At 52.6% G+C, this 44,618-nt stretch carries 40 protein-coding genes, 1 tRNA gene and 1 riboswitch (1 of these 42 cut by a window edge); of the genes, 17 read left to right on the top strand and 24 right to left on the bottom strand.

The genetic code is table 11. The features are described from left to right. The first annotated feature begins 491 nt into the window (after positions 1 to 491). Positions 492 to 1,247 carry a glycerophosphodiester phosphodiesterase family protein gene (locus tag BC440_RS00740; protein WP_071239381.1) on the top strand — a complete coding sequence of 252 codons (756 nt, stop codon included), beginning with the start codon at positions 492 to 494 and terminating at the stop codon, positions 1,245 to 1,247. 104 nt (positions 1,248 to 1,351) lie between these two features. After that, entirely contained in the window at positions 1,352 to 2,788 is a 1,437-nt protein-coding gene (locus BC440_RS00735; protein WP_071239380.1) for an MATE family efflux transporter, read from the top strand. Positions 2,789 to 2,870: 82 nt separating this feature from the next. Here BC440_RS00735 and BC440_RS00730 read toward each other — a convergent pair whose 3' ends face one another. Further along, complete coding sequence (locus BC440_RS00730; RefSeq protein WP_071239379.1) at positions 2,871 to 4,133, bottom strand: hypothetical protein; 1,263 nt, start codon at positions 4,131 to 4,133, stop codon at positions 2,871 to 2,873. A 97-nt stretch (positions 4,134 to 4,230) separates the two neighbouring features. After that, positions 4,231 to 5,190, bottom strand: coding sequence for an AraC family transcriptional regulator (locus tag BC440_RS00725; protein WP_007091873.1), 960 nt, complete (start codon positions 5,188 to 5,190; stop codon positions 4,231 to 4,233). A gap of 196 nt (positions 5,191 to 5,386) precedes the next feature. Between BC440_RS00725 and BC440_RS00720 the strand changes: the two genes are divergently transcribed. After that, a complete protein-coding gene (locus BC440_RS00720; RefSeq protein WP_071239378.1) occupies positions 5,387 to 5,863 on the top strand; it encodes a low molecular weight protein-tyrosine-phosphatase in 477 nt (158 codons plus the stop codon). Between the two features lie 3 nt (positions 5,864 to 5,866). Continuing rightward, a complete protein-coding gene (locus BC440_RS00715; protein ID WP_071239377.1) occupies positions 5,867 to 6,721 on the top strand; it encodes a fructosamine kinase family protein in 855 nt (284 codons plus the stop codon). Between the two features lie 212 nt (positions 6,722 to 6,933). Here BC440_RS00715 and folE read toward each other — a convergent pair whose 3' ends face one another. The 3 genes from folE to metZ form a co-directional block, all read right to left on the bottom strand. After that, positions 6,934 to 7,524, bottom strand: coding sequence for a GTP cyclohydrolase I FolE (gene folE / locus BC440_RS00710; protein ID WP_007091870.1), 591 nt, complete (start codon positions 7,522 to 7,524; stop codon positions 6,934 to 6,936). 63 nt (positions 7,525 to 7,587) lie between these two features. Further along, complete coding sequence (gene apaG, locus BC440_RS00705) at positions 7,588 to 7,980, bottom strand: Co2+/Mg2+ efflux protein ApaG (protein WP_007091869.1); 393 nt, start codon at positions 7,978 to 7,980, stop codon at positions 7,588 to 7,590. 214 nt (positions 7,981 to 8,194) lie between these two features. After that, on the bottom strand, positions 8,195 to 9,397 hold the full coding sequence (metZ, locus tag BC440_RS00700; protein WP_071239376.1) for an O-succinylhomoserine sulfhydrylase: 1,203 nt from the start codon (positions 9,395 to 9,397) through the stop codon (positions 8,195 to 8,197). Positions 9,398 to 9,474: 77 nt separating this feature from the next. After that, positions 9,475 to 9,549: riboswitch (SAM riboswitch) on the bottom strand. Between the two features lie 232 nt (positions 9,550 to 9,781). On the opposite strand from metZ, the gene BC440_RS00695 reads away from it, so the two are divergent. The 3 genes from BC440_RS00695 (at position 9,782) to BC440_RS00685 (ending at position 13,508) form a co-directional block, all read left to right on the top strand. Continuing rightward, complete coding sequence (locus BC440_RS00695) at positions 9,782 to 10,555, top strand: TVP38/TMEM64 family protein (RefSeq protein ID WP_247643509.1); 774 nt, start codon at positions 9,782 to 9,784, stop codon at positions 10,553 to 10,555. Continuing rightward, entirely contained in the window at positions 10,552 to 11,979 is a 1,428-nt protein-coding gene (locus BC440_RS00690; protein ID WP_071239375.1) for an FAD-dependent oxidoreductase, read from the top strand. Before BC440_RS00695 ends, BC440_RS00690 begins: the two co-directional genes overlap by 4 nt. A gap of 68 nt (positions 11,980 to 12,047) precedes the next feature. Next, complete coding sequence (locus BC440_RS00685; protein ID WP_071239374.1) at positions 12,048 to 13,508, top strand: HAMP domain-containing sensor histidine kinase; 1,461 nt, start codon at positions 12,048 to 12,050, stop codon at positions 13,506 to 13,508. 180 nt (positions 13,509 to 13,688) lie between these two features. Here BC440_RS00685 and BC440_RS00680 read toward each other — a convergent pair whose 3' ends face one another. From BC440_RS00680 to BC440_RS00665, 4 genes are all read right to left on the bottom strand, one after another. Beyond that, positions 13,689 to 14,294: a DNA-3-methyladenine glycosylase I gene (locus tag BC440_RS00680; RefSeq protein WP_071239373.1), complete on the bottom strand. Its 606-nt coding sequence runs from the start codon at positions 14,292 to 14,294 to the stop codon at positions 13,689 to 13,691. 31 nt (positions 14,295 to 14,325) lie between these two features. Next, a complete protein-coding gene (locus BC440_RS00675) occupies positions 14,326 to 14,613 on the bottom strand; it encodes a hypothetical protein (RefSeq protein ID WP_071239372.1) in 288 nt (95 codons plus the stop codon). Between the two features lie 15 nt (positions 14,614 to 14,628). After that, positions 14,629 to 15,234: a TetR/AcrR family transcriptional regulator gene (locus tag BC440_RS00670; protein ID WP_210766343.1), complete on the bottom strand. Its 606-nt coding sequence runs from the start codon at positions 15,232 to 15,234 to the stop codon at positions 14,629 to 14,631. A 186-nt stretch (positions 15,235 to 15,420) separates the two neighbouring features. Beyond that, positions 15,421 to 16,869, bottom strand: a complete 1,449-nt coding sequence (locus tag BC440_RS00665; RefSeq protein ID WP_083379278.1) for a TrkH family potassium uptake protein — start codon at positions 16,867 to 16,869, stop codon at positions 15,421 to 15,423. Positions 16,870 to 17,215: 346 nt separating this feature from the next. On the opposite strand from BC440_RS00665, the gene purU reads away from it, so the two are divergent. Both purU and BC440_RS00655 read left to right on the top strand, forming a co-directional pair. Then, the gene (gene purU, locus BC440_RS00660; protein WP_071239386.1) at positions 17,216 to 18,082 is read left to right on the top strand and encodes a formyltetrahydrofolate deformylase; all 867 of its coding nucleotides are present in this window, start codon (positions 17,216 to 17,218) and stop codon (positions 18,080 to 18,082) included. A 230-nt stretch (positions 18,083 to 18,312) separates the two neighbouring features. Further along, complete coding sequence (locus BC440_RS00655; protein ID WP_063093234.1) at positions 18,313 to 19,749, top strand: sensor domain-containing diguanylate cyclase; 1,437 nt, start codon at positions 18,313 to 18,315, stop codon at positions 19,747 to 19,749. Positions 19,750 to 19,820: 71 nt separating this feature from the next. On the opposite strand, the gene BC440_RS00650 is transcribed toward BC440_RS00655, so the two are convergent. The 3 genes from BC440_RS00650 to BC440_RS00640 all read right to left on the bottom strand — a co-directional run bounded on the left by BC440_RS00650 (position 19,821) and on the right by BC440_RS00640 (position 22,863). Continuing rightward, positions 19,821 to 20,828, bottom strand: a complete 1,008-nt coding sequence (locus tag BC440_RS00650) for an aspartate-semialdehyde dehydrogenase (protein WP_071239371.1) — start codon at positions 20,826 to 20,828, stop codon at positions 19,821 to 19,823. A 292-nt stretch (positions 20,829 to 21,120) separates the two neighbouring features. Beyond that, positions 21,121 to 21,324, bottom strand: coding sequence for a DUF3012 domain-containing protein (locus tag BC440_RS00645; protein ID WP_223304961.1), 204 nt, complete (start codon positions 21,322 to 21,324; stop codon positions 21,121 to 21,123). 81 nt (positions 21,325 to 21,405) lie between these two features. Beyond that, positions 21,406 to 22,863, bottom strand: a complete 1,458-nt coding sequence (locus tag BC440_RS00640; RefSeq protein WP_247643508.1) for a TrkH family potassium uptake protein — start codon at positions 22,861 to 22,863, stop codon at positions 21,406 to 21,408. A 169-nt stretch (positions 22,864 to 23,032) separates the two neighbouring features. On the opposite strand from BC440_RS00640, the gene BC440_RS00635 reads away from it, so the two are divergent. Continuing rightward, entirely contained in the window at positions 23,033 to 23,809 is a 777-nt protein-coding gene (locus BC440_RS00635) for a thermonuclease family protein (protein WP_071239368.1), read from the top strand. Here the strand turns inward: BC440_RS00635 and BC440_RS00630 are convergent. From BC440_RS00630 to BC440_RS00595, 8 genes are all read right to left on the bottom strand, one after another. Continuing rightward, positions 23,794 to 25,149, bottom strand: a complete 1,356-nt coding sequence (locus tag BC440_RS00630; protein WP_175484449.1) for a PepSY-associated TM helix domain-containing protein — start codon at positions 25,147 to 25,149, stop codon at positions 23,794 to 23,796. The genes BC440_RS00635 and BC440_RS00630 overlap by 16 nt on opposite strands. Before the next feature lie 11 nt (positions 25,150 to 25,160). Further along, a complete protein-coding gene (locus tag BC440_RS00625; RefSeq protein WP_175484448.1) occupies positions 25,161 to 27,581 on the bottom strand; it encodes a TonB-dependent receptor in 2,421 nt (806 codons plus the stop codon). Between the two features lie 164 nt (positions 27,582 to 27,745). Continuing rightward, a complete protein-coding gene (locus BC440_RS00620) occupies positions 27,746 to 28,783 on the bottom strand; it encodes a FecR domain-containing protein (protein WP_071239367.1) in 1,038 nt (345 codons plus the stop codon). Between the two features lie 118 nt (positions 28,784 to 28,901). After that, positions 28,902 to 29,465 carry an RNA polymerase sigma factor gene (locus tag BC440_RS00615; protein WP_139192056.1) on the bottom strand — a complete coding sequence of 188 codons (564 nt, stop codon included), beginning with the start codon at positions 29,463 to 29,465 and terminating at the stop codon, positions 28,902 to 28,904. Between the two features lie 164 nt (positions 29,466 to 29,629). Continuing rightward, a tRNA-Gly gene (locus BC440_RS00610) sits at positions 29,630 to 29,703 on the bottom strand. Between the two features lie 88 nt (positions 29,704 to 29,791). Then, on the bottom strand, positions 29,792 to 30,880 hold the full coding sequence (locus BC440_RS00605; protein ID WP_247643507.1) for a PQQ-dependent sugar dehydrogenase: 1,089 nt from the start codon (positions 30,878 to 30,880) through the stop codon (positions 29,792 to 29,794). 136 nt (positions 30,881 to 31,016) lie between these two features. Beyond that, entirely contained in the window at positions 31,017 to 31,496 is a 480-nt protein-coding gene (gpt, locus tag BC440_RS00600; protein ID WP_007091853.1) for a xanthine phosphoribosyltransferase, read from the bottom strand. Positions 31,497 to 31,707: 211 nt separating this feature from the next. Beyond that, complete coding sequence (locus BC440_RS00595; RefSeq protein ID WP_247643506.1) at positions 31,708 to 33,288, bottom strand: tetratricopeptide repeat-containing glycosyltransferase family protein; 1,581 nt, start codon at positions 33,286 to 33,288, stop codon at positions 31,708 to 31,710. A 508-nt stretch (positions 33,289 to 33,796) separates the two neighbouring features. On the opposite strand from BC440_RS00595, the gene BC440_RS00590 reads away from it, so the two are divergent. Beyond that, positions 33,797 to 35,455 (top strand): HAMP domain-containing methyl-accepting chemotaxis protein, encoded by a 1,659-nt coding sequence (locus BC440_RS00590; RefSeq protein WP_007091851.1) that lies wholly within the window; start codon positions 33,797 to 33,799, stop codon positions 35,453 to 35,455. 82 nt (positions 35,456 to 35,537) lie between these two features. Here the strand turns inward: BC440_RS00590 and BC440_RS00585 are convergent, their stop codons facing one another. From BC440_RS00585 to ubiE, 3 genes are read right to left on the bottom strand one after another with little or no spacing between them, the layout of a single operon-like run. Next, positions 35,538 to 35,966 (bottom strand): GNAT family N-acetyltransferase, encoded by a 429-nt coding sequence (locus tag BC440_RS00585; RefSeq protein WP_071239363.1) that lies wholly within the window; start codon positions 35,964 to 35,966, stop codon positions 35,538 to 35,540. 9 nt (positions 35,967 to 35,975) lie between these two features. Then, positions 35,976 to 37,535: a 2-polyprenylphenol 6-hydroxylase gene (ubiB, locus tag BC440_RS00580; RefSeq protein WP_037989415.1), complete on the bottom strand. Its 1,560-nt coding sequence runs from the start codon at positions 37,533 to 37,535 to the stop codon at positions 35,976 to 35,978. A gap of 11 nt (positions 37,536 to 37,546) precedes the next feature. After that, positions 37,547 to 38,320 (bottom strand): bifunctional demethylmenaquinone methyltransferase/2-methoxy-6-polyprenyl-1,4-benzoquinol methylase UbiE, encoded by a 774-nt coding sequence (gene ubiE, locus BC440_RS00575; protein WP_071239362.1) that lies wholly within the window; start codon positions 38,318 to 38,320, stop codon positions 37,547 to 37,549. A gap of 120 nt (positions 38,321 to 38,440) precedes the next feature. Here ubiE and BC440_RS00570 point away from each other — a divergent pair, with 120 nt between their 5' ends. The 3 genes from BC440_RS00570 (at position 38,441) to BC440_RS00560 (ending at position 42,664) form a co-directional block, all read left to right on the top strand. Next, positions 38,441 to 39,109, top strand: coding sequence for a phosphoribosylanthranilate isomerase (locus BC440_RS00570; RefSeq protein WP_306460233.1), 669 nt, complete (start codon positions 38,441 to 38,443; stop codon positions 39,107 to 39,109). A gap of 109 nt (positions 39,110 to 39,218) precedes the next feature. After that, positions 39,219 to 40,190 (top strand): ion transporter, encoded by a 972-nt coding sequence (locus BC440_RS00565; protein ID WP_071239361.1) that lies wholly within the window; start codon positions 39,219 to 39,221, stop codon positions 40,188 to 40,190. Positions 40,191 to 40,441: 251 nt separating this feature from the next. Beyond that, a complete protein-coding gene (locus tag BC440_RS00560; RefSeq protein ID WP_071239360.1) occupies positions 40,442 to 42,664 on the top strand; it encodes an anthranilate synthase component I in 2,223 nt (740 codons plus the stop codon). A 126-nt stretch (positions 42,665 to 42,790) separates the two neighbouring features. On the opposite strand, the gene BC440_RS00555 is transcribed toward BC440_RS00560, so the two are convergent. After that, positions 42,791 to 43,444, bottom strand: coding sequence for an RNA methyltransferase (locus BC440_RS00555; protein WP_230729497.1), 654 nt, complete (start codon positions 43,442 to 43,444; stop codon positions 42,791 to 42,793). A gap of 230 nt (positions 43,445 to 43,674) precedes the next feature. Here BC440_RS00555 and BC440_RS00550 point away from each other — a divergent pair, with 230 nt between their 5' ends. The 3 genes from BC440_RS00550 to BC440_RS00540 form a co-directional block, all read left to right on the top strand. Next, positions 43,675 to 43,872 carry a CsbD family protein gene (locus tag BC440_RS00550; RefSeq protein ID WP_037989411.1) on the top strand — a complete coding sequence of 66 codons (198 nt, stop codon included), beginning with the start codon at positions 43,675 to 43,677 and terminating at the stop codon, positions 43,870 to 43,872. A 121-nt stretch (positions 43,873 to 43,993) separates the two neighbouring features. Next, on the top strand, positions 43,994 to 44,200 hold the full coding sequence (locus BC440_RS00545; protein ID WP_071239359.1) for a DUF1289 domain-containing protein: 207 nt from the start codon (positions 43,994 to 43,996) through the stop codon (positions 44,198 to 44,200). Positions 44,201 to 44,275: 75 nt separating this feature from the next. Continuing rightward, positions 44,276 to 44,618 carry the 5' portion of a DUF2470 domain-containing protein gene (locus BC440_RS00540; protein ID WP_071239358.1) on the top strand. It continues 77 nt past the right edge of the window, so only the first 343 of its 420 coding nucleotides appear in the window; its start codon is at positions 44,276 to 44,278; its stop codon lies off the right edge, out of view.

The raw sequence follows: 44,618 nt of genomic DNA, 5'->3' as shown, positions 1-44,618 counted from the left end.
GAAGCCCTCTACCTTCCAGTCCGCGTCGCCGTCTCCTTGGCGCCGCACCCCGTCGGTGGAGGCGGGTTATAGGGCCCCTCGCCAGACCTGTAAACACCTTTTTTGAAGTTTTTCTGAGATTTTTGCAGATTGTTTTTTTCACCCCCGAAACGGTCCGCACAAACACTGGTCTTTCCGGGGTTTTGCATTGAAATCCCTTAATCGAAGAACATGACACTGCCCCTGTGAAACAGTCGTGAAACACAGGAAATCTGGAAAAAACAATCGGATCAATGCGGGAATCCGATATGGAGTCCAATGACTTCAGTGCGAATATGAAAAGAGTTACGTTCAAATCGACACAAGATTTTCGCTTTTTTACAGAAAGCATCAGGCGTATGAGAATCGCAACGCCAATCTAATCAGCCGATCCGGGCAAAACGGTTTCGCGTGAAACACGATCACCCGGTTCTGAAACACATTTGCCACCCGATATACAGAAGGTCCGAACCGTGATCGAGATTCCCCATATTGTCGCCCATCGCGGCGCGTCCATCGAAGCCCCGGAAAACACCATTGCTGCCTTTCGGGTCGCTGGGGCGCGTCAGGCCAAGTGGATTGAATGCGACGTAACGCTGAGTGCCGATAACCAGTGTGTGCTTATTCATGACGACACACTTGAACGGACCACCAACGGTACAGGCCCGATCCACAAACAGCCGTTAAGCGTGCTGCGCGAGCTTGATGCCGGTTCATGGTTTTCAGATATATATAAAGGCGAACGTATCCCGACACTGAACGACACGCTTGAAACCCTGTTCTTTATGGATATGGGGGCCAATCTTGAAATCAAGCCATCGGGCTGTGATCCTGTGCGGCTGTGCCAGGAAGTTGCAAAAGAACTTGACCGGGCAAAGAAGCTTCCGATCCTGCTTTCAAGTTTTGATGACGGTGCCGTTGCCGAAATCAGGCGGCTTTTGCCCGACATGCCGTGTGGCTGGCTTCTGGAGACACTACCCGACAATTGGCATGACGGATATACCCAGCTTGGCGCAAGTGCGCTTCATATCGATCACAAGGCACTTGATCCCGAAAAGGCCGCTGAAATCGTTGCGGCCAACGTGCCGCTGGTCTGTTATACCGTCAATGATCCGGCCCGTGCCAAAGAGTTATTTGGCTGGGGGGTAACATCGGTCATTACCGATGATCCCGCAAAGATGATTGCCGCAATCCCGCGTCATCCCAACCCGCAGGGCCGGGGCAAATAAGCCGACAGGCAAGATAACAAACACGCGCTACGCACCACCCACCCGGCATTGCACCGCCACCGCAATGACTGCCGCGCGTCAATGATAACGAGGAAACGAAGACTATGACGATCACACCACCCGGCGCCCCACCGGGTATGCCCGCCAATCATCCGGAAGGGTTGCCACCGAATGTTCCTCCGGTGCCGCTTTACCCGCATAATCGCGTTCGGCGTCATTTAAGCGAACTGTTCCGTTTGGCGCTGCCGGTTGTGATTGCGCGGCTTGGCATGCTGATCATGTCGGTTGTCGATACGATCGTTGTTGGAAATTATGACAGTGCCAGTCTGGCCTATCTCAATATTGCGCATGCACCCTTTACATCATTGATGGTTACCGGCATCGGGCTTCTGACCGGGGTGATGATCCTGACGTCACATTCGGTGGGACGAAACAATCTTCTTGAAGCGGGACAGACATGGCGGGCCTGTCTGCCCTATGGCATGCTGATTGGCATTGCCTTCATGCTTGTGACCTGGAAATCCGAATGGCTGTTTATCGCCACCGGCCAACCAGAAGATATCACCGAGCATGCCAGCAACCTTTCGGTCATCCTGTCGATCGGAATGCCCGCCGCAATGATCTATATTGTGTGCAGCTTTTTCCTCGAAGGACTTCAACGTCCATTACCCGGCATGATGCTGATGATCGGGGCTAATTTTATTAATCTGGTACTGGATTATGGACTGGTTTATGGCGCGTTTGGCTTTCCGGAAATGGGAGCAGAGGGCGCAGCATGGACATCAACCGTAATTCGCTGGCTTATGGCGATCAGTCTGCTTGGTTATATCCTGCTGATGCGCAGTCATGTCGATTACGGCATTCGCGATGGTTTTGCCGGTTGGTGGCACCATTCGCGTAATGCCCGCCACATGGGATATGCCGCTGGCGCCAGCCAAGGCATGGAAACCAGCGCCTTTGCCGCCATGCAGCTTTTCGCAGGACGCCTTGGGGTCGTGGCCGCGGCAAGTTACGGTATCACCATGACGATGCTGGCATTGATGTTCATGGTCGCCCTTGGACTGGCATCGGCGACATCCGTTCGGGTCGGCATTGCCTATGGCAGACGTGACCGCCCCGATATGGCATTGGCCGGGTGGATCGGGCTTTTGACAACCATGGCCGTGATGCTGTTGCTCAGCACGCCGCTTTATTTGCTTCCGGGGATGGTGGCACACCTGTTTACGCAGGACGCCACCGTGATTGCCACGACAGCCGGTGTTCTGGTTCTGATGCCGATCATTTTCCCGACCGACGGCGGACAGAATGCCGCCATCAGCGCATTGCGCGGTGCCGGGGATAAATGGGTTCCGACGATCCTGCATCTGGTGTCATATATATGTGTGATGATACCTACCGGGTACTATCTGACCTTTGTGGTCGGGCTTGGTGTTGCTGGGCTGTTCTGGGGGATTGTGATTGCAAGCCTTGTCGCGGTTAGCGGCCTTGCCATCCGGTTTGCAATTGTATCGAGCCGTCCGATCAGAGCTTATCAGCAATAGACAAGCGCCTTGTCACTAAAAGCAAGGTCCGCCGAATACCCTCAGCGGACCTTTTATTTTGCGCATTTGCCTACATGCAAAGCTATGCGCGCACCGCATCGAGTTTAAGGCGCGGCATCAGCAGATCACAAAATGGCAGAACCAGCGTATCCAGAGCCGAAGCCGCCCGTGCGGCATCAATGCGGATGATGTGCTGCTCGATATCACGCTGGGTTGCAAATTCGCCCAAGGGTGAAAGTTCCGGCAGGGCTTCGACAAGGGTTGTGTAAAATGCGACCTGATCCTCGCGTGCTGTTCCCGCCGCAAGATTTCCAAGATGGTTATAAAGCGCCATCGCAAGGAACCAGCGGCAATAGGGCATCAAGCCTTGCAGAATTTCGGCACGTTGTTGGGGCTGAACATATTGCTGCAAATCGGGATCAAGCCAGACGGCATTTTGCACCCCGGCAATGAACGCATTGCGAAGAGCCGGATTGGCATCATTGAAAAACACCGTTGTTAGCCAGCCAGAAAGATCGTCAAGCGCGGCACGCCGCGTTTCCGGATCTGCTTTGCGATCAAAATCAAGGGCGGGCATCGGGGGCTGAGCCGACATTGCAAGAGTGGCCAACGCCGGATCGATCAGAGCATTGGCAAGCCATGCCTGATGCCAGATTTGCATCGGTCTGAAATAGGGTTCCTTTTCCGCGCCGCCAGCTTCGATCCAGCTTTCAAGCAGGTGCGCCCGTCCAAGCGACATGCCGATACGAAGCGCGTCTTCAAATCCCATACCATCGCGCAAAAACGGATCGCCCAGCATATCTTCGAGCAATGGCAATGCGGCAAACACATGATCGGACCGCAGGCCCGCCCCTACCGGCTGATAATAACCGGTGGCATCCCGATGGCCGATCAAGCTGCGCGCGTGTTTGCCAAATGCCCCCCAGAAGGTCAGACGCACCGGTTCGGCGCGCTTGCGCCAAAGCGGACGGGTTACATGCCAGCTTTCGGTTTCGATCAGAGCCATCGCCATGGAACCACCCAGCCGGACAAGGGGTTTGGCAATAGCGGCATCAAGTTCATCGGCAGAACCGACATGGCCAACAGAAAGCCGCCAACCCGGTTGTTCATGCGGATGGCGATCCAGCCACAAATGGGCAAACCCGTTTGACCCGGCCCGCTCAGCGGCAGCTGCAACCAGATCAAAGAACATGGCAATCGGTGCTGGTAATTCAGGCACATCATGATCGCCAAGCGGATCCCCGACCTGCCAGGTCCGGATCATCACATCCTCTGCATCCGGGCGATCCCGGAAGAATGGTGGCAGGAAACCTGCATACTGATCGGTTGCGGATGTATCAGTCATGGATAGCCTCGCAGTCTGGGCGGCGATAGTGGCGCAATGGTTGGTGTCGTGCTGATACCCAAGGAAATCGGAGCGGTCAATTGCCGCCGCAATTTAATCAGGCGCGCGTCAGACCGGCATGACCAAGACTGGCTTCGCGATATACCGAAGGAGGCATCCCCACCAGACGACGGAAATCACGGCTGAAATGCGCATTGTCGGTAAAACCGCACCAAAATCCGATTTCACCAACCATCAGGCTGGTGCCAGCCAGAAGGCGGCACGCCTCGCGTACCCGCATCAGACGCAGGAGATCGGAAAAGCGGCTGTTGGCCTGTTGCAAACGACGCTGCAAAGTCCGGCCGGATGTATCAAGCGCATTGGCAACATCTTCAATCGTCCAGCTGCGCCCGATATCATGTTCAAGCACAGCGCAAAGCTTTTGCACGACCGGCCGACTGTTCCCGACGGTCGGCGCCGTTCCGGGCATATTCGCCATAAACGGATAGCCCGATGAAATCGCGACATAGCTTTGCCAACTGATGCGAAAACGTAAAGCACGCCCGGCAAAATCGAGTTTCTTGATCAGTTTTCCATTTCGGATTACCGGAATGGAAGGACCATGGCTGGGCAGGATTGCGCTGCTGACATTTTCGACACCGACCGCTTCGAGCAGACCAACCATGAAACCATGCATTAAAAGGTTTTCGACCCGTGCGGGCGGCTGGCCACGGACAGCACCACGATGCAGGGTCAATGATTTTCCGGCGGCCTGATAATCGGTGCGACTGCGGGCATGGGAATAACCTTCAAGCCGATGCCAGCGATCCGCGATCAATTCGGGCGTTGCCCCCTGGCGCAACATGGTCAAAACCGGTTGCTGTTCCTTAAGCGCCAGATGACGCCCTAGCCGCACCAATACCGAAGGCCCGTTAGCTTCTTCAAGAGCAAGCAGAATGCTGCGCAGGCGAGCACTGGTGATGACCGTGCCTTCCGGCACAAGATCATATCCCTTTGGCAACCACGCCAGTTGCCGGATCAGGGCGATATGCAAACCAAACGAAACGAATTCCTGCATTACCAATCACATTTTTGAACCACCACTTGGCGCGATCATACAAACATATGAGATGGCTGTCAGCTTATCGTAGAAAATGTCACGAAGCTGTTACATTGATCATTTGGTGTTTCGCGCAGTTAACGTAGATATCATTGCGCCGAAGGCACCGAATGTGCCAGTCTGGCAAGGTCCCGACCCAACGGAAAGCCATATCGTGATTAAAGTTCTGTTTGTCTGTACCGGCAATATATGCCGTTCTCCCACCGCCGATGGCATTTTCAAGACCATGGTCAGCAAAGCAGGGATGGATGATGCCATCAAAGTCGATAGCTGCTGCCTTTCGGGATATCACGCCGGTGAACAGGCTGATCCGCGATCACGCGAAATGGCCGCCAGTCGCGGTTATGACCTGTCCCTGATCCGATCTCGTAAAATCACTTCAAGTGATTACAGCGAGTTTGATTACATCCTTGCCATGGATGACGGACATCTGGCCGATATGCAAAACCAATGTCCCGCCCAGTATCGCGATAAGCTGGAACTGTTTTTGGATTACCACCCGAACCGCAAAGGACAAAGCGTTCCTGATCCCTATTATGGTGGGGCAAACGGCTTCAAATCGGTTTTTGATATGATTGAGGAAACGTCAGGTGCCTTGCTAATCCACATCAGGGAAAAGCATGGAATTTGAGCGATGGCATCGCCGATGATTACACAACGGATTAAAGACATTACCGGAAGCGAGGTTGCGGCCTATCACCAGCTTTCGGGAGGGTGCGTTTCCGATGTGAAGCGCGCCGATCTTCGCGATGGTCGCAAACTCGTCATCAAGCAGGGCGGTGAGGCAAATCTGGAAATTGAAGGCCGGATGCTTGACTATCTGGGCACTCATTCCCCCATTCCATTTCCGGCCGTGTTACATGCCGAGCCCGGATTGCTGATCATGCATTTCATAGAAAATGATGGTCACATGAACGGTCAGGTTCAAAGTGACCTTGCCGTTCTATTGGCCAGTCAACATCAGGTTACACAAGGCCGGTTTGGGTTGTCCTTTGACACGCTTATTGGCGGCCTTGATCAGCCCAATCCCCTTACGGTCGACTGGATCACCTTCTTTCGCGATCACCGTCTGCTTTACATGGCCCAGCAGGCAGAAAGTTGCGGACGACTGCCAGGGCATTTTTTATCACGGATCGAAACCCTGTCGGCCAAACTTGGTGGTCTTTTGCCATCAGACTGCAAACCATCCTTGCTGCATGGCGATCTGTGGGGTGGCAACATTCTGTGCCAACAGGGAAAGATCGCCGGATTGGTTGATCCGGCAGTTTATTTTGGTGATCGGGAGATCGAGCTTTCCTTCGGCACATTGTTTGGTGACCTTACACCTGCATTCTTTGATCGGTATTCGGAAATTTTCCCGATCCTGCCGGGCTTCTTTGAAGAACGCCGTGAACTTTACAACCTTTACCCGCTTCTGGTGCATGTTCGTCTTTTCGGTGGGTCTTATGTCGGTTCCGTGGATCGCATTCTCGCCCGTTTTGGGGTATGACGGGCAAAATCAGCAGCCATGCAGGATCGGCTTTTACCGAACTGTTACCAAGTGCTAGCGCCGATGCTGGTCAGTTTAACTGATGCATTCCGCAACGTGCTGCAAACCTGCAAATCCTGCCATCAGCAGTTTCGTGCCGACTGAACATAACCGTGCATATGACAAAGGCCACCCCGAAAGGCGGCCTCTATTCATTATATTCGAAATAAACCCTATCGACCGATCATCGCGAAAAACTCGCGCCGGGTGATCGGATCATCGCGAAAGGCCCCAAGCATCCGGCTGGTCACCATCGACACCCCGGTCTTGTGAATGCCGCGTGTGCTCATGCATTGATGGTTGGCGTCAATCACGACGGCAACACCCAGCGGATCAAGTTCTTCCTGAATGGTATTGGCGACCTGTGCGGTCATTTTTTCCTGAATCTGCAGGCGCTTTGCGTAAACTTCGACGACACGGGCCAGCTTGGAAATACCAACGACCCGGCGGCGCGGCAGATAGGCGACATGCGCAACACCGATAATCGGCACCATGTGATGTTCACAATAAGACTCAACACGGATATCACGCAGCACGACCATCTCGTCATAGCCGTCGGTTTCCTCGAAGGTGCGACGTAAAATTTCTGCCGGATCCTGCTGGTAACCTGCGAAAAATTCACCGTAAGACCTCACAACACGGTCTGGCGTTCCGCGCAGTCCTTCACGATCAGGATCATCTCCTGCCCAACGAAGCAGGGTACGAACGGCTTCTTCTGCTTCTTCTTGCGATGGGCGTTTAACGGCGCTGGTTTCGCTGCACATTTGGCTTCCTCTTTATAATTCTGTCCTGTGGGTCATGTGCTCCCGACCCTGATCTTGGTTCGTTTAATTAAGTGTGCGCTTGCTATGCGGACTGTCGAGCGAAAATGCCGGGATTTCAATATCAAACCGGTTTCCATCCATGTCAGTCATTTCATATGTCCCAACCATGAAACCGCTTGGCGTCGCCAATGGCGCGCCGCTTGTGTAATTGAAACTTTCGCCACTTGCCAGAACCGGCTGCTCGCCGACCACACCTGATCCCCGGACTTCCTGGGTTGATCCCCGGGAATCGGTAATACGCCAGTAACGGTTCAAAAGTTGTACTGTTTTCGGGCCATGATTTTCGATGACAACCCGATAGGCCCAGACATAACGATGGGTGTCCGGGTCTGACTGTTCGTCAAGGAACACAGGTTGCACGGATACTTTTATGTCTCGGGTCACTGATGAATACATGCAAAACTCCAGGCCAATTCTTATTGCGTTCCTTCTGCCAAGGGCGTTGCGCTTTTTTGCTTTACCTAGGTCATATTTAGACAGTCAATGCCCCAAGTACCAGATGTCTGCCACCAATTTGCCATCCCGATCACGTATTTTCTCGGCTAAGCAAAAGGCGGCCCGTGCAGATACGGACCGCCTGACATAGGCATATCGCCGAACCTGCTTACTGTTATACGCGCAACGCGGCAGACAGATCTTCTTTCAGATCATCAATATCTTCGAGACCGACAGACAATCGCAGCATGCCCTCGGTAATGCCCATAGTGATCTTGTCTTCAGCCGGAACACGTTGGTGGGTCGTGGTCCACGGATGGGTCGCAAGGCTTTTGGCATCACCAAGATTGTTCGAAATATCAATAAGCTGAAGATTATCGAGCAACGAAAAAGCAGCCGACTTTCCACCGGCAAGCTCGATCGCGATCAATCCCCCACCACGCCCCGACATCTGTTTCATCGCCAGTTCATATTGCGGATGGCTTTCGAGCCCTGGATAGATAACGCGCGATACCTGCGGCTGTTCCGAAAGGAACCCGGCAAGTGCTGTTGCATTGCGAATATGCTGATCAACACGCAGACCAAGCGTTTCGAGACCTTTAAGCAGAACCCATGCGTTGAACGGGCTCATACTGGGACCGGTGTGGCGCAGGAACGTTGTCAGGTGGTTATCGTGCCATTCCTTGTCATTGAAAAGGATCGCGCCACCAAGACAGCGTCCCTGACCATCGATATGCTTGGTCGCGGAATAGACAACAATGTCAGCGCCCAATTCCATCGGCTTTTGCAGGATCGGTGTCGCAAAAACGTTATCAACAACAACCTTGGCACCGGCCTTATGCGCCAGATCGGCAACAAATGCGATATCGATGACTTCCAATGTCGGGTTGGACGGCGTTTCAAGGAAAACGGCATCAGCCGATTTCGACAATGCCTTTTCCCACGCAGCATGGTCTGTGCCGTCCACCAGTTCGGTTTCAACCCCGAACCGGGGCAAAAGGGTCGTCAGGATAAACTCGCACGAACCGAAAAGTGCCCGCGAACCAACAACACGGCCGCCTGCCTTTGTGCACGCGATCAGGGCATTCCAAACAGCAGACATGCCAGATGCGGTTGCACGGCAATATGCGGCACCTTCGAGCAGCGCCAGACGTTCTTCGAACATCCCCACCGTCGGGTTGGCAAAACGCGAATACACAAAGCGTTCCGGGCCGGTACCATCAAAAGATGCTTCAGCCTCGGCAGCACTGTCATAGACATAGCCGGAATTCATAAAAATGGCTTCGGAGGTTTCATTAAACCCGCTACGCGCCGTGCCGCCGCGAACTGCACGGGTAGCCGCACGCCATTTATCAGAAGCCTTTTTTTCGGTTGTCATCGTCTTGCTCCTATATGCCCGGTCATATTGGGATGACCCGGACACAAAAAAACCCTGACCGGCACGATGGGTCAGGGCCGAAGCCACGATTACCCTCTTTAGCGATTTTTTACGTGGTCGCAAGCCGGTCGACAAATCCCACGAAGAAACCCGACGATACGACTTGGTTTCCCCGACGTCAAGCATCACGCACCCGACAATCATACCTGTCCGTCTTTGAATCCATATGGGAGTTTCCTGGTGGCCTCACGCAATGGTGAAAGCAGTTCATAAGCATCTCGTGCTTTTTCGCTCTATTGTTCGGCCAAGACATGCAATCCTTTAAAAGCCGCTTCCCTCAGAGAGGCGGTTAAGACAGTAAAATCAATGACCAAGACACATTCAATGACGTCAGAGCACACGACCAAAGATCATTTCAAGTCCGGGCAAGCCACCAGCGTCAGAACGCCACTTTGGCGCAAATTTCTGCCGGTCTCGATCCTGTTTGCCGGATTGGTGCTCGCGTGGCTATTTGGTGCGGTGGATTATTTATCGTTCGAAACCCTGCGCGAGAATCGCGATATTTTGCAGAATTTCGTCGCGGATAATCCGGTTCTGAGCGTTGCTACCTTTATGGCGGGCTACGCCATTGCCGTTGCCCTGTCGCTTCCGGTGGGGTCGATACTGACCATTGTTGGCGGGTTTCTGTTCGGGGCGTGGCTGGGCACGGGTTATGTCGTGATTGCCGCAACTATTGGCGCAACAGTCGTTTATCTTGCCGCACGCTATGCCTTTTATGACCTCATGCGTGCCAAGGCCGGAAGTGCAATCCGTAAAATGGAAGCTGGCTTTGCCGAAAACGCATTCAGCTACCTTATGGTCCTGCGGCTTGTACCGTTATTTCCGTTCTGGCTGGTTAATCTGGTCCCGGCTCTGCTGGGGGTAAAATTTCGGTCATTTGTTGTGGGTACGGCGGTTGGCATTATCCCGGGCACCTTTGTGTATGTTTCAATCGGGGATGGTTTGGGTGCACTGTTTGATCAGGGCAAGACGCCCGATCTTGGCATTATTTTTGAACCCCGCATTCTAACCCCGATCATCGGCCTGGCTGTGCTGGCAATGATCCCGGTGGCCTATAAAAAATTCCGTAACCGCAATAGCGGGGCAAACACCCGATGAGCGATATAATCAAAACAGACATCTGTATCATTGGCGCCGGATCAGGCGGGCTTTCGGTTGCTGCCGGCGCGGTCCAGATGGGTGCCGATGTTGTCCTGATAGAAAAGGGCAAGATGGGCGGCGACTGCCTGAATACCGGTTGCGTTCCGTCCAAGGCATTGCTGGCTGCGGCACACGCGGCCGAGAATGCCCGGACAGCATTTCAATTTGGTGTCGGCACCGACCCGTTGGCAATCGACTTTGCGCGCGCCATGGATCATGTCCATTCTGTCATCGCCGGTATTGCACCGCATGACTCGGTTGAAAGATTTGAAAAACTCGGCTGTCGGGTTATCGAGGCCAAAGCACATTTTACCGGCCCGAACGAGGTCATCGCCGACGGCAAACGCATTCACGCCAAACGGTTTGTGATTGCGACCGGGTCACGTGCAGCCGTTCCACCAATCGACGGGATTGACGCCGTCCCGTATTTTACCAACGAAACCATCTTTGAAAACCGGATTTGCCCTGATCACCTGATCATCATTGGCGGTGGCCCCATCGGCCTTGAAATGGCACAGGCAAACCAGCAGCTTGGCGCAAAAGTCACCGTAATCGAAATGGCAACGATCCTGCCAAAGGACGATCCCGATCTTGTGGCTGTGGTTCGCGATATGATCGAGTCTTCTGGCATAAGCCTGTATGAAAAGATCAAAACCAAGCGGGTGGAGACACATGACGATCAGATACGCGTTATCATCGAGCATAACGGTGCAGATATCACCATCGAAGGCAGCCACCTTCTGATTGCAACAGGACGGAAACCGACTATCGATGATCTTGGCCTCGACGCGGCCGGGGTGACATACAGTGCGCGCGGGATCAACGTCGACAAAAGATTACGCACCAGCAATTCCAAAATCTTTGCCATTGGCGATGTCACAGGTGGTCTGCAATTTACCCATATGGCGGGTTACGATGCTGGCATTGTGATTCGTAACGCCTTGTTCCGCCTGCCAGCCAAAGTCGATCACAAAGCCGTTCCATGGGTGACTTATACCAATCCTGAATTGGCACAGGTTGGCTTGAGCGAAACCGCAGCACGCGAAAAATTTGGCGATGCAATCAGGGTCGTTACCTGGCAATACGCGGAAAATGATCGCGCACGGGCCGAAGCCCGAACCAAAGGCTTTATCAAAATCGTGACCACAACACGCGGTAAAATCCTTGGTGCCGGTATTGTTGGTCACCAAGCCGGGGAACTTATCGGCCTCTGGTCGCTGGCCATATCCCAGAAAATGAAAATCGGGGCGATTGCCGGAATGATTGCGCCTTATCCGACTCTGGGCGAATTGTCCAAACGCGTTGCCGGGGCGTGGTACACACCCAGCCTGTTTAGCGAAAAGACTCGCAAGATCGTCCGCTTCCTGCTGAAATTCGGCTAGGACGGTCAGAGTGGGGGCAAGCTTCTGAAACACTGTACATTTTTCCCCGTCTCTGGCTAACATTTGTCATGGAACGCCCGCATCTCAAACTGCCCCCATGGGCCAAATCGCTGTCGGCACGTTTGCTCGTGCTGACTGTGGGGTTTGTGATGCTTGCCGAAATTTTCGTCTTTGCACCGTCTGTTGCCCGCTATCGGGTCGACTGGCTTAAGGCGCACCTTGATTCCGGTTACCTGGCGGCACTGGCACTGGAAGCCACACCCGATCAGATGATTCCCGATGATCTGGAAAAGGAACTGTTGTCCAATGCCGGGATAGAAGCGGTTATTTTACGCCGTGATGATCGCAAATTGCTGCTTCAGCGCGATGATATGCCCGCAAAGGTCGATCATGACGTCGATCTGACGACCTTTTCCATCCTGATGGCATTGTATGAAGGTCTTTCGACCCTGACCCAGCCGCATGATCGCATGCTGCGTGTGGTTGGCATGCCATCCATGGCACCGGACTTCGAAATCGAAATACTGGTTCATGAACACGGTCTGGCAGAAGACATGCGCAATTTCGGCTGGCGGGTGATGGGACTATCGCTGGTGATCTCTTTCTTTACCGCCGGGCTGGTTTATTTTGCGTTGAACCGGCTTCTGGTCCGGCCGATGCGAACATTAACCAGCGACATGATCCGTTTTCGCGAAAATCCGCAGGATCAGGGATCAGTCATCGTGCCAGATGATCGTGACGATGAAATTGGCATCGCCCGGCACGAACTGGCCAATATGCAGCACGATTTGCAGGCAATGTTAAACCAACGTCGTCGTCTTGCGGCTCTTGGAACCGCGGCAACAAAAATCAGCCACGACCTGCGCAATGCATTGGCAACCTCAATGCTGATGACCGAGAAGCTCGCCCAAAGCGAGGATCAGGAAGTCCGTGCCGTCGTCCCCCGCCTGTTATCATCGATGGAGCGTGCGGTTTATATCAGCGAACAAACGCTGTCTTTTGCCCGTGAAGCACCACCAACACTTGATATCGCACGATTTACCCTGATCGAATTGATCGAGGAAGTGCGCGATCAGGTGCTGTTGCAGAATGGTGGTGAAAGTCTTCTGGCGCCGGAAAGCCTCGATACGGCCAAGGAACCCTGCAAGGCCAAAATTCATATCGAGTTGCCGCCGGAACTGATGATTGAAGCCGATTATGATCAGCTTTTTCGTGCCTTCAGCAACCTGATCCGCAATCCGTTAGATGCCGGGGCAACGGAGGTGACCGTCAAACTGGCACCCGCAAATGATCAGAATAAAGAGGACGCGTTTGCTGAAATCCTGATCATGGATAACGGGCCCGGCTTACCTGAAAAGGCAATCAAAAATCTGTTTGTCCCGTTCGCCGGAACCGGCAGGAAAGGCGGAACCGGTCTTGGCCTTGCCATCGCAAGGGAACTGATTCTGGCCCATGAAGGGGACCTTCGCCTGAGCGCAACAGGACCGGATGGCGCCACGTTTTGCGTGCAGCTCCGGGTCATAGTGTGAAGTTGTCGACTTCCGCTAAAGAATCCATAATAATAGATTTTTTCTATCGAATTTAAATTTACATTCGATTTCACCAAATGAATTTCATTTGGCATTGTTGGGTCAAGGCGATGCTGGACCAATATCCCGATCCCCGATCCGCTCCTGACCCTAGGTCTGGCATCGCCACCTTCTCTAAAATCACGGCCGTTCAAATTCCCGGCGCGCAGCATTGATTACCGGTCGCATAAAGCATCCTTCTGCGTGATCGTTAATCAAGCCCATTGCCTGCATAAAGGCATAGACGGTCGTTGGGCCAACAAACTTCCAACCCCGTTTTTTCAGATCCTTTGAAAGTGCGACCGAAATTTCAGACATGGATGCAGTCTGCGGCTTTGCAACAGAATCCTCCCTTGGCTCGAACCGCCAGAAGTAAGCGGCAAGCGATCCTTCTAGTGCCACCATTTCGCGCGCACGTTTGGCATTGTTGATGACGGCTTCGATCTTGCCACGGTGGCGAATAATGCCCGCATCCCGAAGCAGCCGCTCAACATCACGACCTGTAAACTCAGCAACAAGATCAAAATCGAAGTTATGGAATACGGTGCGGAAATTCTCGCGTTTGGCCAGAATGGTGCGCCAACTCAGGCCGGACTGAAAACCTTCCAGACAGATCTTTTCAAATAACCGGCGATCATCACCAACAGGAAAGCCCCATTCCGTATCGTGATAGACATCAAATTCTGGTGCTGCATCACACCATTTACAGCGTGTTTTGCCGTCTGCACTGATCGTTGTGGTTCCCATACTGCCCCCTCTTTTCTTATTCCCGGAGATATCACGCCTTCAGGAATTCCAAACGTTCATCCATTCTGGCCGGGGTGATTTCAATGATTTCGGCCTCGACGATTTTTTCGATAACAAACGGGTCGGCATTCAGACGTTCCGTTAACTCTTCCATGGTCGTATTGTGCGCAAGAATTCCCCCTCCCCGACGGGGTTGGAGATTGCCGACCACCAGAAACACGCCCTCATCAAACCCCTGGCTGATCCATCGTTTATGGCCCTCCATAAACTGCGATGCCTTCGCTCGATTCTCCGAAAACGTCAATAAAATGGTGAACATCGTTATTATCCCTGATCATTTGGTTGCTGCATTGTTGTTCCGGGTACGAAGCGACCGCATCTGTCCATCCAGCCAGTCACACATCTGATCGACTTCGTACTGGACGAATTTTTCATCACCAAACGCATTGGCAAGCGCCGCCACACCCTGACTGCGCGCAAGCAAATGCATCGCCATACCGTCTGATCGTTCGGCAAAGCCAAGTCGTGTGAACTGCCGACCTAGCCAGACGCGGAAAAGGGTAAAAAGTCCCGCCGCGTCACTTTGCGCAGCATGATTGAGCTTTGCCAGTTCGGCAGAAAGTGTTCCGACCGGGCATCCGTAGCGTCGGATTTTTTCCCCGTTGACGATCAGAATATGAATGAAACTGCGAATGCGGGCGACCGGGTCTTCTCCGGTGGCTTCCCAGTGATCAAGCATCTGTTCGGTATTGGTCAGACGCCGATTGATCACGGCATCAAGAATCTCGTCCTTGGTTTTGAAGTGATAATAGAAATTGCCACGCGATATGCCGACCTCGGCTGCGATATCTGCAAAGGAGGTCGGCTCGAACCCCTGTTGATAAAACAGCTGATCCGCAGCTTTGACAATCCGTTCGCGAGTGCCCTGTTCCACGATCATGTCTGTTCAACCTGAATGATGGGTGCTTGAAACCCGACTAGGACAATTGCCCTATTTGAGATTTAGGACAAATGACCTAATCTGTCAATCAATCAAATCGCAACGGGTTTCGGTGACAATCAACTTAGAAAGAAAAAGAAAACCCCGCACAAAGGCGGGGTATCATGGCAGGCTGGAAGAGTAAAATCAGTCGCGCCAGAAAGCCGGGAACAGCAGCACCAGAACGGTGAAGACCTCCAACCGGCCAATCAGCATACCGATCGACATCAACCACTTTGCCCCGTCTGGCAGGGTTGCGAAGTTACCGGACGGACCGACAATCGGACCAAGTCCGGGACCGACATTGGCAATCGCTGTACCGGCACTTGAAACCGCCGTAATGAAATCAAGACCCATTGCGCCAAGAGCCGCCGCCAGAACCACAAAGCAGAAGACGAACAGAAAGAAAAAGCTGAGCACCGATTCCGTAACGTCTTCGGAAAGCGGTTTCCGGTTATAATAAGCGATGAAAACACCATGAGGCCGCAGCATATGAGAAAGCTGAACCTTGGCTATTTCGTAAAGCACCTGCAGGCGGAATATCTTGACCCCGCAGGTCGTTGAGCCGGCACAGCCGCCGATAAACATCACAAAAAAGAATACCGTAACGGCAAATGGCCCCCAAAGGCCATAATCGGTTGTGGCGTAGCCAGTCCCCGTCATCACGGAAATGATGTTAAACGACGTGTATCGAAGCGCATTCAGGAAGGCGACATCGTTTGTTTGCGAATGCCAGATGGTCAGACCCAGAATGATCGAACTGGCAATCGCAACGAACCAGCGAACCTGACCATCCATAAAAAGCGCCAAGGTCCTGCCACGCAGCATTTGAAGATAAAGGATAAAGGGCAATGCGCCCGTTGCCATACCCAATGTGATGATCACATCAACTGCGGCATTATCAAAATGCCCGACCGATGCGTCCTTGGTCGAAAAGCCACCGGTCGCAATCGTCGTCATCGCATGGGCAATCGCATCAAATCCGGGCATACCCGCCCACCACAAAAGAAACGCCCAAATTATGGTAAAGCCCAGATACAAACTGGCGATACCAATGGCGATCTGGGTTGCACGCGGAAAAGCCTTATCAGACTTGTCAGAGTTTTCCATCCGGAAAAGCTGCATACCGCCAACACGCAGCATCGGCATGACGGCAATTGCCATCACAATGATCCCGATCCCACCAAGCCACTGCAAAAGTGCGCGCCATAGCAAAATGCCCGGTGGGGCAGTATCAAGTCCGACGATCACGGTCGAACCGGTCGTCGAAATCCCCGACATCGCTTCAAAGAACGCGTCCGTGTAGCTCATATCAAGGTCGGAAAACGCAAACGGCAATGCGGATACGGCAGTCAGAACAAGCCAGCTTGTTGTGGTCAGGATAAAAGCCTGTCGCGATGTGATTTTGAGATTCTCGGTCCGGTTCATCATCACTAGCGCACCGCCGATGAACAGCGATACGGCCGACGCGGCTGAAAACACCAACCAATCCCGTTGCCCGTAATACATATCAACCAAGGCAGGGATGAACATCCCGATCGACAGGGTGCACAGCAAAATGCCGATAATGAAAAGGATTGGACGAAAATCGATCAATGAAAAGCCCCGTACCATGTTTTACGCCCGTTCCCATTGAACCGGGCATGACATGTCTTCGCGATTATCCCGACAAGCTGCACTGCATAACCGAAAAACCGGTTCGTTTGCATCATCTTCCGGCAAACGAAGCGGAATTCTTCGCACATGCCCTGCCAATGTCCAGCTTTTAAACGTATGGCTCCTTGCTTGATCGTAATTTCATGCCTTCAATCATAGAGCTATGCGTATTAGGTCTATCAGCGTTGGCAGAGCTTGTTTAACGCCAATTCCGGGTTGGCACGGCCTGCCAACGCCGGTATATCGCATGCAGGTCAAAATTCATAAACCGAAAGACAAAGCGGAAATGTCCGAACTCGCCAAAACCTTCATCCTGACGATCACCTGCCCGGATACGTTCGGGATCGTCGCCGGTGTCACCAGCTTCCTTGCCGAAGAAGGCGCGTTCGTCAACAAGCTGGAGCAATTCGGCGACCCGCAGAGCAATCGCTTTTTCATGCGCGTGAAGTTCGATGCCGGTCGTGCCCTACGCACAAAGGTCGAATTTGCCGATAAATTCGCCACCATCGCAGAAAAATTCACGATGCAGTGGGAACTTCACGATTTCCATCGGAAGCCAAAAGTGTTGCTGATGGTGTCAAAGTTTGGCCACTGCCTGAACGATCTGCTGCACCGGGTTGCCTCAAACAATGTGCATATCGAAATCCCGGCCATTGTTTCAAACCACGAAGACATGCGTGGAATCGTCGAATGGTACGGAATTCCTTACTATCACCTCCCGGTGACCAAAGAAACCAAAGCAACCCAGGAAGCCAAACTGCTTGATATCGTCGACGAACACGATGCCGATCTGGTTGGTTTGGCGCGCTATATGCAGGTTCTTTCAACCGATCTGTGCCGCGAACTTGAAGGTCGCTGCATCAATATTCATCACTCCTTCCTGCCCAGCTTCAAGGGTGCCAAACCTTATCATCAGGCGCATTCGCGGGGCGTGAAACTGATCGGGGCAACTGCGCACTATGTCACAGCCGACCTTGATGAAGGACCGATCATCCATCAGGCCATCGAACATGTCGATCATACGATGACGGCCGAAGACATGGTTGAAATCGGGCGCGATATTGAATCCGTCGTCTTCTCGCGCGCGATTCAGATGCATTGCGAACATCGTGTTTTCCGCAATGGCAGCAAGACCGTCGTCTTCCGTCGATAAAACACAGACGTGAAACCACAATCTCCCATCAAACCGCCAGCTTTAATGACTGGCGGTTTATTTTTTTGATATAATTTACTACCTATGAAAGTAATTCGTTAACTCGGCGAAATGGCCGATAGAAAACATGAAAATTATCGAATAAATTATACTTGGGAAAAATAAAATTCCTAAAATAACAATAACTTGCAACGAATATCGTTGCCCTGAAACTACCTTGGGGGCTTTCCGTGCCGGGAAAGAAAATCTATTTCGCCGTCGTCTTATGCATTTTGCTCGTTGTCGGATTTCTGACCACGAGTTTTGTCAGCTTCTATGTCGCGCGACAATCGCTGGAACAGCAGATTTCCGAGAGCACCCTGCCACTCACCAGTGACAACATCTATTCGGAAATCCAGCGCGACCTGTTGCAACCGATCTTTATTTCGTCACTGATGGCGCAGGATACCTTTGTCCGCGACTGGACGCTTGGCGGGGAAAATGATCCCGAACAAATCATTCGCTATCTTAGCGAAATCCAGATGCGCTATGACACGGTCACTGCTTATTTCATCTCGGATAAAACCCGGAACTATTATCACCCGACCGGCATGATCAAGCAGGTATCCAGAGATGATCCGGCTGATTTCTGGTATTTTCAGGCCCGCGACAATCAAAAACCTTATGAAATCAATGTTGATCACGATACCGCAGACCGGTCGCGCCTGGCCGTTTTCGTCAATTATCAGGTGCGCGATTATGATGGCAATGTCATCGGCATTACCGGTGTTGGCCTATCCGTCAACTCTGTGACCCGCCTGATAGAAACCTATCAGAAACGGTATGGCCGGACGATTTACTTTGTTGATCAGGAAGGCCGCATCACCCTGCACGGCAGTGGCTTTGGCACGTCCGAAACATTGCATGATCGCGATGGCATTCGTATTCATGCGACGCAGATTCTGACGTCTCCGGGCTCTTCGATCACCTACGAGGACCATGGTGAAACCTATTTCGTCAACAGTCGCCTTGTTCCCGAATTCGGCTGGCTATTGCTGGTTGAACAAAAGGAACATATCGGTGACCAGCAGATTGAAACCACCTTCCTGATCAATATCGCCATATCTCTTCTGATCACGGCAATTGTCGGCATTGCCGCATATCTGACGATCCGCAATTATCAGAACCGCCTGGAAGAACTGGCATCGCGCGATAAGCTGACCGGTGCGTGCAATCGACAGGTTTTTGATCTGGTATTTGAAGGTGTGGCCAAATCCTGCAAACGCCGGGCAGAACCGCTTGGCATCGTCTGTATTGATCTTGATGAATTCAAAGAGGTCAACGATACCTTCGGCCATCCGGGAGGCGATGCAACGCTTAAGGAAGTTGCCACCACCATTCGCCATCATTCGCGGGAATCAGATACGCTATGCCGTTGGGGTGGTGATGAATTCGTTCTTCTTCTGCCCGGACTCAACCGGCAGGAAGCCATGACCAAGGCACGCGAAATTGCTGATGCCATTCGCGAACATCCGATACGTTTCGGGCGGGATAACATTCTGGTCACAGTCAGCGCCGGCATCACGGAATATCGTGATGGCGAGGAGTTTGAAACGCTAATCACACGTGTTGATAATGCGCTTTATACCGCCAAAAATACCGGACGGGATCACATCTCTGTTGCCTGAATACGGTGATTTCACAAACAAAAACGGCCCCCGAAATCGGGGCCGTTTTCATTTAGCATCCGTTATATCGCTTAATCCGCGATATAGGCTTCAGCGATCTGGACTGCGTTCAACGCGGCACCTTTAAGCAACTGGTCACCGGCAACGAACAGTTCCAGACCATGATCACCAAAGATCAGGTTTGACCGGATACGACCGACTTCGACGTCATACTGCTTGGTCGCGTTGATCGGCATCGGATAGACATTGTTTGCCGGATCATCGACCAGTTTAACGCCCTTGGCATTCGCCAGTGCCTCACGTGCGGCCGCCGGGGTCACAACCTTTTCGGTTTCGATCACGATGGACTCCGAATGGGTACGCTCGGTCGGAATACGCACAGCCGTGCACGATACTGGCAGGTTCGGCGTACCAAAGATTTTGCGGGTTTCCCAGGTAACCTTCATCTCTTCGCGGGTATAGCCATTTTCCTGGAAGCTATCGATATGCGGGATAACGTTGAAAGCCAGCGGATGAGCAAACACCTCGGCCGGAACCGGCTTGCCTTCAAGACCTGCGGCCAAACCTTCACGCAGTTCGTTCATGCCCGGCTGCCCCGCACCAGACGCCGCCTGATAGGTGGATACAAACACCTTTTTCAGACCAAATGCCTTGTGCAGCGGCCAAAGAGCCACGGCTGCAATCGCAGTGGTGCAGTTCGGATTGGCAATAAGCATGGCAGTCTTGGCAAGATCACCATTGATTTCCGGCACGATCAACGGCACATCGTCATTCAGACGGAACGCCGAAGAGTTGTCGATCACCAGCGCGCCCTCGGCAATCTGCGGGGCGAATTCCTTGGCGAAATCACCGGAAACTGCAAGGAAGACAATGTCACACTGCTTGGCTTCTTCAACCGAAAACAGTGCGATGGTCTTAGTACCGTACTTAGTCTCCACGGTCTTGCCTGCAGAACGCTCGGATGCGAACAGGGTGAGTTCACCCACAGGGAAGTTGCGATCAAACATAACATTGATCAGCTCGACGCCAACCGCACCGGTTGCGCCGATCACACCGACATGGAGATTTTCGGCACTCATAATAATTGTCTAACCTCGTATAAAAATTGTTGTCATTCTCGACTTACGCGATTGCTCGCGGGCCGCGCATTATAGGGATTTCTCGTGCGTTGGCAAATGCAGCTTGCTGCATCACACGCATACGCGGCAATCTTGGAACTCAAACGCCACTCTAAACGAGTTGTTCCATTCATTTTTATTCGGGTTTTACGCAAAATTCTGCCCTTTGGCCTTTTTCCCGACATGCGGCAGCCAAAGGGCATCATTAGAGGATGTCGGGCCGAAGCCCCCCATTGCAACAGGGAATCGAAGATCAGAAAACGCAATGCTTGGCGAAATCTGTTGCCTCGTTGGCCGTCCAGTCGCCTTTTGGCTTTGCTTTCATTTCCTCGCACCACTCCTTGCTGCCAACGTCTGGCGAACAGGCACCGAGCGCCCCGGCCACCATCAAAACCGACAAGCCAAGAACGAGTTTACGACCGGGAATGTTCCATTTTGCCATTTGCGTGTCCTTCATTGATTTGTTCCGATGAAAACGACTGCCCGTATCGGGCAAAACCACGGCAATACTGCGGGCATTCGTCATAAATGACCGAAATCAGTCCCGCCAGAAGGCTGGCATCAGAAGCACAAGAAATGTTTCAAATTCCAGCCGCCCAAGCACCATCGCGATATCAAGAATCCATTTTGCCGCATCAGGCAATGACTGGAAGTTCCCTGCCGGGCCAACAATCGGGCCAAGGCCCGGACCAACGTTGGCAAGTGACGTCGCCGCCGCACTCATCGAGGTCACCAGATCAAGCCCGGTAAAAGCCAATGCGACACTGATCGCGATATAGCTGATCGTTAGCAGGAAGACGTAGACCGTTACCGCATTATAGATGTCAGAAGTGATTTCATGTTTATCGATCCGGCTTACTATTACTGCCGAAGGACTGCGAAGCCGCATGAAATGGGCTTTAAGTCCGGTGAACACGACATAAAGCCGGAACATCTTGAATCCGCCGGCCGTAGAGCCGGAACACCCGCCGATAAATGTCGCAAAGAAGAACAGCATGATCGCCGCTGGTCCCCATTGCAGATAGTCGCCCGACGCGTAACCGGTTGTCGTGATCACCGAAACAAGGTTAAACGCAGCCATGGTCAGCGACCTGAAAAAGCCGTCATCAGAAATATGCATCAGCCTCAGTGTCAAAAGCCCGGTGAAAACGGCAATGACAAGCAGGAAAAGCCTTATTTGCTGATTACTTATTATCGCGCTGATATCGCGTTTGCGAATCAGAACGGCATAGGCCGTAAAAGGCAGGGCACCAGCAAACATGAAAATGATGCCGACCCAGTGCAGCGCCAAACTGGAATCGAATTTGGCAAATGAGAGATCGGATGTTGAATAACCGCCAGTCGCCAAAGTCGACATGCCATGATTGATCGCATCAAACCAGGTCATGCCAAAAAACCGGTACAGCATCATGCAGACGACGCTAAGGCCGACATAAATCATCACGATTTGCAGGCACATATCGCGAATACGGGGGCTCAGCTTTTCTGAACGATCCGAGCTTTCCATCTGGAAAAGTTGCATGCCGCCAACCCGCATCATCGGCAGCAACGCAAGTGCTGTCACAATAATCCCGATGCCGCCCAGCCACTGCAGAATCGACCGCCAAAGCAACAACCCGGGCGGCATATCATCCAGCCCGGACAAAATTGTCGATCCGGTTGTCGTCAGCCCCGAAACAGTCTCGAAGACCGCATCGCAGAAACTGATATCAAGAGATGAAAACCAAAGGGGCAATGCCCCGGTCAGACTGATCGCGACCCATGAAAACACTGTCAGGACATATCCCTGCCGGGCTGTCACACGCGGGCCCATTTCAGACCGGCAGGCAAGACAAGCCATACCACCAAGCCCGATACTGGTCATCGACGCCTGCGCGAAAATTTTCCAGTCCGGGTTACCGTAATACAAATCGACCGCAGCCGGAATCATCATCGACACACCGATGATGATGACCATGATACCTACGACGAAAAAGATGGGTTGCAGTCGAAACAAGAACAGTGTCCGTGCCTAACTCGGGAAATCCGCTTTTACAGCCAAATGACAGCGATTGCATCCTGTTATCGCAGATGCACCATCACAGAAGGAATCAGAGCCGCAAATTTCCCGATATTGCGGGTCATTATTTTGCCGTTGTTTTCGGCTGTCCTTATCAAAGCCATTCATGCCATTCTATATCTCGATTGCATCGCCTCTGTCCAATCACCAAACCATCGAGGTCACTTTGAACCGCTTTTTCCGCCTGATTATCCTGCTTGCCATTCCTGTTGCTTTTTCACTTGCCGTCTATTTGCAGGACAAACCGGTTCAAGCGGCCGGGGATGACAAGCAAAAAAGCGATCAAATGGCGCTGGAGGCAGAAGGACGCGATGTTCTGGCAATTGACGGTGATACAATCATGATTGATGGCGTCGTCGCCGATATTGCCGGGATCGATGCACCGGAACTTGGACAGCAATGCCTGCATAACGGTAGTTTTTGGGATTGCGGCATGTCATCGGCCATGCAGCTTCGCAAATATTTCGCCATGGCCCCCTTCACCGTGCGCTGCTGGCCCGGTGATCAGCAACATTCCGGCAAAGGTGACGATTTCCCGATTGTCGAATGCGGCATTGGCGAACGCGATGTGGCCGCAGCGATGGTCAGTGACGGCGAAGCCTTTCCGATCGAAGGATATTCCCACCGATATGACGGTCTTTCGAAAGAAGCCGATAATGCCGGGATCGGCATTCAGGGCGGCGATATGATCCCGCCATCCGAATGGCGATCAGGCAAACGACTTGATGGTGAAAGCGGACGCTGTCTTTTCGCCACAGTGGCCAATGGGCACTATGTCAGCATCCTGGACCCCCGCTATGAGGAGCTCGTCACGGATAAGGCAAAATTTCTGTGTAGCGATGAACAAGCCCGTAACGACGGCTATTCTTACGACATTCCCTGACCACCCCGCCGGGTTTCTTGACCAGTTCCGCGCTCTAACGAGAAGACGCCAATTATCCAAATCAATTCAATGATCAGGGTAACAATTGCCCAGCCGACAATAAAAGCCGCAACAGCGTCTGGCAGATCAACCATCTGATACTGCCCATCGACCTTGCCACCGACACGGTGCAAATAAATCCAAATAATCGGCAATACCGATACAGGAACAATCAGAGCAACGCATGCGGCAAAAGAAGCCTTTCGCCATCGAGCTTGTGTTTTGTTTTTTTGTTTCTGCACATAAAGCCATGCGCCCGACAGTGACAGTCCAGCCATTACCAGACCGAATACACACCAGGCAATTTTGCTGGCCAAGCCAGCGAATGTCCCGAAATGAAGAGTATCTGCCGTATCCGACCAACGCCAATAGGCACTGAGGTCTTCAGCCTGTTGGCTGAAAACAACCGTCCCCGTGTACGGATTGATGAACAATTTGTTCGCTCTGTCACGCACCAGGAAACTATCGCTTTGTCCGATAAGATAAAAATATCCCTCGCGATCGGGTTCGATCGTTGTGATTTCAAGGTCGGGACGCGCAGACTTTGCTATGTTAATCAAATCGGTCACCGGCATACGAGCCCGCCCTGCACTGTCGACATCGGGCAACTGTTTGACAGCTAATGGATAGGCATCAACCAGCGTGAATTTCTCGTCGCCAAACTTGTAGCGCACTTCTTCAAAAAGGTACCATCCACCGGTAAGTGTCATCAGGAAAACAAACCAGAGACTCCATAAACCGGCAAGCTTATGCAAACTGCTCCATAAGCTAACGTTTGTTTTACCAATACGCAGTTGAAAGAAACGCTTCCACCAACGCTTATAAAAAACAAACGCTGAAATCATGGACAGAAATAGCGGGATGGAAAACAGACAAACAAGAAGTTTACCCACACCGTAAAGCCCGAAAAATGCTTCATGAAACTCACGAAAGAACCTTTGGACCGTAAAAATCGACTGACTTCCGGTAATCTGCAACGTCATGGGATTCACGTAGACAAACTGACGTGCACCATCAAGCGTCACAACAGCGAATTTTGCCGCAGAGAACCGATCAGCAGGTGCCTCCGCAACACCAATTCTGACATCAGGATAAGCGTTTTCAACGGCATTAAAAGCCGATGCGAAATCGAAATCTCCGTCACGTGTGTTCACCCGGATTTCTGGCATCAGCAGCCAGTCAATTTCCGATGACAGAGAGGCAAATGCACCACTCCAGCAGATCGAGAACAGCATCAGACCAAGATACACACCGATCCAGCTATGCCAGTCAAACCCGATGGATTTGACTGGCAACTTCATCCATCGAATCATCAGAATTCGACTCTGACGCTTCCGAAGACAGTGCGAGGATTTCCTACACTGACACGATATGTCCCACCCGACGCAACATAGTATTCCTCGTCCGTAATGTTTTTAACACCGAGGTCAAAACGAACACGCGACTCATTTCTAAGCGGCAGATAATACCAAACTCCGACATCAAAAATCGTGTAGTCTTCCAGGTCAAACGTGTGGTTGTTATCCCCATATCTATCTCCGACATAAGACAGACCACCGCCAAGACCAAGTCCCTTCAGGCTACTTGCAGCATCTTGAAACTCGTAGCTCACCCATAGGTTCGCGGTCATATCGGGTGTATTCGACGGACGGTTACCATTGGTGCTATTTTCGCTGAGAATTTCTGCACCAAGGAAACCTATGCTACCGCGAAGGTTCAATCCTTTGACTGGTGATGCAGTCACAGAGCTTTCAAATCCGCGAGACCTAATGCCACCTGTCAGTTCGGGGGTGCCATTAACGGTCTCCACGACGTTCTCTTGTTTGATATCAAACAACGCACCCGTTATCAGCAACCGGTCATTCCATCCCGACCATTTCGCACCAACTTCGTACTGCCGTCCTTCTTCCGGGGCAAACACAGCAATTGTACCTGCATCCCCCGAATAAATATTCTGTGACTGGAACGTTTCCGCATAGGATGCATACAGCGACAGTGAATCAACAGGTTTCCAGAGAAGCCCTGCCGATTTCGTCAGTTTCCCATCACGCTTGGGATCTGCTCCGGACAGAGATCCGGTAAGCTTGTTCTCTTGGCTTTGCTCATTATCAAAGATCTCGTAACGCGCACCAAGTGTAAGCGTCACATCATCCGTCATATGAATGTCCCCTTGCGCATAGGGACCATAAGAAATTTGCTCGACCTCTGAGTATTGGCGCGAAAGCGGATTTGAAGACGTGTTGTCAACAAGAGTAAAAGATGACGGGTTTGAAACCGTTCCACCGGTTTGATTGGCACCTGTAAAATTGGTCCAGGTTTCATATTGGTGACGGATTTCCACACCAGAGACCAAATTTACAGGACGCCCGATCTCTGCCTCACCCCGAAGCTGCATCCGCCCAAATACAGTACTGAGTTCTCTATCATCATTACCCTGAACGCGGCGTGTAAGGACGCCGGTACTAGATATACCAACGACCTCATTCCGCAGCTCATCAACCTGCTCGTAGGCATAGAACAATTTGCCTTCCAAATACCAATCGTCATCAAAAACCGGTACGGAACTATCAAGTTCCCAGATATGAGTGGTCGCATCACGATTGTTGAGGTTGGTCTGATCAAATCGAGTATCCAAAGACACATCAGCGATCTGCCGTTTGCTTCCCGTTCCAGGAACAGTTACCAAACCACGATCCACCGGACGTTCGTCATGCGTATATTCATAGCTAAAGTCGAGCACAGATCCACCATCTGTCATCCATGACAGCGAACTGTTCAAGAATTGACGTTCAATATCCGCATCCCGGAAATTTTCACTGTCTTCTGCAGAAGTTGTAATACGATATGCAAGCGTATCATTTAGTCCGAATGGCCCGGTAATGTCCGCCTGGATCTGTTTTTGGCCATGTTCATTAAAGTTCGCAACTGCGTAAGCCTGCTGATTATATTCAGGCTTTTTTGTGATGACATTGACCAAACCGCCAGGAGTCATTTGACCAATTTCTGCTACTGGCCCTTTAACGATCTGCACACTCTCGATCGTGGACGGATTGAGACGCCCATTGGTTTTCAGTCGAACACCATTACGGTAGATGTCGTCACGGCGACGGAATCCCCTGATCAGAAAATCCTCACGGCTCCCGCCATAGCCATCCATATTCACCACATTGGGTGAAAGCCGGTAAACTTCTTCAAGCTCCTGAGCGTGTTGATCAAGCAGCAATTGTTCGGGAATCACCTCAATAGTTCGGGGAATATCAACAATATCTTTGGGTATCATCGTACCAGTCTCGGCATAGCGGCTGTCATAACGGGATTGCCGTGTTCCGATAACTTCAATGGTATCCAAAGTCAGATCGCCCGCTTCAGTTGCGGTCACCTGACGTTTTAATGTGATCGAGTTTGACGATGTATAGCTGAAATCAACACCACTGCCCTTTAACAGTGCATGCAATGCGCCATCAGCCGTATATTCACCGCGCAGCGCGCTCACACTTTGGCTGTAAACATACTGCTCCGTGTACAGGATTTGAATGCCGGTGATTTCCGAGAAAACCGTCAATGCCTTTGGCAACGACTGGGCCGGAATATCAAATTGGAATGAAGTTCGGCTTTCGGATTCTTGATTCGCGTCTTGCGCGATCGCCACCTCCATGAAAGAACAATTAAGGGCAAGCAGAGATATCCCCAACATCAACTGCCTACCCATTTTCATCTTTTTCAAGCTAGCCACTTCGGTTCCCCTGGTCTTTAAACACATAAAATGCAAATAGTTCGCATTGGCAATATGTATATAAAGACGCGACCAGCGGACAAATCCCCTAGTCCAACCGAAAACTTTTTCGTTCATTCCAGATAAAAAGTACCGGAAATCAGCTGCACCAAAACCAGAAGAAATTAAACTAATAGAATCATATATTTACTGATCTTCACCGCATGCACAGGCAGCGTTCCCTCAATCACTTCGAGCACCTGATTAATATCATTTGTATGGAAAACGCCACTAACCGTCATGTTATTGATCTCGGAACTTAGAGCCATGATGTGCCCATCATGGTATTTGTTGATCACATCAATCACATCTGACAGCGGCGTCTGATAGAAAACCATCTTACCGTTTCGCCATGCGGTCGTCGCAATGGGATCAAACCGTATTTTATCTCCGATACCATCCGGTAAAAGCGTCGTAGCCTCCCCCGGCAGCAAGGTAACAACGGCCTCACCAGCCGGATTTTCCAGAGCCCCCCCAACATGCCAATTAACAGAAACCTTACCTTCCTCCAGACTGATCGTGACCTTTTGTCGATCAGTCTTTACATTGAACTCGGTTCCAAGTGCGGTCACATCCCCAAAGTCCGTTTGAACAACAAAGGGGCGTTCCTTGTCATGAGCAACATCAAACCAAACTTCACCTGACAGCAGTTTCACGACGCGCCTCTTGGCTGTCAAATCGATCAAAACAGCACTTTCCGCATTCAGCTTGATCACACTGCCATCTGAGAGCATTTTGGTCAGAACCTCATGTTCAGATTGGACAGGGTTCTCGTCAAACCTGCCGATGACTGTGTTGTAAGTCTCGCTTCCAAAACCAACAATGAGTACCAGACAAGCTGCCACCACCGCGATCATGACCGCTTTCAGGTATCCAGACTGTTTTCGGGAGGGTTGCTTGGTTACCGAGTGATGGCTCTTTTGCGCTTGAACTTGCCGTTTAACCGGCAAGGCCAGCCTGCCCCAAAGAAATTCGACCTCGGCATACGCTATTACATTATCCGATGATTGCCTTTTCCAGGCTTCAAACCGTACGATCAGGTCATCCGTACGATCACCATCTGCATCGTCCTTGGCTTCTCGTAAACACATGTACCAAACAACGGCTTCATCAAACAGTTGCTCTGTTGCAGGTTCAGATGACATTTCCTGACGACCAGTCATTCAACGGCCTCCGGGGCTTCGTGATATCCAAACGGCGCAACATCACCGCGCGGCGTACCGCGGATGGACCTGCTTTCACCCAAGAAACCGAAATGCCTGCCAAAACGAAGATCCATCATCATTTCTCCGAGTGCGCTTGTTGCAGACTACGACGACATTCCAGCATAGCCCGGCGTATGTGGTTTTCGACCGTTTTCACTGATACATCCAGCTTTTCCGAGATTTCACGCATTGACAGCTCTTCGCCGCGATACATTAGAAACACCTGCCGGCATTTCATCGGAAGGTTTTCGACAGTCCGCGAAATAATCCGCAATTCTTGCTGGGCCGCAGCCACGTCCTCCTGGGACGCCGTGCGATCAATTTCGACATGCTCGCACGTATTTCCATCGATTGAAGTACTCGACGCGTGGCGAAATGGCAGCACAACCTGCTCTCGATCATTGGAATTTCGGCGATAATGATCCGTCAGAAGATTACGCGCAATCCGGAAGACATAAGCGCGCGGATTCTCAGGCACGATGCCAGACGCACTTTTTGCCCTGACCCAGGTTTCTTGGATAATTTCCTCGGCAACGACCCTAGACCCGCAGCGATTGCCGATAAAAAGCATTAGATCGTCATAATGGTCTTCGACCACTGATGCCAAAGTTGCAGGAGCCTGCCCGGCTGAATTGGACACGATTATTCCCCATTTGCGGCTGCTGATGAGAGTTTCGATTGCCGAACAGCCTCAATGGACCATATTTACACGATTTTGATAATCATTCTCAAGTTATTTTAAATATGACGAATACTTGGTAATGTGCAGTTCATCATCAGTTCAAGAACAAAAGGGGGAAAGCTTGGAGCGGGTGAAGGGAATCGAACCCTCGTATGCAGCTTGGGAAGCTGCCGTTCTACCATTGAACTACACCCGCTAAGCGGCGGTTTTATAGCCCGGTTTCAGGATGGGTGCAAGCCCATCCCCGATACCGGAATGATTTATTTAAACCTGTCATGCCCGTGTCATTTCTTTGTCGGAACCAGTCGCCAAACCGCACTGGCGTGGTCGTCCGACACCAGAATCGATCCATCAATATAATGCTTTACGTCTACCGGGCGGCCAACAACTTCGCCGTTGCTGCGCAGAAAACCATCAAGGAACGGATTGGTCGCCACAGGTTCACCATTGCGAAATTCCACCCGCACAACCTTGTAACCATCCGGAATTGTCCGGTTCCATGATCCGTGCAACGCCACAAGTGCATCACCATCGTCAAAGGTAAGACCAAGCGCTGCATTGTGCGCATTAAAGGTAAAGGCAGGAAAGGTAACCTCAGCCGGTGGAGTTTCACCGGCAAACTGCGGGGAACGCGTATCGTTTCCGGCATACCAGGGATATCCATAAAACAGCCCTTCGGCGGTGGCATGGTTCAGTTCCTCCCGCGGAACATCGTCACCAAGGTTATCCCCGCCATTATCGGTAAACCACAAATCTCCGGTGTCGGGATGGAACGTCAGCCCTACGGAATTACGGATACCGCTGGCATAGATTTTGGGTGCCCCACCGCTGATCGGCATGGAAATAATCGTACCTTCTAGCCCACCAACCTTGCAGATATTGCACGGCGCGCCAACGGCGATGAACAGGCGGCTTTGATCCGGGGAAAGTGCGGCGTATCGCCAGCCATGATGGCGCTTGTCCGGCAGATTGGTAAACAGGATGCGCGCGCGTCCCAATGCTGTCCAGTCAAAATCTGAAAGATCATAGGACACAACGCGGTGCTGATCGGCTACAAACAGGGTTCCGGGTTTATAGGCGATGCCATTCGCCATCTTGAAGTCATCGGCAATAAGATTGACTTCTTCGCCCTTGCCATCCCCATCCGCATCGCGCACGAAATAAAGATTGGGACCACGCGTTCCGACGAAAATACCCTTTAATTCCGGGGCAACAGCTATAGAGCGCGCATTATTTACCGCGGCGAATAATTCAAGCCTGTAGCCGCTTTCCGGCCTTAGCAGTGACATCGCCTTCGCGGTCTGCAGCGGCAAATTATCTGCCAATGCCGGAACAACTGCACCGAGAATACTCAGGGCGCAGAATCCCAGCATAAAAAACAAACGCCCGGCCCATCGGACCGTTGATGACGGTTGACGATAGCAGGCCGGGCAATTTTGATTTTGCATCGTGTCCTCCTTTTCGGTCCAACGGGCCTTGAGAAAGATACGATCAGATCTTCAAGACCGATTAGCGGACGCGTTCGGATATCGGTGCGTTAACCGAAAGCTCCATATCCCACGGGAAATAAATCCACGTATCCTGGGAAACTTCGGTCACAAAGCTGTCGACGATCTCGCGTCCAAGCGGCTTGGCATAAACAGTCGCAAAATGCGCATTTGGCAGTTTTTCACGCACAGCCTTTGCGGTTTTGCCGGTATCGACCAGATCATCGATGATCAGCATGTCCGTGCCGTCACCTTCGATCCCCTTAAGCCATTCAAGATCACCGCGCGACTTGTCAGAGTAGCTGCGAACGCAAACTGTATCAATCAGACGAATATCAAGTTCGCGTGCGATGATGGCCGCCGGGACCAAACCGCCACGGGTAATCGCAATAATGCCCTTGTACGGACCTTTTTCAAGCAGACGCCACGCCAATGCACGTGCGTCGCGATGCATCTGTTCCCAGGAAACCGGGAAACCTTTGTTATAAGCAGCTTCGCTCACAAGCTTTCTCCTGCGCAAAAAACGGATCGCCTGCTGTCTGTCATGCCAAATCATGAGAAAGACCGGACAGCGGTCGATATTCTTCGTAAATTTAAGGCGCTTTCCTACGCTGAGTCACAGCCAAACACAAGGGGCGGGACCGTTCCTGTCCAAAGAATTGATCAGACAACCGCCCGCTATCGGGCAAAAATATCGCGACCCATCGTTTTGACTATGCCGTAGCACCCAGCCGTGCCTTAAGCAAATTGGCAAAATCAGCCCCCAGCTTTCCAATCGGAGTAGCCCAATCCCCCGGTGCTTCTTGCCGATAAATCCGCATCGTCGGGTACCACGGGCTGTCGGCCCGCCCGACCATCCACCGCCAATCCGTTGTATAAAGCTGCAACATCCAGACCGGTACACCAAGCGCGCCGGCAAGATGGGCCGGGGCACTATCAATTGTGATGATCAGATCCATCGCCTTCATCAACGCGGCACTGTCACCGAAATCATGAATATGTTCACCCATGTCGGTAATCAGGGCATTGGCACCAAGTTTCGCTATGTCACCACGCCGCTCATCGACCTGAAAACTGTAAAAACAGGCCCCTTTCTGAGCCATAAGCGGCATCAACTTTTCAAGCGGGCAGGATCGGTCACGCGGATTAAGTTTGCCTGCCCATATCAGTCCGACCTTAAGCACCGTTCCCGGTGGCGGGCTCAGCCGTGCATGCTTGCCTTTCGGTGCACTCAAATAGGGTTCGGCAGATACGCGGTGTAATTCCGCTTCGTTGATTTTCATAACATGCGGCAAACTGAGCAACGGCACATGCAGATCAAAGGGCGGCAGTTTTGCGCCCTTTTCAACAATTGTTCCGACACCGGCAATCGTACGCATCACCGGGATCAATTCTGATCGGCATTCAAGGATAATATGCGCGGCCTTCTTCCCGACCATTGGCACAAAACGGGCAAACTGTATCATGTCGCCAAAGCCCTGCTCGGCGCGCAGCAGCAGTCTTTTGCCACGCAAATCAGCCTTACCGTCCCATTCCGGAGCACCTTCAAGAGGACGGATCGGGTTATCGGCCAGTTTGCGGCGCGTTTCATATCCCGCCCAGCCAGCCTCATATTGCCCCATCGCCAGAAGGGCCAATGCCTTGTCCCAGTTGGCGTCGACATAGTCGGGATCAATCGCCAGCGCTGCATCAAAATGCCGGATTGCCTGCTCGAAACGGTTGGTATCTCGAAAAACAAGACCGGCATTAAACGGATGCGATTTGATCGAAGCATCAAGTTCGAGGGCCTTGTCATGCGCTGCCGTGGCTTCTTCAAAACGCATCATTTCACGTAGGCAGTTGCCCATATTTGACCAAAGCCCGGCATTTCCCGGCCTTAGCTCCGCCGCGCGACGATAAGCAACAAGTGACGCATCATGGCGTTTGCTGCGGCGAAGTGCCACGCCCAGATTGTTCCAGACATCGGGTTGATCCGGGTTCTGGCGAAGGACAGCACCATAAAGCGCAATCGCTTCGTCAATCCTGCCCGCCTGATGTGCTTCAAGCGCGCGCGCAAAAAGTTCCGATTTGTCAGAACGGTTAACCGCAATATCCGGTGCCGGTCGGGACGATAAACTTGCTGATCCGGGTTCATCGCCTCGCATTTGATCAAGGGCACCGATTTCGCCTTTGGGCAGTTTTGGACTGTCATCACCCGCGGGCTTGGTCACAGGGCTTTTCACCCCGGAAACAGCCATGGTTTTCCTGCCTTTTTTGGTGGCACGCGATTTTGTTATGGTTCTGGACTTAGCCATTCGGGTTCCCCGTCCCGCAAAAACTGCAGCATCGTGATCGGACAGCATCAAAAACACAAGCCACCATCACCATATGAATAGGCATGTTAGGACCGACGAAGTCAGCCTGCGATTCGCATCACGAGAAACACCGGTTACCCGAACAGCATTATTTACTAAAAACTTGAATGATGCCGGACGATTTTATCGCATTTCGCAAGTTTCCGGTAATTTCAAACAGGCCTATTTTAATTATTTCGGTTATCCGCCGCTTTGCAGTAGCTTTTTTGTGGGGTCCGAAGGAAAGCATCAAAAAGCTTCCCGTTCCCTAGGGAGTTTTACATCAGGGGAAGTCAGAAAGAATAAATATCGTCGCTTTGGCAGGTCCCCGAAATCACCATTCGGATGACAGCCGGAACGATACCAATCCTGATCGTTCATGCCACGACAGCCTCAAATGATCGCTGGCAGACGAGAGGATTTCGAGGAAACAAAAATTCATCAGGCTTCAAAGGACGGGAGACCTTAAATGGCCGAAACCAAACGATCCGGCGGCTCTGTCGGACGCAAAGTTATTCTGGTTGTGGTTGCATTGTTGATTGTCGGCTTCGGCGCAATGATGACGATCCAGACGGTTTCGCAACGCGATGCGATGATCGAAATCATGTATAATGAGTCGGTCGAAAAAACCGAAATGCTGTCAACAGCCGTGCAACCGGGCTTTATTGCCATGGACGGCAACTCGGTCGAAAAAGAATTTCGCAAGATCACCGACAAGGAAGGATCACAGCTGGCATCGCTGGTGGCAGCCAATCCGGACGGCGAACCCATTGCGACCTATCAATCCGAAAACCTTCCCGAACACGATCTGGCTGCACTTGCCGAACCTTATCTGGAGCGGCTTGAAAACAAGGAAGTTGTCAGCTTCATCTCTGACGATGCGGTCATTGTTGCTGCGCCGATTACCAAATATTCCAAACGCCGGGACGAAGATCAATATCGCGGCATGCTGCTGACCGCATGGAGCTTGGAGCGCGTAAATGCCGAGGTAAAACAGGCCGTCATCATCCAGTTGGCCCTTGCGGCGGCAATCCTTGCCGTCCTTCTGGGCAGCACCTGGTTTGTCCTGCGCAATCAGATCATTACCCCGCTTGTTAAAATCAATGGTGCCATGGCGGCCCTTGCTGATGGCAATCGCGACATTCACATCCCTGGCGTTCATCGCACCGATGAAATTGGCCAGATGGCGGCCTCGGTCGAAGTATTCAAGGAAAATGCCAACCGAGTTGCCCAACTTGATCGGGAACGCGAACAGGAACGCGAGCGCGCAGAAATAAAACGGCGAGAGGCAATGAACGGCCTTGCCGGGCGTTTCGAACAGACCGTCATGGGTGTTGTCGACGGTGTATCGGGCGCATCAAGCGAAATGCAGCAAGTCGCCCAGACAATGGTTGCGGCCGTTCATCAGAACGAATCCGGTTCGCAGGCAGTGGTTGCCGCGGTTGAGCAGGCCAATCATAGCGTCGAAACGGTTGCCAGTGCTGCCGAACAGCTATCTGTTTCAATCCGCGATATCAGTGCGCGTGTAAATGACACGTCAAACATTACCGCCAACGCCAGCACCGAAGCCAATCGAGTCAATGAAATGGTTCAGGGGCTTGATGTTTCAGCACAGAAAGTCGGCGAAGTGGTCCAGATCATTCAGGCCATTGCCGAACAGACTAACCTTCTGGCCCTGAACGCCACGATCGAAGCCGCACGTGCCGGTGACGCGGGTAAAGGTTTTGCCGTGGTGGCCAACGAGGTAAAGAACCTTGCCAATCAGACAGCACGCGCGACCGAGGATATTTCAGCCCAGATTTCCGGCATTCAGGGATCGACCCAGGAAGCTGTTGGTGCAATTGATGGCATCACCAGCATCATCGCCAATCTGAACGAAATCGCATCCGAGGTTGCCGCCGCAGTTCAGGAACAGGGACAGGCGACGTCCGAAATCTCACACTCCGTCCAGCAGGCGGTCCAGAGCACGCAGGAAGTCACAAGCCATATCCATGAAATGCAGTCTGCGGCCCGCCAGACCGGCGATGCCGCCCGACAGGTACTTGATGCCTCCGAAAAACTTGGCGCGCAATCAGGAACGCTGCGCAGCGAGGTCGGCAACTTCCTTGATGAAGTCCGCACCAGCTGATTGCGAGATTGCCGAAAACAAAAACGCCGTCCGGTCTGACCGTGGCGGCGTTTTTTTTTTTAAATGTCGGGTTTAATCACGCCTAGAGCAAAGGTTCCCGATCATCGGATTCGGCATCAAGCCGCATCATGATCGTTTCATTTAGGTCCTCATATCCATGCTGGCGATAAACCGGTTGCATATCAAGTGTCGCCAGAATCCATCGTTTGACCCGCGCAATATCGGGATGAGCATGCAGGGCATCAAGCATCATGGATGCAATGCCCCGACGACGGTAATCGGGGTCAACAAACACATCGGCGATATAGGCAATGGCGATGAAGTCGGTCACGACGCGGGCAAAGCCAACCTGCCGCCCATCACAATAGGCACCAATCGGTAACGACATTTCAACCGAACGGTCAAACTCGCCGCGCGACCTGCCGCGCGACCAATAAGAATTGGCAATGAAATCATAGCAATATCCAAGGTCCAGCCGACCGCGATCACAACTGATTTCAATTTCGCTCATTGCCGTCCTCTATTTGACGAACAGGGCGACTGCAAGTGCTGCAATCGCGACCCAAAGCAGGATGGATTGCTTGGAAACTCCACCGGAACTGCGCTGCCCGTTTGACCGGCCACGCATCGCGGCAACCGTATCAGGATGCAGGCGTAACCCCTGATCGGTAAAGACAGCCGATGCCTGTTCGGCGGCCTCAAGAACGCGAGGCAACCGGCGCAACATGGTCCCTGCCTGTCGGGTAGCTTCGGCAATCTTTGCTTCCGGGCCAAGGTTTTCACGCATCCATTCCTCAATCAGCGGACGCGACAATTCCCACATATTCTCGTTCGGGCTTAAAATACGCGAAAGCCCCTCGGCGACAATCATGGTTTTCTGCAACATCAGAAGCTGCGGCTGGGTTTCCATCCCGAAGGTTTCGGTAATCTGGAAAAGCTGCCCCAACAGGCGCCCGACCGAAATATCGGCCAGTTCCTTTCCCAGAATCGGCTCGCCGATGGAACGGCACGCCTGCTGGAAATTTTCAAGCGACTGGTTACGTGGGACATATCCCGCTTCGAAATGCACCTCGGCGACACGGCGATAATCACGCGTCAGAAAGCCAAGAAGCATTTCTGCGAGGTACAGGCGCGTCTGACGGTCAACACGCCCCATGATCCCGAAATCAACGATGCTGACCTTACCGGTTTCGTCGACAAACAGGTTGCCCGGATGCATATCGGCGTGGAAGAAGCCGTCACGGAAAACCTGTTGGAAAAATGCCCCCGCCGCCTTCGCCAGAAGGGCAGAGCGATCAACACCCATGCGATCCAGGGCTTCGACATTGTCGATGCGAACACCTTTGACCCGTTCCATGGTGATCACATGTTCCGCCGTCCGTTCCCAATCGATCTGCGGCACATAATAGGTCGGATCAGCCTCGAAATTGTCGCGGAACTCGGATGCTGCCGATGCTTCAAACCGCAAATCCATTTCAAGATGCACGCTGTCTTCCAGCGTCTTGATGGTTTCAACCGGTTTGAGACGACGCAAGCGCGGTTGCGTCAGTTCGGCAATCTCCGCCACCCAGTAAAACAGATCTAGGTCACGGGCAAAGCGCGTCTTGATATCCGGGCGCAGCACCTTGACGGCAACTTCTCGCCCATCGGACGTGGTGGCAAAATGCACCTGCGCAATGGATGCCGCCGCAACAGGCGTATCATCAAACTCGGAAAACAGGGTTTCAAACGGCCCGTCAAGCTGTTCGGTAATGATCCGCTTGGCAATCTTGGCCGAAAATGGCGGCAATCTATCCTGCAGGCTTGATAAATCAGCCGCAACATCATCCCCGATCAGATCGGCACGCGTGGCCAGTGTCTGGCCAAGCTTGATGAATGCGGGGCCCAATTCTTCAAGCGCACGGGCCAACCGGCGCCCCGGCCGCAAATCGGATCGACGTGAAAATGGTGCTGTCAGTCGGGCAAAAAACGCCAGAACCTTTCCACCCGGCACAAGGGCAAGTGGAAACAGCGCATCATGACGCGCCAAAGTCCTAGCCATTCCAAGCAGTCGAAAGCTGTTGCGAACGAACCTTATCATTCAGTCGCCACCTATACCCGCCAGCCCGAATGAATGGCGGCAATACCACCGGAAAGATTGCGATATTTCACCCGTTCGAACCCGGCATCGCGGATCATGGATGCAAAAGTTTCCTGATCGGGGAACTGACGGATGCTTTCGGCCAGATACTGATATGCTTCGCGATTCCCGGCAATGAAGCGACCGATTTCAGGCAAAAGCTTGAAGGAGTATGTGTCGTAAAGTTTATCAAACCCCGGCACCACCACCTTGGAAAACTCTAGACACTGGAATTTTCCACCCGGTCGGAGCACACGATAGGCTTCGGAAAGGGCTTCGGTAATCCGCGTCACGTTCCGAATGCCAAAGGCAATCGTATAGGCATCAACCGAATGATCGGGCAGCGGCAATTTCTGCGCATCGCCAACAGTCCAGTTGATGTTTTTCAGCAACCCGTGATCCACCGCGCGATCACGACCGACATGCAGCATTTCATAGTTAATGTCGCACACCGTGACAGAGCCGCCACCATTCTTCAGGAACCGGAATGCAATGTCTCCGGTGCCACCGGCAACGTCCAGCAGCTTCATGCCCGGACGCGGCTTCAGCTCGTTGATAAACGTATCTTTCCACAAACGGTGTACACCGCCGCTCATCAGATCGTTCATCAAGTCATATTTGGACGCGACAGTATCGAAAACCTCACGCACCATGGATGCCTTCTGGCTTTCCGGAACATCCCGAAAACCGAAATGGGTTGTCTTTTCGCCGTTTTCGCCCCCGGCTGGGCCTGTGTGCTTGCTCATGGCCGGGAAAATAGCGCAGCAACCGCCATCTCGCCAGTGGAAAGCCACCTAAATTCGCAAATATCCTGTTGGTCGGGATCACTTTCTGCTAGGACCAAATGACTTGGACGGAAGTTTGAATTGGCTACAAGACAGGACACCCCGATGAGCTGCATGGTCAAAATCTGTGGAATCAATAGCGAAGACGCCGCAATGGCCGCGATGAGTGCCGGTGCTGATGCCTTGGGCTATGTCTTTTTTCCACCAAGCCCGCGTCACATATCGCTTAACGGCGCCACTACTTTGACCGAGCGCGTACCGGACAGCATCCTTAAGGTTGGCCTGTTCGTTGAAGCTGGTGACGAAGCCCTTGAAAACGCGATCAAGGCCGGTCGCCTTGACGTGATCCAGATGCATGGCAAGGAAAGCCCGGAACGGGTCGCAGAAGTAAAAGAAAAATTCGGTCTGCGCGTCATGAAGGCCGTTTCGGTCAGTACGTCCGATGACATTGATGCCGCTGCGGCAAACTTCGATGGCGTCGCCGATTTTCTGCTTTTTGATGCTAAACCGCCCAAAGAAAGCATTCTACCCGGCGGCAACGCCGTCAGCTTTGACTGGACACTTCTGACCGGGCGCAGTTTCAAAAGCAGCTGGATGCTCGCCGGTGGGCTTGACCCTGATAATGTCACCGATGCGGTACGCATTTCCGGTGCACCATGGGTTGATGTATCGTCTGGCGTTGAAAAGACCAAAGGCGTGAAAGACGCGCGCAAGATTGCCGATTTCATTCGCGCGGCAAAGGGTTACTAGTACCCTGCCACGCTGTATCAGCATCTTCTTTAACCATTTCTGAAGCGATCCCCGCAATTATCGGATGATTGCGGGTGGTGTTTGGTGCCCCGTTAGCGTATGGGGTCAAATGGAAAGAACGCTTCGATCAAAAGTTCAGAATTTGCTGCATGGGGTCGACCGTCAATCACGGGTGTCATTGACGGTACATCTGATCCTTGCTTCGCTGATCGTGATCAATGTTATCTGCGTCATTCTCGACACCGTTCATGAATTGGCCGAACAGTTTTTTATACTGTTTCTGGTCATTGAGCTGATCTGCACGGCGATTTTCACCATTGAATATGTCTTGCGCGTATGGTCCGCCCCCGATAACCCGGAATTTTCCGGAAAATGGGGGCGTTTGCGTTATATGCTGCGACCAATGGCAATGGTTGATCTGATTGCGATCCTTCCGGTCTTCTTGCTGTTTTTCACGCCGATTGATCTCCGGTTCATCCGCATTGTCCGTCTGCTTCGGCTTTTGAAATTCACCCGCTATTCTACCGGCCTTGAACTGATGCTGATGGTGTTTCGTCAGCAGATGGGCATCTTTGGTGCCGCAAGCGCGGCGCTGGCCTGCATGCTGGTTTTCAGCGCCGGCGCTATTTATCTTGCCGAACACGAAGCCCAACCTGACGCATTTGGCAACCTGCCCAGTGCCCTTTACTGGAGCGTTATCACCCTTGCCACCGTCGGTTACGGGGATGTCGTACCGATCACAGCCCTCGGTAAAATCATCGCAAGTCTGATTTCACTAACGGGTATCGGCATCGTCGCGGTGCCTGCCGGTATTCTGGCATCCGCCTTTTCCAGTGAACTGCGCCGCCGCGAGGAGGCCTATCGCCAACAAGCCGCCCATCAGCTTTCGGGAAAACGCCTGACCGAGGCCGTGCGAAAAAGGCTGCGATCCCATCAGGACGAACTTGGCATCAGCGATGAACAGGCCCAGTCAATCATATCCGACATCCGCGACATTCATCACAATCACGAAGACGATCTTTTGTCCTGTCCACATTGCCATAAACCGCTTCGTTTCGAAGTTTCCGAACCGGGCGAATAATCGTCTGATCAAAATGCTTGACGCCCGCCTGATCGCTGATCATAGTTTGAAACATGAAAATACAAGGCATGAACCCAATCCTTACTTCCAATCGTTGGTGGTGGTCCGCATAAGCGGGCGGCCAATTATCATGCCCTGAAACAACCGGCCGCCTGATCTTCGCAGGCGGCTTTGTGTTTTCAGACCTTTTTCCTATCTGCTGAAAAGTCACATTGCTCCTGCGGCAGCGCCCCGCAAACGGAGTATTTGACGTGACCAACCCGACTTCTGAACCCAGTAGCGAATATCGATATACCACCGATGGCGGCATCGCCATTATTCGCCGCCAGACAGAAATCACCTATGAAAATGCCACCGAAAGCCTGATCGACGCGCTTGATCGGACCAAGGGTGTTTTGCTGTCTTCAAGCTACGAGTTTCCAGGTCGTTATTCGCGCTGGGACATGGGATTTGCCAAACCCCCGCTGGAAATCACCGGACGCGAACGCGGCTTTGCAATCCGGGCGCTTAATGATCGCGGCCGGGTGCTTTTGCCGGTGATTGAAAACGCCCTTGCCGATCATGCCCATATCGAAGGCCTGACCAAAGGCGATGACGGGCTTTACGGCTATGTCGGCAATGCGGCCCCCTGGTTCCCCGAAGAAGAACGCAGTCAACAACCCAGCCTGTTTTCCGTTGTCCGGGCCATTCGCGATCTGTTTGCCCACAAGGGCGAGGAACGTTTGGGTCTATACGGTGCCTTTGGCTACGACATCGCCCTTCATTTCGAACAAATTGCACTGACCCAGGACCGCAGCAGTGATCACAAGGATGTCCATCTTTATCTACCCGACCAGATGATCACGGTCGATCATGCGTCCAAGGTCGCGACCCTTTTTGAATATGAATTCATTGCACCAGATGGCCATAGTACCGCCGGGCTCGACCGCATTGCCCAGGATCACCCGCCATCACATGGTGCAAACGGCATCGTAGAAAATGATATGAAAGACGGCGAATACGCCGCCGTCGTCGATGATACCAAGCCACGATTTGCGCGCGGTGAACTGTTTGAAGTCGTGCCAAGCCGCGTCTTCCGGACCGAATGCAAAACTGCCCCGTCGGAAATCTTCCGCCGCCTTAAACGCCGCAACCCGGCACCTTATGGTTTCCTGATCAATCTGGGGGATGGTGAACATCTGATCGGGGCATCGCCGGAAATGTATGTCCGCGTCACCGGTCAACGTATTGAAACCTGCCCGATTTCGGGCACCATCGCGCGCGGTCGCGACGCGATCGAAGATGCGGAAAATATCCGAACCCTTCTGAATTCGGCCAAGGAAGAATCCGAACTGACCATGTGCACCGACGTTGATCGCAACGATAAGGCACGCGTCTGCAAACCCGGCAGCATCAGAATTCTTGGCCGTCGCCAGATCGAAATGTATTCCCGCCTGATTCACACGGTCGATCACGTCGAAGGCCGCCTGCGCGAGGGGTTCGATGCGCTTGACGCCTTCCTGACGCATTGCTGGGCTGTGACCGTTACCGGTGCGCCCAAACGGGCCGCCATGAAACATATCGAAACAGTCGAACGCAGCCCGCGCGCATGGTATGGCGGGGCCATCGGGGCGGTTCTGTGCAATGGCGATCTGAATACCGGCCTGACATTACGCACGGTGCGTCTCAAACAGGGTGTTGCCGAAGTTCGCGCGGGTGCGACATTGCTGTTTGATAGTGAATCTGCCGCCGAAGAAGCCGAAACCGTGTTGAAGGCATCGGCCATGATTGATGCCGTCACCCGCGATGCCAAGGACGAAGCCACCATTGATCCGACCATTTCGGGCGTTGGCAAACGCGTGCTTCTGATCGACCACGAAGACAGTTTTGTTCAAAACCTTGCCAGCTATATCCGTGCAACCGGTGCCGAAACATTAACGCTCCGCCCCGGTTTCCCGGATGAGGCGTTTGATGATTTCAAACCGGATCTGGTGTTCCTGTCCCCTGGTCCGGGGCGCCCCGATGATTATGGTCTGCGCCAAAGCATCGAACGTGCCCTTGCCGCGGGGCTTCCGGTCTTTGGTGTTTGTCTTGGTTTACAGGGGATTGTCGAATTTTTTGGTGGATCACTTGGTCAACTCGACACACCAATGCATGGCAAACCGTCTAAGGTGAAACTGGACCCGTCTGATCCGTTGTTTGAAGGCCTTCCCGATGAAATCGTTGTTGGGCGCTATCACTCTCTATTTGCCGACCTGGCAAGCCTGCCAGCTGACCTTAAAGTCACCGCGCGCAGCAATGACGGTGTGGTTATGGGGATACGTCATCAAAGCCTGCCGATCAGCGCGGTTCAGTTCCATCCCGAAAGCCTGCTGACCCTGCAAGGCGATGTCGGAATGCGGATGATTGCCAACCTGCTTCGCAACCCGCACGGCATTCTGCCCGAAAAGGCTGAGATTTTCGATGGTGATGAAGCAACAGTCCAAGCCGCCTGAAACGATACGATAGACCGGATTACCTGACCCATCCCCCTGTCATCGACCTCCCCCTGTCGATGAAACCGGGTCAGGAAAACGCAACGGCCGCGCCCCTCCCTCGCGGTCGTTGCTTCATTTTATGCCTTAATCGTCGTCGTCATCCAGCGTCCCGTCGATCACACTGTAATCGGGTGGCGGAGCCTGACGAAACTTTTCCGGATCTGCTTTGCGTTTGTCACGCGTGCGTGAAATCCAGCCGCCATAAAAGGCTTCGGGCTTTGGCTCGGTCGGGGCACCAGCACGTACCGGGCGCGGGGCGAACCGGCCCAGACTGATCAGGCGGTCATACATCACGATATTGGCAGCAATCGCGACATTCACGCAGAAGCTCATCGGGATTTTGATGATGAAATCGCACTGATCCTGCATTTCCTGCGACAGATTTCCACGTTCCGGCCCAAGAATATAGGCCGCGCGCGACGGATGTTTGAAACTTGGCAGTTCAATCGCATCAGGTGTCAGTTCGACACCAACCATCCGGCATCCATCGGGCAGAAACAGATGATCGTGATCCGGGAAGTGATAGTAGGGCATCTGCTCGGACGCACGTGATGTGTCGGCCACATTGGCCCGTTCATCACGAAAATCCGCATCCACCGTAAAGGCAAAGCTGGCACCAAACGCATGAGCGGAACGAAACAGCGTGCCCACGTTAAAGGGCTTGCTGGCCCCTTCGATCCCGATCCCGAAATATCCGCGCATATTGTCCTCCGTGCTGCACGCCGATGGTGCGCTCACACACACTCCAATGAAAAAACTGGCTCGGCTATACCCGTCACAGGCGAATATGGCAAGTCAGCGGGCCGCACCCCTGCCCCGGCAGAGGAAGCAATCCAGGCATCGTGGAACAAAAAACACTCCGAGCCGTTTTATGATCAGGCAACCGGAAAAGCTGCATGCCATTGGCATGCAGATAAAATTTCCGGACCGAACGAGCAAACAACCCGAAAGAAACAGGAGAACACCTGATGAATTGGGACCAGATTGAAGGCCGTTGGAAACAGATGCGTGGTCACGTCAAGCGCGAATGGGGCCGCCTCACCGACGATGATCTTGATGAGATCGAAGGCCAGCAGGAAAAACTGGTTGGCTTGGTTCAGGAAGCCTATGGCGTTAAACGCGAAGAGGCCGACCGTCAGGTCCGCAACTGGTTTGACCGCCTCTAGGGCTTTCACCCCCACCAGATTACCACACGTAACAGAGCCCGCCGGATTATTACCCTCTTGATCCTGGCGGGCTTTGTGTTTTCTATGCAGGCAATCAATCCTGTTACCAGCTTGGAAAATCATGCCTGTCAAATCCCCCTGCATTGGCGTTTGCGTTCTTGACCCGGTCGCCGGGTACTGCATCGGATGCTTTCGCACCGGCGATGAAATCGGCGCATGGATGGGCATGAGTGACGGCAGCAAGAAACGGCTGCTGGAAACCATCCGCAAACGGCGTCTTTCGACCACTTCCGAACCGCTGATCACGACCGGGGACAAAGGCCTGTAACCCAGCCAGACCAGACATTGCGGACGGCAACAACCAATCCTAAATAAAAACCCTGATCATCAAAGGGGCGTATGCATGTCGAGCCTTGCACAGCAAAACGGAAATGCAGCGGCAGAACTCCGGCGCATGACGAGACGTGCCTTACATGCCGTGATGGCTACAACCGCCTGTGATCACAAACAGGTCGGCGATGGCTGGCCGGTGACGTCAATCGTTGTCCCTGCTGCGCATATTGATGGCCATGATGAAGTCATTTTCCACATGAATTCCGATCATGCCGATGCGATAGCCGACATTGTCGGATATTTCACCGATCAGGATAAGAATGACGGTTGGAAAATGGTCGCCATTGATTGTGATGGAATGGATTTGGAATGCAATTCTGCCGATTCCCGACCTTTGCGGGTCAACTTCACCG

It is taken from the genome of Thalassospira sp. MIT1004 (assembly GCF_001858545.1).
Lineage (GTDB): Bacteria > Pseudomonadota > Alphaproteobacteria > Rhodospirillales > Thalassospiraceae > Thalassospira > Thalassospira xiamenensis.
Note: the sequence above shows the minus strand (reverse complement) of the source record. Positions and strands in the feature narration are given on the sequence as shown.

Excerpts from the sequence above, each read along its gene's own strand:
- BC440_RS00735 (WP_071239380.1), top strand. The coding sequence starts at position 1,352 with ATGACGATCACACCACCCGGCGCCCCACCGGGTATGCCCGCCAATCAT.
- BC440_RS00730 (WP_071239379.1), bottom strand. The coding sequence starts at position 4,133 with ATGACTGATACATCCGCAACCGATCAGTATGCAGGTTTCCTGCCACCA.
- BC440_RS00725 (WP_007091873.1), bottom strand. The coding sequence starts at position 5,190 with ATGCAGGAATTCGTTTCGTTTGGTTTGCATATCGCCCTGATCCGGCAA.
- BC440_RS00715 (WP_071239377.1), top strand. The coding sequence starts at position 5,867 with ATGGCATCGCCGATGATTACACAACGGATTAAAGACATTACCGGAAGC.
- folE (WP_007091870.1), bottom strand. The coding sequence starts at position 7,524 with ATGTGCAGCGAAACCAGCGCCGTTAAACGCCCATCGCAAGAAGAAGCA.
- apaG (WP_007091869.1), bottom strand. The coding sequence starts at position 7,980 with ATGTATTCATCAGTGACCCGAGACATAAAAGTATCCGTGCAACCTGTG.
- metZ (WP_071239376.1), bottom strand. The coding sequence starts at position 9,397 with ATGACAACCGAAAAAAAGGCTTCTGATAAATGGCGTGCGGCTACCCGT.
- BC440_RS00695 (WP_247643509.1), top strand. The coding sequence starts at position 9,782 with ATGACGTCAGAGCACACGACCAAAGATCATTTCAAGTCCGGGCAAGCC.
- BC440_RS00690 (WP_071239375.1), top strand. The coding sequence starts at position 10,552 with ATGAGCGATATAATCAAAACAGACATCTGTATCATTGGCGCCGGATCA.
- BC440_RS00685 (WP_071239374.1), top strand. The coding sequence starts at position 12,048 with ATGGAACGCCCGCATCTCAAACTGCCCCCATGGGCCAAATCGCTGTCG.
- BC440_RS00680 (WP_071239373.1), bottom strand. The coding sequence starts at position 14,294 with ATGGGAACCACAACGATCAGTGCAGACGGCAAAACACGCTGTAAATGG.
- BC440_RS00675 (WP_071239372.1), bottom strand. The coding sequence starts at position 14,613 with ATGTTCACCATTTTATTGACGTTTTCGGAGAATCGAGCGAAGGCATCG.
- BC440_RS00670 (WP_210766343.1), bottom strand. The coding sequence starts at position 15,234 with ATGATCGTGGAACAGGGCACTCGCGAACGGATTGTCAAAGCTGCGGAT.
- purU (WP_071239386.1), top strand. The coding sequence starts at position 17,216 with ATGTCCGAACTCGCCAAAACCTTCATCCTGACGATCACCTGCCCGGAT.
- BC440_RS00650 (WP_071239371.1), bottom strand. The coding sequence starts at position 20,828 with ATGAGTGCCGAAAATCTCCATGTCGGTGTGATCGGCGCAACCGGTGCG.
- BC440_RS00645 (WP_223304961.1), bottom strand. The coding sequence starts at position 21,324 with ATGAAGGACACGCAAATGGCAAAATGGAACATTCCCGGTCGTAAACTC.
- BC440_RS00635 (WP_071239368.1), top strand. The coding sequence starts at position 23,033 with ATGCCATTCTATATCTCGATTGCATCGCCTCTGTCCAATCACCAAACC.
- BC440_RS00630 (WP_175484449.1), bottom strand. The coding sequence starts at position 25,149 with ATGAAGTTGCCAGTCAAATCCATCGGGTTTGACTGGCATAGCTGGATC.
- BC440_RS00620 (WP_071239367.1), bottom strand. The coding sequence starts at position 28,783 with ATGACTGGTCGTCAGGAAATGTCATCTGAACCTGCAACAGAGCAACTG.
- BC440_RS00605 (WP_247643507.1), bottom strand. The coding sequence starts at position 30,880 with ATGCTGGGATTCTGCGCCCTGAGTATTCTCGGTGCAGTTGTTCCGGCA.
- BC440_RS00595 (WP_247643506.1), bottom strand. The coding sequence starts at position 33,288 with ATGGCTAAGTCCAGAACCATAACAAAATCGCGTGCCACCAAAAAAGGC.
- BC440_RS00590 (WP_007091851.1), top strand. The coding sequence starts at position 33,797 with ATGGCCGAAACCAAACGATCCGGCGGCTCTGTCGGACGCAAAGTTATT.
- BC440_RS00585 (WP_071239363.1), bottom strand. The coding sequence starts at position 35,966 with ATGAGCGAAATTGAAATCAGTTGTGATCGCGGTCGGCTGGACCTTGGA.
- ubiB (WP_037989415.1), bottom strand. The coding sequence starts at position 37,535 with ATGATAAGGTTCGTTCGCAACAGCTTTCGACTGCTTGGAATGGCTAGG.
- ubiE (WP_071239362.1), bottom strand. The coding sequence starts at position 38,320 with ATGAGCAAGCACACAGGCCCAGCCGGGGGCGAAAACGGCGAAAAGACA.
- BC440_RS00565 (WP_071239361.1), top strand. The coding sequence starts at position 39,219 with ATGGAAAGAACGCTTCGATCAAAAGTTCAGAATTTGCTGCATGGGGTC.
- BC440_RS00550 (WP_037989411.1), top strand. The coding sequence starts at position 43,675 with ATGAATTGGGACCAGATTGAAGGCCGTTGGAAACAGATGCGTGGTCAC.
- BC440_RS00545 (WP_071239359.1), top strand. The coding sequence starts at position 43,994 with ATGCCTGTCAAATCCCCCTGCATTGGCGTTTGCGTTCTTGACCCGGTC.